54 protein-coding genes (2 of these 54 only partly in view) are annotated in these 57,039 nt (G+C 76.3%); 30 read left to right on the top strand and 24 right to left on the bottom strand.

Annotated features, from left to right (window positions below):
• Together BLQ97_RS14460 and BLQ97_RS24440 are read left to right on the top strand one after the other, a co-directional pair.
• Positions 1-146, top strand: partial view of a hypothetical protein gene (locus BLQ97_RS14460; RefSeq protein WP_139173659.1) — the final stretch only. 238 nt of this gene lie to the left of the window's left edge; 146 of the gene's 384 nt are visible here — the last part of the coding sequence; its start codon lies off the left edge, out of view; it ends in the stop codon at positions 144-146.
• The gene (locus BLQ97_RS24440; protein ID WP_425402619.1) at positions 49-432 is read left to right on the top strand and encodes an RGCVC family protein; all 384 of its coding nucleotides are present in this window, start codon (positions 49-51) and stop codon (positions 430-432) included. Before BLQ97_RS14460 ends, BLQ97_RS24440 begins: the two co-directional genes overlap by 98 nt.
• 4 nt (positions 433-436) lie before the next feature.
• Here the strand turns inward: BLQ97_RS24440 and BLQ97_RS14450 are convergent, their stop codons facing one another.
• The 5 genes from BLQ97_RS14450 to BLQ97_RS14430 form a co-directional block, all read right to left on the bottom strand.
• Positions 437-721, bottom strand: a complete 285-nt coding sequence (locus tag BLQ97_RS14450; RefSeq protein ID WP_245692192.1) for a CBS domain-containing protein — start codon at positions 719-721, stop codon at positions 437-439.
• Positions 604-870, bottom strand: coding sequence for a CBS domain-containing protein (locus BLQ97_RS24435; RefSeq protein WP_425402621.1), 267 nt, complete (start codon positions 868-870; stop codon positions 604-606). The genes BLQ97_RS14450 and BLQ97_RS24435 overlap by 118 nt, the downstream gene beginning before the upstream one ends.
• Positions 871-1,145: 275 nt before the next feature.
• Entirely contained in the window at positions 1,146-2,018 is an 873-nt protein-coding gene (locus BLQ97_RS14440; RefSeq protein ID WP_091366701.1) for a universal stress protein, read from the bottom strand.
• A gap of 159 nt (positions 2,019-2,177) precedes the next feature.
• Positions 2,178-4,373, bottom strand: coding sequence for a catalase/peroxidase HPI (katG, locus tag BLQ97_RS14435; RefSeq protein ID WP_245692190.1), 2,196 nt, complete (start codon positions 4,371-4,373; stop codon positions 2,178-2,180).
• Positions 4,374-4,430: 57 nt separating this feature from the next.
• The gene (locus BLQ97_RS14430; protein WP_091366699.1) at positions 4,431-4,862 is read right to left on the bottom strand and encodes a Fur family transcriptional regulator; all 432 of its coding nucleotides are present in this window, start codon (positions 4,860-4,862) and stop codon (positions 4,431-4,433) included.
• Between the two features lie 183 nt (positions 4,863-5,045).
• On the opposite strand from BLQ97_RS14430, the gene BLQ97_RS14425 reads away from it, so the two are divergent.
• Positions 5,046-5,462, top strand: coding sequence for a GtrA family protein (locus BLQ97_RS14425; protein ID WP_245692188.1), 417 nt, complete (start codon positions 5,046-5,048; stop codon positions 5,460-5,462).
• A 40-nt stretch (positions 5,463-5,502) separates the two neighbouring features.
• A complete protein-coding gene (locus BLQ97_RS14420; protein ID WP_175471747.1) occupies positions 5,503-6,696 on the top strand; it encodes an NAD(P)/FAD-dependent oxidoreductase in 1,194 nt (397 codons plus the stop codon).
• A 6-nt stretch (positions 6,697-6,702) separates the two neighbouring features.
• Here the strand turns inward: BLQ97_RS14420 and BLQ97_RS14415 are convergent, their stop codons facing one another.
• Entirely contained in the window at positions 6,703-7,350 is a 648-nt protein-coding gene (locus tag BLQ97_RS14415; protein WP_091366696.1) for a trimeric intracellular cation channel family protein, read from the bottom strand.
• Positions 7,351-7,517: 167 nt separating this feature from the next.
• Between BLQ97_RS14415 and BLQ97_RS14410 the strand changes: the two genes are divergently transcribed.
• Positions 7,518-8,492: a universal stress protein gene (locus BLQ97_RS14410; protein WP_175471746.1), complete on the top strand. Its 975-nt coding sequence runs from the start codon at positions 7,518-7,520 to the stop codon at positions 8,490-8,492.
• Here the strand turns inward: BLQ97_RS14410 and BLQ97_RS24255 are convergent.
• The 4 genes from BLQ97_RS24255 to BLQ97_RS14390 form a co-directional block, all read right to left on the bottom strand.
• Complete coding sequence (locus BLQ97_RS24255) at positions 8,461-8,922, bottom strand: MarR family winged helix-turn-helix transcriptional regulator (RefSeq protein ID WP_091366694.1); 462 nt, start codon at positions 8,920-8,922, stop codon at positions 8,461-8,463. The two genes, BLQ97_RS14410 and BLQ97_RS24255, sit on opposite strands and share 32 nt — an antisense overlap.
• Positions 8,919-9,200 carry a hypothetical protein gene (locus BLQ97_RS14400; RefSeq protein WP_091366693.1) on the bottom strand — a complete coding sequence of 94 codons (282 nt, stop codon included), beginning with the start codon at positions 9,198-9,200 and terminating at the stop codon, positions 8,919-8,921. The genes BLQ97_RS24255 and BLQ97_RS14400 overlap by 4 nt, the downstream gene beginning before the upstream one ends.
• Positions 9,201-9,299: 99 nt before the next feature.
• On the bottom strand, positions 9,300-9,755 hold the full coding sequence (locus tag BLQ97_RS14395) for a YdeI/OmpD-associated family protein (RefSeq protein ID WP_091366692.1): 456 nt from the start codon (positions 9,753-9,755) through the stop codon (positions 9,300-9,302).
• The gene (locus tag BLQ97_RS14390; protein WP_175471745.1) at positions 9,752-11,488 is read right to left on the bottom strand and encodes a GAF domain-containing SpoIIE family protein phosphatase; all 1,737 of its coding nucleotides are present in this window, start codon (positions 11,486-11,488) and stop codon (positions 9,752-9,754) included. The genes BLQ97_RS14395 and BLQ97_RS14390 overlap by 4 nt, the downstream gene beginning before the upstream one ends.
• Before the next feature lie 171 nt (positions 11,489-11,659).
• Here BLQ97_RS14390 and BLQ97_RS14385 point away from each other — a divergent pair, with 171 nt between their 5' ends.
• On the top strand, positions 11,660-12,112 hold the full coding sequence (locus BLQ97_RS14385; protein WP_245692187.1) for an ATP-binding protein: 453 nt from the start codon (positions 11,660-11,662) through the stop codon (positions 12,110-12,112).
• A gap of 7 nt (positions 12,113-12,119) precedes the next feature.
• On the opposite strand, the gene BLQ97_RS14380 is transcribed toward BLQ97_RS14385, so the two are convergent.
• Positions 12,120-13,523 carry an amino acid permease gene (locus BLQ97_RS14380; protein ID WP_091366690.1) on the bottom strand — a complete coding sequence of 468 codons (1,404 nt, stop codon included), beginning with the start codon at positions 13,521-13,523 and terminating at the stop codon, positions 12,120-12,122.
• A gap of 173 nt (positions 13,524-13,696) precedes the next feature.
• Between BLQ97_RS14380 and BLQ97_RS14375 the strand changes: the two genes are divergently transcribed.
• The 7 genes from BLQ97_RS14375 to BLQ97_RS14345 all read left to right on the top strand — a co-directional run bounded on the left by BLQ97_RS14375 (position 13,697) and on the right by BLQ97_RS14345 (position 20,659).
• Positions 13,697-14,461: an SDR family oxidoreductase gene (locus tag BLQ97_RS14375; RefSeq protein WP_245692185.1), complete on the top strand. Its 765-nt coding sequence runs from the start codon at positions 13,697-13,699 to the stop codon at positions 14,459-14,461.
• A gap of 10 nt (positions 14,462-14,471) precedes the next feature.
• Positions 14,472-15,275 carry a hydroxypyruvate isomerase family protein gene (locus BLQ97_RS14370; protein ID WP_091366688.1) on the top strand — a complete coding sequence of 268 codons (804 nt, stop codon included), beginning with the start codon at positions 14,472-14,474 and terminating at the stop codon, positions 15,273-15,275.
• 202 nt (positions 15,276-15,477) lie between these two features.
• The gene (locus BLQ97_RS14365; RefSeq protein ID WP_217637202.1) at positions 15,478-16,131 is read left to right on the top strand and encodes a GntR family transcriptional regulator; all 654 of its coding nucleotides are present in this window, start codon (positions 15,478-15,480) and stop codon (positions 16,129-16,131) included.
• Positions 16,132-16,506: 375 nt separating this feature from the next.
• Positions 16,507-17,931: an MFS transporter gene (locus BLQ97_RS14360; RefSeq protein ID WP_091366687.1), complete on the top strand. Its 1,425-nt coding sequence runs from the start codon at positions 16,507-16,509 to the stop codon at positions 17,929-17,931.
• A 24-nt stretch (positions 17,932-17,955) separates the two neighbouring features.
• Entirely contained in the window at positions 17,956-18,831 is an 876-nt protein-coding gene (locus BLQ97_RS14355; protein WP_091366686.1) for a transketolase, read from the top strand.
• Positions 18,828-19,871, top strand: coding sequence for a transketolase family protein (locus BLQ97_RS14350; RefSeq protein ID WP_091366685.1), 1,044 nt, complete (start codon positions 18,828-18,830; stop codon positions 19,869-19,871). The genes BLQ97_RS14355 and BLQ97_RS14350 overlap by 4 nt, the downstream gene beginning before the upstream one ends.
• A gap of 26 nt (positions 19,872-19,897) precedes the next feature.
• On the top strand, positions 19,898-20,659 hold the full coding sequence (locus BLQ97_RS14345) for an SDR family NAD(P)-dependent oxidoreductase (RefSeq protein WP_091366684.1): 762 nt from the start codon (positions 19,898-19,900) through the stop codon (positions 20,657-20,659).
• Positions 20,660-20,710: 51 nt separating this feature from the next.
• Here the strand turns inward: BLQ97_RS14345 and BLQ97_RS14340 are convergent, their stop codons facing one another.
• Both BLQ97_RS14340 and BLQ97_RS14335 read right to left on the bottom strand, forming a co-directional pair.
• Entirely contained in the window at positions 20,711-22,159 is a 1,449-nt protein-coding gene (locus BLQ97_RS14340; protein ID WP_091366683.1) for a sodium:solute symporter family protein, read from the bottom strand.
• 28 nt (positions 22,160-22,187) lie between these two features.
• A complete protein-coding gene (locus BLQ97_RS14335; protein WP_091366682.1) occupies positions 22,188-22,766 on the bottom strand; it encodes an MBL fold metallo-hydrolase in 579 nt (192 codons plus the stop codon).
• 112 nt (positions 22,767-22,878) lie between these two features.
• Between BLQ97_RS14335 and BLQ97_RS14330 the strand changes: the two genes are divergently transcribed.
• The 4 genes from BLQ97_RS14330 to BLQ97_RS14315 are packed head-to-tail and all read left to right on the top strand — an operon-like array spanning position 22,879 to position 30,240.
• Positions 22,879-24,399, top strand: a complete 1,521-nt coding sequence (locus BLQ97_RS14330; protein ID WP_245692183.1) for an MFS transporter — start codon at positions 22,879-22,881, stop codon at positions 24,397-24,399.
• The gene (gene nhaA / locus BLQ97_RS14325) at positions 24,396-27,104 is read left to right on the top strand and encodes a Na+/H+ antiporter NhaA (RefSeq protein WP_091366681.1); all 2,709 of its coding nucleotides are present in this window, start codon (positions 24,396-24,398) and stop codon (positions 27,102-27,104) included. Before BLQ97_RS14330 ends, nhaA begins: the two co-directional genes overlap by 4 nt.
• On the top strand, positions 27,101-28,795 hold the full coding sequence (locus BLQ97_RS14320; protein ID WP_091366680.1) for an FAD-dependent oxidoreductase: 1,695 nt from the start codon (positions 27,101-27,103) through the stop codon (positions 28,793-28,795). The genes nhaA and BLQ97_RS14320 overlap by 4 nt, the downstream gene beginning before the upstream one ends.
• On the top strand, positions 28,792-30,240 hold the full coding sequence (locus BLQ97_RS14315) for an ATP-binding protein (protein ID WP_245692181.1): 1,449 nt from the start codon (positions 28,792-28,794) through the stop codon (positions 30,238-30,240). Before BLQ97_RS14320 ends, BLQ97_RS14315 begins: the two co-directional genes overlap by 4 nt.
• A gap of 8 nt (positions 30,241-30,248) precedes the next feature.
• On the opposite strand, the gene BLQ97_RS14310 is transcribed toward BLQ97_RS14315, so the two are convergent.
• Positions 30,249-31,163 carry a LysR family transcriptional regulator gene (locus BLQ97_RS14310; protein ID WP_091366679.1) on the bottom strand — a complete coding sequence of 305 codons (915 nt, stop codon included), beginning with the start codon at positions 31,161-31,163 and terminating at the stop codon, positions 30,249-30,251.
• 68 nt (positions 31,164-31,231) lie between these two features.
• On the opposite strand from BLQ97_RS14310, the gene BLQ97_RS14305 reads away from it, so the two are divergent.
• Positions 31,232-31,447 carry a hypothetical protein gene (locus tag BLQ97_RS14305; RefSeq protein WP_091366678.1) on the top strand — a complete coding sequence of 72 codons (216 nt, stop codon included), beginning with the start codon at positions 31,232-31,234 and terminating at the stop codon, positions 31,445-31,447.
• A gap of 4 nt (positions 31,448-31,451) precedes the next feature.
• Here BLQ97_RS14305 and BLQ97_RS14300 read toward each other — a convergent pair whose 3' ends face one another.
• Both BLQ97_RS14300 and BLQ97_RS14295 read right to left on the bottom strand, forming a co-directional pair.
• Positions 31,452-32,300 carry an SDR family oxidoreductase gene (locus BLQ97_RS14300; RefSeq protein ID WP_175471744.1) on the bottom strand — a complete coding sequence of 283 codons (849 nt, stop codon included), beginning with the start codon at positions 32,298-32,300 and terminating at the stop codon, positions 31,452-31,454.
• Entirely contained in the window at positions 32,297-32,926 is a 630-nt protein-coding gene (locus BLQ97_RS14295) for an NAD(P)-dependent oxidoreductase (protein WP_091366676.1), read from the bottom strand. The genes BLQ97_RS14300 and BLQ97_RS14295 overlap by 4 nt, the downstream gene beginning before the upstream one ends.
• 60 nt (positions 32,927-32,986) lie before the next feature.
• On the opposite strand from BLQ97_RS14295, the gene BLQ97_RS14290 reads away from it, so the two are divergent.
• Positions 32,987-33,433, top strand: coding sequence for a MarR family winged helix-turn-helix transcriptional regulator (locus tag BLQ97_RS14290; RefSeq protein WP_091366675.1), 447 nt, complete (start codon positions 32,987-32,989; stop codon positions 33,431-33,433).
• Between the two features lie 8 nt (positions 33,434-33,441).
• On the opposite strand, the gene BLQ97_RS14285 is transcribed toward BLQ97_RS14290, so the two are convergent.
• Together BLQ97_RS14285 and BLQ97_RS14280 are read right to left on the bottom strand one after the other, a co-directional pair.
• Positions 33,442-34,329 (bottom strand): alpha/beta fold hydrolase, encoded by an 888-nt coding sequence (locus tag BLQ97_RS14285; protein ID WP_217637201.1) that lies wholly within the window; start codon positions 34,327-34,329, stop codon positions 33,442-33,444.
• A complete protein-coding gene (locus BLQ97_RS14280; RefSeq protein ID WP_091366674.1) occupies positions 34,326-35,723 on the bottom strand; it encodes an FAD-binding oxidoreductase in 1,398 nt (465 codons plus the stop codon). Before BLQ97_RS14280 ends, BLQ97_RS14285 begins: the two co-directional genes overlap by 4 nt.
• 106 nt (positions 35,724-35,829) lie before the next feature.
• Between BLQ97_RS14280 and BLQ97_RS14275 the strand changes: the two genes are divergently transcribed.
• Complete coding sequence (locus BLQ97_RS14275) at positions 35,830-37,734, top strand: helix-turn-helix domain-containing protein (RefSeq protein WP_091366673.1); 1,905 nt, start codon at positions 35,830-35,832, stop codon at positions 37,732-37,734.
• On the opposite strand, the gene BLQ97_RS14270 is transcribed toward BLQ97_RS14275, so the two are convergent.
• Positions 37,700-39,052, bottom strand: coding sequence for an MFS transporter (locus tag BLQ97_RS14270; RefSeq protein WP_091366672.1), 1,353 nt, complete (start codon positions 39,050-39,052; stop codon positions 37,700-37,702). The genes BLQ97_RS14275 and BLQ97_RS14270 overlap by 35 nt on opposite strands.
• Before the next feature lie 260 nt (positions 39,053-39,312).
• On the opposite strand from BLQ97_RS14270, the gene BLQ97_RS14265 reads away from it, so the two are divergent.
• Both BLQ97_RS14265 and BLQ97_RS14260 read left to right on the top strand, forming a co-directional pair.
• A complete protein-coding gene (locus BLQ97_RS14265; protein ID WP_091366671.1) occupies positions 39,313-40,746 on the top strand; it encodes an aldehyde dehydrogenase family protein in 1,434 nt (477 codons plus the stop codon).
• 70 nt (positions 40,747-40,816) lie between these two features.
• Positions 40,817-41,263, top strand: a complete 447-nt coding sequence (locus BLQ97_RS14260) for an ester cyclase (RefSeq protein ID WP_091366972.1) — start codon at positions 40,817-40,819, stop codon at positions 41,261-41,263.
• Positions 41,264-41,321: 58 nt separating this feature from the next.
• On the opposite strand, the gene BLQ97_RS14255 is transcribed toward BLQ97_RS14260, so the two are convergent.
• The 3 genes from BLQ97_RS14255 to BLQ97_RS14245 are packed head-to-tail and all read right to left on the bottom strand — an operon-like array spanning position 41,322 to position 44,684.
• A complete protein-coding gene (locus tag BLQ97_RS14255; RefSeq protein WP_091366670.1) occupies positions 41,322-41,639 on the bottom strand; it encodes a hypothetical protein in 318 nt (105 codons plus the stop codon).
• Positions 41,626-43,191, bottom strand: coding sequence for an FAD-binding oxidoreductase (locus BLQ97_RS14250; RefSeq protein WP_091366669.1), 1,566 nt, complete (start codon positions 43,189-43,191; stop codon positions 41,626-41,628). Before BLQ97_RS14250 ends, BLQ97_RS14255 begins: the two co-directional genes overlap by 14 nt.
• Positions 43,192-43,193: 2 nt before the next feature.
• Positions 43,194-44,684 carry a (Fe-S)-binding protein gene (locus tag BLQ97_RS14245; RefSeq protein ID WP_139173655.1) on the bottom strand — a complete coding sequence of 497 codons (1,491 nt, stop codon included), beginning with the start codon at positions 44,682-44,684 and terminating at the stop codon, positions 43,194-43,196.
• Positions 44,685-44,812: 128 nt separating this feature from the next.
• Here BLQ97_RS14245 and BLQ97_RS14240 point away from each other — a divergent pair, with 128 nt between their 5' ends.
• From BLQ97_RS14240 to BLQ97_RS14225, 4 genes are all read left to right on the top strand, one after another.
• Positions 44,813-45,589: a FadR/GntR family transcriptional regulator gene (locus tag BLQ97_RS14240; protein ID WP_091366668.1), complete on the top strand. Its 777-nt coding sequence runs from the start codon at positions 44,813-44,815 to the stop codon at positions 45,587-45,589.
• Entirely contained in the window at positions 45,586-46,302 is a 717-nt protein-coding gene (locus BLQ97_RS14235) for a PDC sensor domain-containing protein (RefSeq protein ID WP_091366667.1), read from the top strand. The genes BLQ97_RS14240 and BLQ97_RS14235 overlap by 4 nt, the downstream gene beginning before the upstream one ends.
• Before the next feature lie 150 nt (positions 46,303-46,452).
• Complete coding sequence (locus BLQ97_RS14230; protein WP_217637200.1) at positions 46,453-47,991, top strand: APC family permease; 1,539 nt, start codon at positions 46,453-46,455, stop codon at positions 47,989-47,991.
• Positions 47,988-49,031, top strand: coding sequence for an LLM class flavin-dependent oxidoreductase (locus BLQ97_RS14225; protein WP_091366666.1), 1,044 nt, complete (start codon positions 47,988-47,990; stop codon positions 49,029-49,031). The genes BLQ97_RS14230 and BLQ97_RS14225 overlap by 4 nt, the downstream gene beginning before the upstream one ends.
• Before the next feature lie 113 nt (positions 49,032-49,144).
• On the opposite strand, the gene BLQ97_RS14220 is transcribed toward BLQ97_RS14225, so the two are convergent.
• Complete coding sequence (locus BLQ97_RS14220) at positions 49,145-50,653, bottom strand: helix-turn-helix domain-containing protein (RefSeq protein WP_091366665.1); 1,509 nt, start codon at positions 50,651-50,653, stop codon at positions 49,145-49,147.
• 139 nt (positions 50,654-50,792) lie between these two features.
• Here BLQ97_RS14220 and gabT point away from each other — a divergent pair, with 139 nt between their 5' ends.
• The 3 genes from gabT to BLQ97_RS14205 all read left to right on the top strand — a co-directional run bounded on the left by gabT (position 50,793) and on the right by BLQ97_RS14205 (position 55,868).
• Complete coding sequence (gabT, locus tag BLQ97_RS14215; protein WP_091366664.1) at positions 50,793-52,148, top strand: 4-aminobutyrate--2-oxoglutarate transaminase; 1,356 nt, start codon at positions 50,793-50,795, stop codon at positions 52,146-52,148.
• Complete coding sequence (locus tag BLQ97_RS14210) at positions 52,145-55,273, top strand: NAD-glutamate dehydrogenase domain-containing protein (RefSeq protein WP_091366663.1); 3,129 nt, start codon at positions 52,145-52,147, stop codon at positions 55,271-55,273. The genes gabT and BLQ97_RS14210 overlap by 4 nt, the downstream gene beginning before the upstream one ends.
• A 97-nt stretch (positions 55,274-55,370) precedes the next feature.
• Positions 55,371-55,868, top strand: coding sequence for an Lrp/AsnC family transcriptional regulator (locus BLQ97_RS14205; protein ID WP_091366662.1), 498 nt, complete (start codon positions 55,371-55,373; stop codon positions 55,866-55,868).
• An 82-nt stretch (positions 55,869-55,950) separates the two neighbouring features.
• Here the strand turns inward: BLQ97_RS14205 and speB are convergent, their stop codons facing one another.
• Complete coding sequence (speB, locus tag BLQ97_RS14200) at positions 55,951-56,907, bottom strand: agmatinase (protein ID WP_091366661.1); 957 nt, start codon at positions 56,905-56,907, stop codon at positions 55,951-55,953.
• A gap of 130 nt (positions 56,908-57,037) precedes the next feature.
• Between speB and BLQ97_RS14195 the strand changes: the two genes are divergently transcribed.
• Positions 57,038-57,039: a 2-nt sliver of a helix-turn-helix domain-containing protein gene (locus tag BLQ97_RS14195; protein WP_091366970.1), read on the top strand. Its footprint extends 613 nt past the window's final position; only 2 of the gene's 615 nt are visible here; its start codon straddles the right edge of the window (only 2 of its three bases are visible, at positions 57,038-57,039); its stop codon lies beyond the right edge, outside the window.

The raw sequence follows: 57,039 nt of genomic DNA, 5'->3' as shown, positions 1-57,039 counted from the left end.
CGGTCCCGCAGTGGCTGCTGTGGCGCTACTGGCCGGTGCTGGACGGCGGTGTCGGGCCCTCCGCGCCGGCGGGGACCCGGACCCTCCACGCGCCGGACCGCCCGTCGTCGGAGGAGTCCCGCGGGCACACCCCGCGGACGGCCTGACGGCCCACCACGCGATCCCACCCGGTGGCGAGCCCGAGGTGCTCACCCCGCGGCGACCGCCGCCGGCCCGTCCCGAGAGGAGTCCCCCGTGCCCGTCCCGACGTCGACCTCCGCCCGCACCGGCCGGCATGAGTGGCCCCGTGAGGCCGTCCCCGGGTCCGTGGACGAGCCGCGCTGCGACGGGTGCCCCCACCCCGCCAGCGACCACGACGCGATCGCGCTGCGGTTCTGCCGAGCCACCCTGGCTGCGGCTCTCGACCGGGGCTGCGTCTGCCGGCCCGCCTGACGGGTCACCCTCGATCGCGCGGGACGTCGCCGGCGTCCTGCGACGTGGGCGGCTCCCGGCGTCGGTCACGGTCACGGGCACCGGCGACGAGCTCGACGCAGTGCCAGGCGGTGACGAGGCCGAGCAGCCGGCCGTCGCCGCCGACGACCGGCACGGCGGTCTCGCGCGAGGTCAGCATGGTGCGGGCCACCTCCGCGACGTCGTCCTCGCCCCGAACCCGCGGCCCGGGCCGGGAGCGCAGCAGCTCGTGCACCGGGAGGCGGTGCGCGGCGACCGGGCCGGTGGCCACCCCCGGGCGAGGTCGCGCTCGTCGAGCACCCCGATCGGACGCACGCCGTCGTCGATCACGACCAGGTGCCGGTCCCGTCGGCCGTGCAGCCGCCCCCACGCGGCGGACAGCGAGGTGTGCGCGTCGACGACCGCGGGGTGGGGGTGCATCACCTGGGCGGCCGTCGGCAGCCGGGGGGTGCCCGGCTGCCGCGCGCCGGTGCCACCTGCCCGCCGGTCGCACGAGGCTCTGGCCGGCGCGGCCGGGTCGGGTGTCATCTCTCGTCCTCCCTCGGGGTCGCCGCGACATCCGGTCACGTCGACCCTGCCCCCCCGCGGCGGCCCGGGGACACGGCCCGCACCGGCCAGGTGGCGGCGGCCGTCGTTGCCCCCGCCCGGCACCCCGACGCGTCGCGGGACCGGTCCTCCGGCAGGCGTGGCGCGCGTCAGGAGGCGTCGGCCGGCGCGAGCGGCACGACGGCCACCGGGCCGGTGGCCCGGTGCAGGACCGCCCGCGTCGTCGACCGCCTGGTCGCCAGCGGCCCGCGTCGCCGGTGCCCGATGACCAGGAGCTCGGCGGTGAGCGCCGCGGCGAGCAGCACCGACGCGGTCCGCTCGCGGACGACGGCCTCGCGGACGACCACGTCGGGCCACCGCTGCCGCCACCTGCCGAGGGCCACCCGGAGGACGCGTTCCTCCCGGTCCCGGACGGCGCCCCAGTCGACGAAGGGACCCTCGGCGTCCTGCTGGGCCGTGTGCGGGCGCTCCCGCCAGGCGTGGACGGCCAGCAGGTCGGTCCGCCGGCTCGCTGCCTCGGCGAAGGCGAAGGGGAGGACGTCGTCGGCGTCGGTGGACCCCTCGACCCCGACGACCACGGAGCGGCGGCCGCGGACGACGATCGACATCAGGTCGTGGGGGACCACCACGACCGGGCACCGGGCGGACGCGGCCACCGCGTGGGCCGTGCCGTCCTGGTGCCCCACGACCACCAGCTGCGCCGCGGCCGAGGCGGCGCGCAGGGCCTCGACGGGGTCCCCCTCCCGGACCGAGCTGCTCACCTCCGTGCCGGCGCCGGCGAGGGAGCGGGACACCGTCACCAGGTCGGTGTCCGCCCGCGCGCGCAGCCGGTCGGGGACGTCGAGCCAGGTGTGCAGCAGGTGGAGCCGCGCCCCGCGCCGGCGGGCCGCTCCGGCCGCCAGCTGGGCCGCCCGGACGGAGGCGTGGGAGCCGTCGTACGCCGCGACCACCGGGAGCACGGGGCCGTCGGCGGTCACCGCACCGCCCTCACCCTGCGTGGTCGGCGCCCCTGCGTCCGGCATCGACCGATTTTGCGTGACGGGGCGGCCCGGTCGGAAGACCGGCCGCTCCCCGGCACGGGCGCCGCGCCCGGGGACCCGTCGCCGGCCGGTCGCCCGGGACCGGACGTGCGGACGCCCCGGCCCGCGGGTGCGGGCCGGGGCGTCCGGACGGGGCGGTGCCTACCGCAGGTCGAAGCGGTCGTTCTCCATGACCTTCACGAAGGCCTGCACGAAGTCCTGGACGAACTTCTCCTTGGCGTCGTCGGCCGAGTAGACCTCCACGATGCCGCGCAGGATGGAGTTCGAGTTGAACACCAGGTCGGCGGCGGTGGCGGTGCGGACGACGGCGCCCGAGGCGTCCCGGCCCTCGTAGACGCCCTCGTCCGCGGAGGTCGACCACGAGATGCCCAGGTCGAGCAGGTTGCGGAAGAAGTCCTGCGACAGGACGCCGGGCCGGTCGGTGAGCACGCCGTGCTGCGTGCCGCCGGTGTTGGCGCCGAGCACGCGCAGGCCGCCGACGAGGACCGTCATCTCCTTGGCGGTCAGGTCCAGCATGTAGGCGCGGTCGACCAGGAGCGTCTCCGGCGCGAGCTTGCTGCCGGGCTGGATCCAGTTGCGGAAGCCGTCGGCCCGCGGCTCCAGCCAGCGGAAGTTGTCGACGTCGGTCTGCTCCTGCGAGGCGTCGGTGCGCCCCGGGTGGAACGGCACGGTGACCTGGACGCCGGCGTCCGCGGCCGCCTTCTCGACCGCGGCGGTGCCGCCGAGGACGATGAGGTCGGCCAGCGAGACCCTCTTGCCGGTCTGCTGCTCGAACTCGCCCTTGACGCGCTCGAGCACGGGCAGGACGTCGCGGACGCCCTCGTTCGCCGCCCAGCCGAGCTGCGGCTCGAGGCGGATGCGGGCGCCGTTGGCGCCACCGCGGTAGTCGGTGCTGCGGAACGACGCCGCGGACGACCAGGCGGTGTGCACCAGCTGCGACACGGTGAGACCGGCGGACAGCAGCCGCTGCTTGAGGTCGGCGATCTCCGCCTCGCCCACGAGCTCGTGGTCGACGGCCGGCACCGGGTCCTGCCAGACGAGCTCCTCGGCGGGCACGTCCGGGCCGAGGTAGCGGGACCTCGGGCCGAGGTCGCGGTGCAGCAGCTTGAACCAGGCGCGGGCGTACTGGTCGGCGAAGTACTCCGGGTCGTCCCGGAAGCGCTCGGCGTACACGCGCAGCTCCGGGTCCATCCGCAGCGCCATGTCGGCGGTCGACATCATCGGCGGGTTCTTCTTGCCGGCGATGTGCGCGTCGGGGACCAGCTCCTGCGCCTCGGGGTTCTTCGGCTGCCACTGCTTGGCGCCCGCCGGGCTCGTGACGAGCTCCCAGTCCCAGCCGAAGAGGGTCTCCCAGTAGGAGTTGTCCCACTGCGTCGGCGTGGGGGTCCAGGCACCCTCGAGGCCGCTGGTGATCGTGTCGGCGCCCTTGCCGGTGCCCTGGGGGTTCTGCCACCCGAGGCCGTTGCCGTGCACCGGGCAGCCCTCCGGCTCCGGGCCGAGCAGGGACGGGTCGCCGTTGCCGTGCGTCTTGCCGAACGTGTGGCCACCGGCGATGAGCGCGACGGTCTCCTCGTCGGTCATGCCCATGCGGCGGAACGTCTGCTTGATGTCGTGGCCCGAGCCCACGGGGTCGGGGTTGCCCTTCGGGCCCTCGGGGTTGACGTAGATCAGGCCCATGGTGACGTTGGCCAGCGGGCCCTCGTCGAGGTCGAGCGGGTCGTCGCCCGCGTAGCGCTCGTCGCCGAGCCAGGTGTCCTCGGGGCCCCAGAAGACCTCCTCGGGCTGCCAGGTGTCCTCGCGGCCGAAGGCGAAGCCGAAGGTGGGCAGGCCCATGTCGTCGTGCGCGACGTTGCCGGCGAGCACGAGCAGGTCGGCCCAGGAGAGCTTGCGGCCGTACTTCTGCTTGATCGGCAGCAGCAGACGGCGGGCCTTGTCCAGGCTGGCGTTGTCCGGCCAGCTGTTGAGCGGGGCGAAGCGCTGCGCGCCGTTGTTGCCGCTGCCGCGGCCGTCGGCGATCCGGTAGGTGCCGGCCGCGTGCCAGGACATGCGGATGAACAGCGGCCCGTAGTGACCCCAGTCGGCCGGCCACCAGTCCTGGGAGGTGCGCATGAGCGTGCGCAGGTCGGCCTTGAGCGCCTCGACGTCGAGCCCGGCGAAGGCGGCCTTGTAGTCGAAGTCCTCACCGAGCGGGTCGGAGTCCTTCGAGGTCTTGTTCAGCACCGCCAGGTCGACCTGGTTGGGCCACCAGTCCCGGTTCGTGCGGGGACGACCGCTGGTCTGCGGCTCCGGCGACGGGATCGCCGGGTTCTCGCTCTCGCTGGTGCTGGCGGTTTCCACCTTGTTGCTCTCGTCCTTCACGGTGTGCCTCTCTGTGCTGCGGTCTGGTCCGGGTGTTCAGGGAGCGGGGGAGGGGGCGCAGGTCGGGCAGCGTCCCCAGTAGACGACCTCGGCCTCGTCGATCACGAAGCCGCCGTCGTCCGAGGGGGTCAGGCAGGGTGCGACGCCGGTGGCGCAGTCGACGTCGACGATGGCGCCGCAGGACCGGCAGACCAGGTGGTGGTGGTTGTCGCCGACGCGCGCCTCGTAGCGTGCCACCGAGCCCTGCGGCTGGATGCGCCGCACCAGCCCGCTGTCGGTGAGCACGCGCAGCACGTCGTAGACGGCCTGGTGCGACACCGCGCCCACGCGGGCACGCGCGGCGCCGATCAGCGTCTCGGTGTCGACGTGGGGGTGGGCGTGGACGGCGTCGAGGACCGCCAGGCGCGGGCGGGTGACCCGCAGCCCGGCCGCGCGGAGGGCGCGCTCCAGGGCGGCTGCGTCGGGCACCCCGCCATCCTCGCCCCTTTCCTGGAACGAGTCAAGAAACGGGCCCTGGGCCGGCCGCGGCGCCGGGAGCGGGACGGGCGCGCGGGGCAGGGGGGTCCCGGACCCGGCCGGCGTCCGGGAACCGGGGGCGCCCCCGGGTCCTCCCCGATGTGTCGCGGGTGCCCGGCCCGGCAGCCTGGGCGCGTGGCCCAGTTCGCGCGGTTCGTCCTCGTCGGCGGTGCGGCGACCGTGGTGCACGCCGGCCTGCTCCTGGTCCTGGCGCCGCTGGGGCACCAGCCGGCCAACGTCGCCGGCGTGGTGGTGTCCACCGCGCTGGCCAACGAGCTGCACCGCCGGCTGACCTTCCGCGCCGGGGACCGGGCCGGCTGGGCGGCGGCGCAGTGGGCCGGCGGGGGCCTGGCCGTCGCCGGCCTGGCGGCGTCGAGCCTCGCGCTGGCCGCCCTGGACGCCGGGACGGACGCGGCCGGACCGCTCGCCCCGGTGCTCGCGGTGTGCGCGGTCGACGGCGCGGTGGGCCTGGTCCGCTTCGCCGGGCTCCGGTGGGTCCTCGTCGTGCGCCCGCGGGCCGGTGCGCGGGTGGCTCCTGTACACACCTCCTGACGGGGCGCCCGCTCCGCACTGCCAGGAGAGGGAGGCGCACGTGACCGGGAGCCCGGTCCCGCTGTGGCAGGACGAGCCGTACCACCCGCGGTCCCCGCTCGAGGGCGAGGTGCGGGCCGACGTGTGCGTGGTCGGCGCCGGCGTCGGCGGCCTGGCGACGGCCCGGCGGCTGCGCGACGCGGGACTGTCGGTGGTCGTGCTCGACCGGCACGAGGTGGCCTCCGGCGCGAGCGGCCGCAACGGTGGCTTCCTCATCGCCGGCGCGGCGCCCATGTACCACGAGACCCGCGAGCTGTGGGGCCGCGAGCGGGCGGTCGCCGTGCACGCCGCGACCCTGGCCGCGCAGCGCGAGATGCTCGAGGTGGCCGAGGCCGTCGGCGCGCGGCAGCACTTCCGCGTCGGCGGGCTGCTCCGCCTCGCCGTCGACGCGGCCGAGGCCGACGACGTCCGGGTGAACGCCGCGGCGCTCGCCGAGGACGGCTTCCCGGGGGAGCTGGTGGCCGGCGACGACCTGCCGGCCCCGCTGGCGCGTCCCGGCCGGGCGGGGCTGTTCTTCCCCCACGACGGGTCGGTGCACCCCGTGCGCTGGCTCCGTGCGCTCGCGGCCGCCCTGGAGGCGCGCGGGGTCCGGTTCTTCGACTCCTCGCCGGTGGTGGCGCCCCCGGCCGGCGACGGCGACGGCGTCTGCGTGCGGACCGCCTCCGGCGCGGTGCGCTGCGACCGGGTCGTGGTGGCCGTCGACGGCGACCTGGCCGCGCTGGTGCCCTCGGCGGGCGCGGTGCGCCCGCGGCGGCTGAACATGCTCGCCACGGCACCGCTGGACCGGGCGGTGCTGCCGTTCCCCGTCTACGCGCGCCACGGCCACGAGTACGTGCACCAGACCGCCGACGGCCGGATCGCGCTCGGCGGTTTCTCCGACCTCGACGGGGACGCGAGCTGGACCGACCGGGCCGAGGTCTCCGCACCCGTGCAGGCGCGCCTGGACCGGTGGCTGGCCGAGGAGCTCGGCGTGCACGCGCCGGTGACGCACCGCTGGGCCGGCGTCGTGGGCTTCGCCGACGACCCGCTCCCGCGGTGCGGGCCGGTGCCGGGCAGCGACGGGCGGGTGCTCGCGCTGGGCGGATACAACGGCACCGGCCACGTGCAGGCGTGGGTCGCCTCCCGGGTGGTGGCCGACCTCGTCGTCGGCGGCGCGAGCCCGTCCGCCGGGCTGTACGCCGCGGTCGACGCCTGAGCCCGGTCAGTCCCGCCCCTCCTCGTCGGGTCCCGGGGCGCGCGAGGGCAGGGGGGCGTGCAGGTCGTAGCGGACGCCGACCATCCGGATCAGGAAGCACAGCGCCGCGGCGCCGGCCGCCGTCCCCGGGCCCTCGGCGTCGAGCGCGGTGGCCACCACGGTGGCCGTGGCGCCGACCAGCGCGGGGACGGCGTAGAGCCCGCTGCTCAGCACCGAGGGGACCTGCCGGACCAGCACGTCGCGCAGCGTGCCGCCGCCGACCCCGGTGACCGCGCCGAGGACGACCGCCTGCGCCGGCCCCAGGCCCAGCTCGAGCGCCCGGCCGGCCCCGGTGACGGCGAACAGGCTCAGGCCGGCGGCGTCGAGCACGGTGATCGGCGCGCTCAGCCGGTCGAGCCCGCGCCCGGAGACGAAGGCGATCAGCCCTCCGGCGGCCGCGACGGCCAGGTAGCGCCAGTCGTTGAAGGTCACCGGCGGCACGTCGAGCAGGACGTCCCGGATGATCCCGCCCCCGAGCGCCGTGATCACGCCGAGCGTGACGACACCGACGACGTCGAGCCGGGCCACGCGCAGCGCCGTCAGCGCGCCGTTGAGGGCGAAGGCGAACGTGCCGAGCAGGTCCAGCGCCAGCAGCACCGGGGAGGCCGCCGTCACGGGGGGTCACCTGCGGGGCCGCGGGTCATGGCCACCCTCTCCCGTCCGGGGTGCACCAGCCTGCCCCACCCACCGGCGCAGCAGACGCTCCCCCCGGCGTTTGTATCGCGTTACGATGCAGCTGCGGCGGCGCCGGCCGCCGCGGGGCCACCGCGAGGAGGTCGGTCGTGCGCGACGAGGGACGGTCCACCGGGGCGCACCCCGGCGCGGGAGGGCGGCCGGTCGTGGTGGGGCTCGGCCCCGACGCGGCCGACGGGGACGCGCTGGTGTGGGCGGCCGCCGAGGCGGCGGTGCGGCAGGTCCCGCTGCACGTCGTGCACGTGGTCCCGCACCGGTTCGTCGTCGACCCGTGCGGCGCTCTGCTGCCGGTCGACGGCCTGCCCGGGGTCACCGCCGAGGCGGCCGGGACGCTCGAGACCGCCCTCGCCCGGGTCCGGTCCGTGACCTCGGGGACCCCGGTGTCGGGGTGCGTGCTGGCCGGCGCCCCGGCGCCGCTGCTGCTGCAGGAGAGTCGCGCGGCGGGGCTGCTCGTGCTGGGCGGGCGGGCGCCGCACCCCGGCCGGTTGCCCTCCCGGCTCGCCGCCCGCGCCGGCTGTCCCGTGGTCGTGGTGCGCGACCGGCCCCGGGTGCCCGCCCGCCCGTGCCGCCCGTCCGTGGTGGTCGGCGTCGAGGGTGCCGGGTCCAGCGCCGCGGCCCTCGGCTTCGCGTTCGCGGCGGCGGCGCAGCGCGGCGTCCCGCTCACCGCGGTGCACGCCTGGGGCGCCGACGTCCCCGCCGACCTGGAGGGTGTCTGCGGCGCGCCGGCGGTGGCCGAGCAGGAGGCCCGGGAGGTCCTCGCGCGGGTGCTCGGCCCGCTGTGCCGGCTCTTCCCCGACGTCGAGGTGCGGTCCCGGGCGGTCCGCGCCGACCCCGCGGTGGCGGTGACCGCGGCGTCGTCGGGAGCCGCGCTGGTCGTCGTCGGCTGCCGCCGGCTCGGCCCGCTGCGCCGGCGGCTGGCCCGGTCGGTCAGCTCCGAGGTCGTGCGGTGCGCGCCCGCCCCGGTGGCCGTCGTCGGCGCCGACCGCGCCGGATCCCGCGTGCCGCCGGGGCCCGACGCGCACCGGCAGGTCCTCAGGCGGACCCGTGCCAGGCCGGGAGGGTGAGGGCGGCGTCCATCCGCCGCAGCTCGTCGCGGTGCAGCGCCGCGAGCCGGCCCAGCAGCGCGTCCCCCCGGGCAGTGAGGACCACGCGCACGGCCCGGCGGTCGCCGGGGTCCGGTGCCCGGGCGACCAGGTCCTGGCCCTGCGCGCGGCTGACCAGCTCCACCACGCTGTGGTGCCGCAGCTGCAGCCGCTCGGCCAGCTCGCGCACGGTGGCCCACTCGCGACCGGGGAAGCCCTTGAGCGCGAGCAGCAGCTGGTACTGCTGCGGCGTGACGCCGTGCTGCCGCACGGTCTCCTCGCTGAAGCGCAGGTAGCGCCGGATGGCGGCGCGGAACCGGGCCAGCGCCTCGAAGTCCGCCTTGCTCAGGGGCTCGTCCTCGGTGGTCCCGGAGGGGGCCGGCCCGTCGTCGCGCGCGGGCCCCGCGCTCACCGGTCCCCGGCGGGGCGGACGGCGTCGAGGTGGCCGTCGTAGCTGGCGGCGACGTCCTCGAGCTCGACGACGTCGGGGAAGTCGGCGGCGTCCTGGTGCTGCAGGAGGAAGTCGACCGTGCGGCGGACGAGGTCCTCCTCGCCGGCCGGGTCGACCCCGAGGTCGGCCAGCACGCCGGGGGAGAGGCGGAACCAGGACTCGGTGCCCTCGCCGTCGCCCGGCAGGCGGACGACGAACTCGTGGTCGCCCTGCGGCTCGACCTCGACGGCCTCGCTCATGCGTGCGGTCCCTCCCCGTGCGCTCCCGGCGGTGTCTCGTACCACGATACGCCCGGGCGGCCGCGGTGCCGCCCGACCGGAGCGGCGGGTCGGGGCGGGTCAGGTCAGGGCGGCGAGCACCTTCTCGACCCGGCGGGCGCGGGTCTCCTCGGTCCTCGCACCCGCGACCGACTCCGCGTGCGCCCGCTGCCGGCTGGGGGAGAGCGCGCCCCACGCGGCGGTGGCGGCGGGGTCGGCGGCCAGCGCGGCGGCCAGGGCGGGCGGCACCTCGACCGTGCGCGGCGCGTCGTCGACGCGGAGCCGGACCTCGACCTCGTCGCCGGCGCCCCGGCCCGTGGCCGCCCGCGTCGCGGCGTTGAACGACACCAGGTACCGGCCGCCCATCGAGGCGATCGTCGTCCGGTAGGTGTGGTCGCCGTCGACGGTGACCTCGACCGGGACCCGCCGGCCGCGGCCGAAGCCGAGCACCACGTCCTCGGGGACGACGATGCCGACGTTGTTGCCGCCGGCGGCCCACAGCGTCGTGCGGAAGGTGGCCTCGGTCGGGGTGCTCATGCGTCGACTCCTCGTCGGTCGGGGCCCTCGCGGAGGTGGGACGGGCACCGGGCGGCGGGCGCACCGGTGCCCTCGCGCGCCGGCGCGGTGCGGAGGGCGAGGACGGCGATGTCGTCGTCGGCCCGGGCGCCGAGCCGCTCGATGAGCAGGTCGCACAGGACGGCGAGCCCGTGCCCCTCCGGGGCCAGCTCGGCGGCCACCGCCGCCAGGCGCTGGAGGCCTTCGTCGAGGTCCTCGCCGCGCCGCTCGACCAGGCCGTCGGTGTAGAGCAGCACCGTCGCGCCCGGGGGGAGGGCGGCGGTGTGGTCCCGGCGCACGGGCCCGGCGTCGCCCAGGTCGAGCCCGAGGACGGGGTCGGCCCGCGTCTCCAGGGAGCACACCGCGCCGGCCGGGGTGAGCAGCAGCGGCGGGAGGTGCCCGGCCGAGGACCAGGTGAGCCGGCGGCCGTCGTCGGACACCTCGGCGACGAGGACGGTGGCGAAGACGGAGGCGTCGAGGGCGCCGGTGGCCGCGTCGACCGCGGTCAGGACGCCGGCCGGGGAGCGCGACCCGTCGTGGCCGGCGACCCGGACCATCGTGCGCAGCTGGCCCATGAGCGTCGCCGCGTGGATGTCGTGCCCGGCGACGTCGCCGATCACCAGCCGGGCGGTGCCCGACCGGTCGCGGTAGGCGTCGTACCAGTCACCGCCCACGACCTGCGCGTTGCCGGCGGGCACGTAGCGGGTGGCGACCTCCACCCCGGGGAAGCGGGGCAGCGCGGTGGGCAGCAGGGCCCGCTGCAGGTGGGTGGACAGGCTGCGCTCGTGGTCGTAGGACAGCGCGCGGTCCAGGGCCAGCGCCGCCCGCTCGGCCACCGCCTCGGCGACGCCGACGTCGTCCGGGCCGAAGGGTGCCCGCCGCGAGGTCCGCAGCAGGGTGAGGACGCCGAGCAGCTCGCCGCGGGCCCGCAGCGCCACGCTGATCTCGCTGGCCGCGTCGAACCGCTCCCGCAGTGCGCGCTGGCCCTCCGACAGCCGGTCGAGGCGCGCCAGCTCGGGCAGCAGCTCGGTCGTGCCGGTGGCCGCGACCCGCCCGGCCCCGTGCGGGTCGCCGCGGCGGTGGGCCGGGACGTCCGCCGGGTCCGCCGGCCGCGGCCGCCCGCGGTCGTCGCGGTGCTCGAGGGCCTGCACGCGCAGCACCCCGCCCTCCTCCACCGAGGAGACGACGGCGAGGTCGGCGAGCACCGGCAGCGCGACGCGGGCGATGGTCGACCAGCTGTCGGCCAGGCCGGCGCCGATGGGCAGCACGTCGCCGATGCGGGACAGGAACTGCGAGCGCGCGCGGGCCGCCTCGGCGTCGGCCGCCAGCACCCGCAGGGCGACCTCTCCCGAGGCGACGTCGGCCAGCCGGCCGAGCACCTCGACGTCCCGGGCGGTCCACGCCCGTGCGGCGGTGTCGCCGGCGCACAGCACGCCGGCCACCCGGCCGTCGGGGGCGCGCACCGGGAACCCCGCCCAGGCGCGGACCCCCGTGGCCGCGACAGCCGGGTCGGCGCCCGCCCACGCGGCGGCCCCGACGTCGTCGAGCACCACCGGGCGGCCCGTGCCCACCACCGCGCGGCAGAGAGGCTCGGGTACCGCGTCCTGCGGGTGCGCGGTGCCGGTGAGGGCCAGCGCGGCGAGCGGGGCGCCGGTCAGCAGCCGGACCAGCCCGGCGAGCCGGTCCCGGCTCTCCCCGGTCGATCCGTCGTGCACGAGCAGATCATGCCAGGTCGGCCGCGGGCTCCCGGTTGAGCCGCGGCCCTGCGGGTAGGTCGGAGCCATCGGGCCTCCAACAGGACGGGGCCGGTCGGACCCTGCGCCGCGGTGCGGTCCGGGCCGCCGGGGCGTCCTGCCCGGCCCAGGCGGACACCCGGGGGGGACGACGTGCGCGACGAGATCTGGTCACACCGGCCACCGCCGGCCGCCGGCCCGGCCACCTCCGTCCTCTGGCGGTGTGCGCCGGCCACGGCCTCGGAGCTGACCGACTCCCGGGCCCGGCTGCGCGGCCGGCTGGCCGACGGGGACGGTCCCCCGGAGGCGGACGGGGAGCCCCTCGACACGCTGCTGCTGGCGTTCGAGGAGCTGGGCTCCAACGCGCTGCGGCACGGCCTCCCGCCGGTCGAGATCACGGTGACCCTGGCGGCGGGCACGTGGGTGCTCGACGTCAGCGACGCGGCCCCGGGCCGGGGGCCGGCCCCGGCGGTCGACCGCGACCCGGCCGCCGGTGGCCTCGGGCTGCACCTCATCGCGCGGCTGGCGGTGGCGCACGGCTGGGACAGCCACGACGGCCGCAAGCACGTGTGGGCCTGCATCGTCGCCGCCCCCGACCCGGGCTGACCCGCGCTCAGCGCCGCGCGGCCCGCTCCTCGACGTCCTGCCCGGCCGGCGACACCGGCCCCGCGGCGCGGCGCCGGACGACGAAGGCGACGAGGACCAGCGCCCAGGCGAGCAGGCTCAGCAGCAGCTGCGAGCGGGTGTCGTCGCGCACCGCCATCTGCACCAGCACCGCGACGATCGCCACCGCCGTCAGCACGGTGAGCACCGGGTAGAACCACATCTTCACCTTGAGGCGCTCGGGCGGGACCAGCCGGCGCAGCCGCAGCTGCGAGAGGCAGATGAGCAGGTAGACGAACAGGATCACCGCGCCGGAGGAGTTGAGCAGGAACAGGAAGACGGTGTCCGGCGAGACGTAGGCGGCGACCACGCACAGGAAGCCGATGACGGTCGAGGTGAGGATCGCCCAGGTGGGCACGCCGCGCCGGCTCAGGGCCAGCATCCGCTGCGGCGCCTCCCGCCGGCCGGCCAGCACGAACAGCATGCGGGAGGCGGTGTAGAGGCCGGAGTTCAGGCAGGAGAGCACCGCGGTGAGCACGACGACGTTCATGATGTCGGCCGCCGCGGGGATGCCGATCGTCTCCATGGCCGCGACGTAGGGCGACTCCCCGAGCTCGGTGGAGTCCCACGGCAGGATCGTGGCGAGCAGGAAGATCGAGCCGACGTAGAACACCGAGATCCGCAGGACGACGGAGTTGGTGGCCTTCGCGATGCCGCGCTCGGGCTCGTCGGACTCCGCGGCGGCGATGGTGGCGATCTCGGCGCCGACCATCGAGAAGATCACGATGACGATGCCGCCGAACAGGGCGCCGACGCCGTTGGGGAACAGGCCGCCGTGGTCGGTGAGGTTGGAGAAGTCGAGGTCGCGGCCCGGCCACAGGCCCAGCACGAACAGCGAGCCCAGGGCGAGGAACACCACGATGGCGGCGACCTTGACCCCGGCGAACCAGTACTCGAACTCGCCGTAGGAGGTGACCGAGAACAGGTTGGTCGCGGTCATCAGCACCATGAGCGCCAGCGCCATGAGCCACAGCGGGACGCCGGGCAGCCAGCGCTGCAGGATGCCGGCGCCGGCCACGGCCTCGAAGCCGACGACGATGACCCAGAAGTACCAGTACAGCCAGCCCACGCTGAAGCCCGCCCAGCCGCCGAGCGCCCGCCGCGCGTAGTCGGCGAACGACCCGGTCGACGGCGAGGCCACCGCCATCTCCCCGAGCATCCGCATGACCAGGACGATGAGCACCCCGGTGATCGCGTAGGTCAGGAACGCGCCGGGGCCGACCTCGGCGATGATCGCGCCGGACCCCACGAACAGGCCCGCCCCGATGACACCCCCGATCGCGATCATCGTCAGGTGCCGCTGCCGGAGGCCCTTGTGCAGGTCTCCCGGGTCGGTGACGGGGCCGTGGGTCATGTCCGCTCCTCTCGTCCGGGACGCAGGTCCGCGGGAGGGTTCGGCGGTGTGGCCGGCCGTTGCGCGGCCAGGGAGCATCCTGGGACCTCGGCCGGGGCCCCGCCACCGCACGGCACGACAGCGGCGCCCGGGCCCGGTGGTCGGCGCACCCGCCACCCACCACGATGGGCCCCGTGGACGACCCCGCCCTCCCGGCCGCCGACCCGCGCACCGCGGTGGTGACCGGCGCCGGCACCGGTCTCGGCCGCGCCATCGCCCGGGCCCTGCTGGCCGACGGGTGGGCCGTGGCCCTGCTCGGCCGGCGCCGGGAGGCGCTCGAGGAGACCGCCCGGGACGCCGGGCGCGCGCTGGTGCTGCCCACCGACGTCGCCGACGAGGAGCAGGTCGACGCCGCGTTCGCCGCCGTGCGCGACACCTGGGGCCGCCTCGACCTGCTGGTCAACAACGCCGGCACGTTCGGCCCGTCCGGCGAGGTGGACGAGGTCGACGTCGCCGAGTGGCGGGCGACGGTCGAGGTCAACGTCACCGGCGTGTTCCTGTGCGCCCGCGCCGCGGTGCGGCTGATGAAGGCGCAGGACCCGCCGGGCGGGCGGATCGTGAACAACGGCTCGATCTCGGCGCACGTGCCGCGGCCGGCCAGCGTCGCCTACACCGCCACCAAGCACGCCGTCACCGGCCTGACGAAGGCCATCGCCCTCGACGGCCGCGCGCACCGCATCGCCTGCGGGCAGGTCGACGTCGGCAACGCGGCCACCGAGATGACCTCGGGCATCGCCACCGGCGCCCGCCAGGCCGACGGCTCGGTGCGGCCCGAGCCCACCTTCGACCCCGCCCACGTGGCCGACGCCGTGGTGCATATGGCGCGGCTGCCGCTGGAGGTCAGCGTCCCGTTCACCACCATGCTGGCCACCGGGATGCCCTACCTCGGGCGCGGCTGAGGCGGTCGCCGTGCGCCTCGCCGTCAACACCTCGATCCTCTTCGGCGACCTGCCGGTGGAGCGGCGCCCGGCCGCCGCGCGGGAGGCCGGCTTCACCGCCGTCGAGTCGTGGTGGCCGTTCGACGCCGTCGTGCCCGGCGACCGCGAGGTCGAGGCCTTCGTCCGCTCGGTCGAGGACGCCGGGGTGCGGCTGGTCGCGCTCAACTTCCCGGCCGGGGCCATGGCCGACGGCGAGCGGGGGCTGGTGTCGGTGCCCGGCCGTGAGGCGCAGTGGCGCGACGCGGTCGCGGCGACCGTCGGCGTGGGCGAGCGGCTGGGGGTGCGGCTGTTCAACGCGCTCTACGGCAACCGGGTGCCGGGTGCCGACCCCGGGGCGCAGGACGCCCTCGCCGTCGAGCACCTGGCCCTGGCGGGGCGGGCGGTGGCGCGGATCGGCGGCACGGTGCTCGTCGAGCCGCTCAGCGCCGCGCCGGACTACCCGCTGCGGACGGCGCAGGACGCGCTGGCCGTCGTCGACGGGGTGGCCGCCGCGACCGGCGTGCGCGACCTCGGCCTGCTGCTGGACCTGTACCACCTGGCGGTCAACGGCGCGGATCTCGACCGGGAGGTCGCCGAGTCCGGTCCCCGGGCGGCGCACGTGCAGGTCGCCGACGCCCCCGGGCGGGGCGCCCCGGGCACGGGCCGGCTGGCGATCGAGCGGCACCTGCGGGAGCTGGAGGAGGGCGGCTACGCCGGCTGGGTGGCCCTCGAGCACCTGCCCGGCGAGGGCGACCCGTTCGCCTGGCTGCCGCGCGAGCGCCGCGCCGCCGACTGACGGGGGCCGCGGTCCGTCCGGTGCCCGGGTGTGCACGTGTCGCGGACGGCGGGGTCCGCGGTCGACCGTGCGTGCACACGGCGCGGCACCCGGCCCACCCGCGTGGACCGACCCTCCGGGGTGACCCGCTGTCGACTGTCGTCAGTCCGCAGCGGGCGGCCGCCGCTAGGATGGGGGCCGACGAGGAGGCTGGTCCGCGAGCGTGGAAGCACTGTCGGCACTCGACCGCAGCACCCTGCGGGAGCGGTCCCTGGAGGCCCTGCGGGCGGCGATCCTGTCCGGGCGGTACCGGCCCGGTGACCACCTCGGCGAGGTGGAGCTGGCGGGGTCGCTCGGGGTCAGTCGCGGCACGGTGCGCGAGGCGCTGCGCCACCTCCAGCAGGAGGGCCTGGTCCGCCCCGGCGCCCGCGGGATGCTGCGTGTCAACAGCCTGAGCCCGGCGGAGGTCCACGAGCTCTTCCGGGTCCGTGCCGCGCTCGAGGCGCTCGCCGTCCGGGAGGTCATCGCCTCCTCAGGGCGGGACTCGGCGGCCGCCGCGCTGCGCGAGGCGGTGGAGCAGCTCTCCGACGACGGCGAGCCCTCGGTGCGGATGGAGGCCGACCTGGCCTTCCACCTGCTGCTGTGCCGGCTGTCCGGGAACTCGATGCTGGTCGAGGCGTGGCAGCGGCTCGAGGGGCGCATGCGGGTGGCCATCCTCAACGGGGCGGCCTGGCAGGCGCCGATGATGGCGCGCGACCGGCACGTGCCGATCGTCGAGGCGGTCGAGCGCGGCGACGTCGAGGCGGCCGTGCGGATCGTGGACGAGCACATGACCGCCGCCGCCGAGCACTTCGCCGAGGCCAGCGCCTCCGCCTGACCGACCCGAGCTGCGCTCAGCGGCCGTAGCGCGACCGCCCGCCGGTCGGCCGGCGGTCGTCCGGGCGACTCGGTGGACGGGTGCGGAGTCCAGCCGGGAAGACCGTCCGCCGCACCGTGCGTGCCTCGACACCACGCGGAGGACGGCCGGTTGCGTCGTCTCCGTGCTACCGGTCGTCGTCGATCAGGTGGGTGGGCCGTCGTGCCCGTGTCTCCGACCAGTCGGTGCTGACCGCCGCTCCGACCTGCACGGACGCCGGGATCGCGAGGCGACCCTTGACACCGTGGTCCACGCCACTCACTCTGGTTGCCAGTTGACTGTCAACAGTCAACCACCGACGGGGACCCACACCCTTCGCCCCCACTGGAGGCCACCGTGACCGAGCGGCACCCACCCGCACCCGACGCCCACCTCGAGGAGGTCGCCACCTGGCACCCGATCGAGGGGACGCCGGAGAAGAAGAAGGTCGCCATCGGCTGCTCCGTCGGCGCGACGATCGAGACCTACGACTTCATCGGCTTCGGCATCGCGGCGGCGCTGTACTTCAACACCGCCTTCTTCCCCGCGGACGACCCGCTGTCGGGGACCCTGCTGTCCTTCGCCACCCTCGGCATCGGGTTCGCCGTCCGGCCGCTCGGCGGGGTCATCGGCGGCTACCTCGGGGACAGGATCGGCCGCAAGCCCGTCCTCGTCGGCTCCCTGCTCCTCATGGGCATCGCGACGGTGCTCATCGGCGCGCTGCCCACCTACGAGCAGGTCGGCATCTGGGCCGGGATCCTGCTGGTCCTCGTGCGGGTGGTGCAGGGGCTCGCCTTCGGCGCGGAGTGGGGCGGCGCCATCCTCATGTGCTTCGAGCACGCGCCCTGGCGGAAGAAGGGCCTCTACACCGGCATCACCCAGGCCGGCTTCCCGGTCGGGCTGCTGCTGGCCAACCTCGCCTTCCTGGTCAGCGTCCCGCTGGGTGGTACGTGGGCGTGGCGGGTGCCGTTCCTGCTGTCGGCCGTGCTGATCGTCGTCGGCATCGTCATCCGGCTCAAGGTCGAGGAGTCCCCGGAGTTCGAGGAGCTCAAGGAGGAGGGCGAGCTCTCCCGCAACCCGCTGCTCGAGGTGCTCCGCGACGACTGGCGCACCATCCTGCGCGCCTTCTGCCTGCGGATCACCGAGACCGCCGGCTACGCGGTGTCGGTCACCTTCATGCTGTCCTACATCGCCGCCGAGGAGCTGGCCGACCGCTCGGTCACCCTGACCGCGACCATGATCGCCGCCGGCATCGGGATCGTCGCCACCACCTCCTGGGGCGCGCTCACCGACCGGGTCGGGCGGCGCCCGGTGTACGTGCTCGGCACCGCGCTGCACCTGCTGTGGGGCATCCCGCTGTTCCTCGTGGTGAACACCGGCGCCGCGGTGGCGATCGTCGTCGCCTTCGTCGTCAGCTACGCGGTCCTGCAGAACTGCCTGGCCGGCGTGCAGGGCGCCTGGTTCTCCGAGCTGTTCGCGACCAAGACCCGCACCACGGGCGCCTCGCTGGCCTACCAGCTGTCGGCGGTCGTCTCCGGCTTCACCCCGCTCATCACCACCGCGCTCTACGCCGGCTTCGGCTGGGTCGGCCCGGCGCTGCTGTTCAGCGGCTACGGCCTCCTCGGCCTGGTCGCCGCCCTGCTGACCCGCGAGACCTGGGGCCGCGCCCAGCGCGACGACGTCGCCGCCCTCGAGCGCAGCCTCGCCGCCCGGCCCGCCGTCCCCAGCCCCCGCACCCGGACGGCCGAGCGGCACGCGACGGCCGCCTCGGCGACCGACTGACCCCCCGACGACGAGGAGGACACCATGACCTCGCTGACCACACCGGCGGCCGCGCCCCGCACCGGGGACCGCGCCGAGCGGATCGAGCGGATCCGCCGCGCCGCCCACCGCATCCGCCACAACGCCCTCGACATGGGGGAGGTGCAGGGGCAGGGCTACATCGGCCAGGCGCTGGGCGTCGCCGACGTGCTGGCCGCCGTCTACACCGACCAGCTCCGCTACCGCCCCGAGGACCCGCACTGGGCCGGCCGCGACCGGTTCCTGCTGTCCATCGGCCACTACGCCATCGCCCTCTACGCGGCGCTGGCCGAGGCCGGGACCATCCCGGCCGCCGAGCTGGAGACCTACGGCTCGGACGACTCGCGGCTGCCGATGTCGGCCATGGCCTCCTACACCCCGGGCGTGGAGATCTCCGGCGGGTCGCTGGGCCACGGGCTGGCCGTCGCCACCGGGATGGCGCTCGGCCTGCGCCACCAGGGCAACGGGGCGCGGGTGTTCGACCTGCTCTCCGACGGCGAGCTCGACGAGGGCTCGACCTGGGAGGCGGCCCTCGCCTGCGCCCACCACGGCCTGGACAACGTCACCGCGATCGTCGACGTCAACGCGCTGCAGGCCGACGGCCCCACGGCCGGCGTGCTGCGCACCGAGCCGGTGACCGACAAGTGGCGGGCCTTCGGCTGGCACGCCCTCCGCGTCGACGGCAACGACGTCGCCGCGCTCGTCGACGCCCTCGACGAGCTCCGCGCCCACCGCGGCTCGCCCTCGGTCCTCGTCTGCGACACCCGCATCGGCCGCGGCGTGCCGCTGCTGGAGAGCCGGGAGAAGGCCCACTTCATGCGGGTCGAGCAGCACGAGTGGCAGATCGCCCGCGACCAGCTCGAGGAAGGACTGGCCCGATGACCAGCACGACACCGAAGAAGCGGCTCACCACCTCGGCGATGATCGCCTCGTTCGCCGACCCCGGTCAGCGCACCACGAGCGCCCCCTTCGGGCACGCGCTCAACCGGCTCGCCGAGCAGCGGCCGGAGATCGTCGGCCTGTCGGCCGACCTGGCCAAGTACACCGACATGCACGTGTTCCGCGACGCCCACCCGGACCGCTTCTTCCAGATGGGCATGGCCGAGCAGTCGCTGCTCGGCGCGGCCGCCGGCATGGCCGAGGTCGGCCTCGTGCCCTTCGCCTCGACCTACTCGGTGTTCGCCACCCGCCGCGCCTACGACTTCCTCTGCCTCGACATCGCCGAGCCGGGGCTCAACGTCAACGTCGTCGGCGCGCTGCCGGGCCTGACCACCGGGTACGGGCCCAGCCACCAGGCCACCGAGGACCTCGCGATCCTGCGCGGCTGCCCGGGCCTGACGATCGTCGACCCCTGCGACTCGGTCGACATCGAGCAGGCGCTCCCCGCCCTGGCCGACCACCCCGGGCCGACCTACCTGCGGCTGCTGCGCGGCGCGGTCCCCACCGTGCTCGACGAGTACGACTACCGCTTCGAGCTCGGCCGGGCCGCCGAGCTGCGCACCGGCCGCGACGTCGTGCTGATCTCCACGGGCCTGATGACCATGCGGGCCCTGCAGGCGGCCGCGCGGCTCGAGGCCGACCACGTCGACGTCGCCGTCCTGCACGTGCCGACGATCAAGCCGCTGGACACCGCGGCGATCCTGCGCGCCGCCCGCACCGACCGGCTCGTCGTCACGCTGGAGAACCACACGGTCGTCGGCGGCCTGGCCGAGGCGGTCGCCTCGACGCTCGCCTTCGCCGGGGCCACCACCCGCGTGGTGCCGATCGCGCTGCCCGACGAGTTCCTCGCCGCCGGCGCCCTGCCCACCCTGCACGACCGCTACGGCCTGTCCACCGACGCCGTCGTCGCCCGCGTGCGCGCCGAGCTCGGCGGCGGGTCCTCCCCGCGCTGGGCCGCCGAGCCCGCCCCCGCCACCGCCTGATCCACCCCACCCCCCGGAGGAACACCGTGTCCGTCACCGACAAGACCGCCGTCGTCACCGGCGCCGCGTCCACCCGCGGCATCGGCCGCGCCACCGCCCACGCCCTCGCCGCCGCCGGCTGGAACGTCGCCGTCCTCGACCTCGACGAGGCCGGCGCCAAGGACGCCGCCCACGAGATCGCCGAGCGGCACGGCGTGCAGGCCGTCGGCACCGCCTGCGACGTCACCGACGAGGCGTCGGTCGAGTCCGCCCTCGCCGTCCTCGACGCCGCGCTGCCCCCGGTCGGCGCGCTGGTCAACAACGCCGGCATCACCTCACCGACGCCCTTCCTCGAGGTGAGCGGCGAGGAGTGGGACCGCATCTTCGCCGTCAACGTGCGCGGGTCGTTCAACGTGACCCGCCGCCTCGCGCCGGGCATGGCCGAGCGCGGCTTCGGCCGGATCGTCTTCCTGTCCTCGGTCTCGGCCGAGCGCGGCGGCGGCGTCTTCGGCGGGGTGGCCTACTCCGCGGCCAAGGCCGCCGAGCTCGGCTTCACCCGCGCGCTGGCCCGCGAGCTCGGACCGCACGGCGTCACCGTCAACGCCGTCGCCCCCGGGCTCATCGACACCGACATCACCGGCGGCGCGCTGGAGGGGGAGCGCAAGACGGCGCTGCTCGCCGGCATCCCGGTCGGCCGCAACGGCCGGGTCGAGGACGTCGCCGACCTGATCACCTACCTGTGCCGCGAGGAGACCGGGTACGTCACCGGCGCCACCTACGACGTCAACGGCGGCTCGCACATCTCCTGAGGGAGGACGGCCCGGGGCCCGCGGTGCGCACGCACCGCGGGCCCCGCGGCGTCAGGGGGTCGCGGACGGCGTCCGGGACGGCCGGTCACCGGTGAGCCGGCGGTCCCAGGCGGCCAGCACCTCCTGGCTCGTCGGGCGCGAGGCGAGGCTGCCGGCCAGGTAGCCGACCAGTGCCGCGGCCAGCCCGTAGTAGACCGGCTCGTTGGCGTAGATGTCGCCGACGACGACCATGGTCACCAGGGTGACCACCGTGCCGGCGGCCATCGACGCCAGCGCGCCGACGTTGGTCCCGCGCCGCCACACCAGGCCGCCGAGGATGGCGACCAGCAGGCCGCCGACGAGGATGTCGTAGGCGATGGTGAGCGCGGCGACGACGTCCTGCAGCGCGCAGGCGATGCCGATCATCACCACGCCGAACCCGGCGACGTAGAGCCGGTTGCTGCGCACGTGGTCGTGCTCGCTGCCGGCCTCCGGGTCGCGGCCCCGCAGCCGGGCGACGATGTCCTGGCTGAACACCGTGGCGGTGGCGATGAGCGCGCCGCTGGAGGTCGACATCACCGCGGCCAGGGCGGCGGCGAGCACCAGCCCGGCCAGCAGCGCGGGCATGGTGGCCTCCACGACGGCGGCGAACGCGTCGTCGCGGGCGTCGAGCGCCGGCAGGACCACCCGCGCGGCCATGCCGACCAGCGCGCCGGCCACCCCGTAGAGCAGGCAGTAGACGCCGGCGGCCGTGCCGGCCCAGCGCGCCACCTCCGGGCTGCGGGCGGTGAACACCCGCTGCCAGATGTCCTGCCCGATGAGCAGGCCGAAGGTGTAGACGACGAAGTAGGTGACGATCGTGCTGCCGCCGATGGTGGTGAGCGACAGCGCGTCGGCGGGCAGGCTGTCGGCCAGCCCGCCGAACCCGCCGGCCTCCACGACGACGACCGGCAGCAGGACCAGGAAGATCCCGACGGTCTTGACGACGAACTGCACGAAGTCGGTCAGGGTGATCGACCACATCCCGCCGAGCGTCGAGTACAGGACGACGACGGCGCCGCCCACCACGATCGAGGGCACCCGCCCCAGGTCGAGCAGCGCGCCGAAGATGGTCGCGTAGGCGATGGTCGAGGTCACCGACAGCATGAGCGTGTAGCCGAACATCACCACGCCGGAGAGCACGCTGGACCCCGGGCCGTAGCGCAGCTCGAGCATCTGGCTGACGGTGTAGACGCCCAGGCGCTGGATGCGGCCGGCGAACAGCAGCGACAGCGCCAGGATGCCGGTGCCGATGGCGACCACCAGCCACATGCCCGACAGCCCGTACTCGTAGCCGAGCCCGACACCGCCGATCGTGGAGGCCCCGCCGAGCACGATGGCGGCCATCGTCCCGGAGTAGAGCAGCGGGCCCAGCCGCCGTCCGGCCACCAGGAAGTCCGACTGGGTGGTCGCCCGGCGCTTCCCCCAGAAGCCGAAGGCGATCATGGCGGCCAGGTACAGGCCGACGACGGCGACATCCACGACGGTCCTCCTCGGGAGCTCGGTCGGGTCAGCGCGGGGTGGCCCCGCTGGGCCGGAAGGGCGCGCCGTGGCCGGGGACGACGAGGGTGGCCAGCCCCAGCACCCGCTCGCGCTGGCGGCGCAGCTCGTCGCGGTCGGGGGAGTAGGGGTCGTCGGCCGGGCCCTCGCCGGTCCACCACAGGTGGGTCAGCGCGACCACGTCGTCGGCCGTGCCGACCAGGGTGGTGACGTCCTGCGGGGTGTGTCCCGGGGTGGCCAGCAGCCGCACCGACGGGGTGAGCTCGACGCCGTCGGCGGGCCGGCGGGTGAACACGTCGCCCTCGATCACCGACTGGAAGTCGTGCACCGGGACCACCGGGAACAGCGCCACGTTGAGCGTGTGGTCGAGGTGGTGGTGGCTGACGACGACGTCGGTGACGTCGCCCGGCTCGACCCCGAGCGCGCGCAGCGGGCGCAGGATCAGCTCGCGGTCGGCCACCATGCCCGGGTCGACGACGACCACCCGGCCGGCGTCGCGGACCAGGCTCACCGTCCCGGCGACGTTCGGCAGGCGGGCGTAGCCCTCGACGAGGACGTCGACGCGGGCGGTGCGGGAGAGGTCGGCCACGCGGCGGACCGTAGCGAGCGCTCATGCGCAGCGCTCATCGGAGGCGACATTGGACAGCACCGCCGCCGGGGGACGAGGCTGCCCGGGACCGGTCGTGTCGGGAGGGGGTCCGGTGACGACGACGGACTCCGCCGGCCTGCGGATGCACACGCCGCAGGCGCGCTGGGTCCTGCTCACCACCGTGCTGGGCTCGAGCCTGGCCATGCTCGACGCCACGGTGGTCAACGTCGCCCTGGAGCGGATCGGCACCGACCTCGGTGCCGGGTTCACCGGGCTGCAGTGGACGGTCAACGCCTACACGCTGACCCTGGCCTCGCTGATCCTGCTCGGCGGGTCGCTGAGCGACCGCCTGGGCCGGCGCCGCGTCTTCGTCGTCGGGGTGGTCTGGTTCGCCGTGGCGTCGCTGCTGTGCGGCCTCGCCCCCGACGTCGGCACGCTCGTCGGCGCCCGCGCGCTGCAGGGCGTCGGCGCGGCGCTGCTCACCCCGGGCAGCCTGGCGATCATCTCGGCGTCGTTCTCCGGGGAGGACCGGGCGGCGGCGGTGGGCGCGTGGTCGGGCCTGGGCGGGGTCGCCGGCGCGGTGGGGCCCTTCGTCGGCGGCTGGCTGGTGGAGTGGAACTGGCGGGCGGTGTTCCTGCTCAACCTGCCGCTGGCCGTCGTCATCGTGGTCGTCGCCGCCCGGCACGTGCCCGAGACGCGCGACCCCGACGCCGCGCCCCGGCTGGACTGGGCGGGCACGGTCCTGGCCGCCGCGGGCCTGGCCGCGCTGACCTACGCGCTGACGACGGCGGGCCGGCCCGGGCAGGGGGCCGTCGTGGCCGCCGGCCTGGTGGTGGGGGTGCTGGCGCTCGCGGCGTTCGTGGCCGTCCAGCGCCGGTCCGCGCACCCGCTCGTGCCGCCGGCCCTGTTCGCGAACCCCCGGTTCACCGCCGCCAACGCGGTGACCTTCCTCGTCTACGCCGCCCTCGGGGTGCTGTTCGTGCTGCTCGTCCTGCAGCTGCAGGTCGTGTCCGGTTTCAGCCCGCTCGCCGCCGGGACGGCGCTGCTGCCGGTGACCGCGCTGATGCTGCTGTTCTCCGCCCGGGTGGGCGCCCTGGCGCAGCGCACCGGGCCGCGGCCGCTGCTGACCGGCGGCCCGCTGGTCGCCGCCGCCGGGCTGCTGCTGCTGCGGCGCGTCGGGCCGGGGGCGTCCTACTGGCTCGACGTGCTGCCCGGTGCGGTGCTCTTCGGCGCCGGGCTGACGCTGCTGGTGGCGCCGCTGACCGCCACCGTGCTCGACGCCGCGGAGGCCCGCCACGCCGGCGCCGCCTCCGGGGTGAACAACGCCGTCGCCCGGGCGGCCGGGCTGCTCGCGGTCGCCGCCGTGCCCGCCGCCGCGGGGATCGGCGGCGACGACTACACCGACCCCGCGGCCTTCGCCGGCGGCTTCCGGGTCGCCCTGCTCATCTGCGTCGCCCTCCTGGTCGCCGGGGCCGCGGTGGCCGCGACGACGCTGCGCCGGCCGCTCGGCGAGGCGCCCGCACCCGCCGCTCCGGGCGAGCCGCGGCTGCGGCTGGAGGAGTGCCGGCACTGCGGCGTCAGCGGTCCGCAGCTGCACCCGTCGCGGTCCGGCGGGGGAGGGGCTGCCCGGTGAGCGCCGGCACGCAGACCGGCACGACCGGGGCGGCCGGGACGCGCTCGGGCGGCCGGGGCGGGGTGCTCGGGCGGCTGTCACCGCTGCGCCGGGCGCTGCGCACCGAGGCCGGCGGCGCCGGGCTGCTGCTGGCGGCCACCGTCCTCGCCCTGGTGTGGGCCAACTCGCCCGTGGGCGACGGCTACGCGGCCTTCTGGCACACCGAGTTCGCCGTCCGGCTCGGCGGCACCGAGCTGGCCCTGGACCTGCGGCACTGGGTCAACGACGGCCTGATGGTGTTCTTCTTCTTCGTCGTCGGGCTGGAGATCAAGCGGGAGCTGGTCATCGGCGAGCTCACCGACCGGCGCCGTGCCGCGGTGCCGGCGCTGGCCGCCGTCACCGGGCTGGTGGTCCCCGCGCTGGTCTACGTGGCCTTCACCCTCGGCGAGGACGCGGTGTCGGCCTGGGGCGTGGTCATCTCCACCGACACCGCGTTCCTGCTCGGCGTGCTCGCCCTCGTGGGGCCGGCCTGCCCGGCGCAGCTGCGGCTGTTCCTGCTCACCCTCGCCATCGCCGACGACGTCGGCGCGCTCACCGTGATCGCGCTGTTCTACACCGAGGACCTGCGGCTCACCCCGCTCGGGCTGGCCGTCCTGGGCCTGGCGCTGATGGTCGGCCTGCGGTACCTCGCCGTGTGGCGCGGACCGGCCTACCTGGTGCTCGGCCTCGGGGTGTGGGTGGCGATGCACGAGTCGGGCGTCCACCCCACCCTCGCCGGCGTCGTCATCGCGCTGTTCACCCCCGCCTACGCGGCCCGCCGGGACGAGGTCGCCGACGCCGCCCGGCTGGTGCGGGCCTACCAGCAGTCGCCCAACCCGGGGTTCGCCCGGGCGGCGCGGCTGTCGATCGACCGGTCGGTGTCGGCCGGCGAGCGCCTCCAGCAGCTGTGGCAGCCGTGGACCAGCTTCGTGATCGTGCCGGTGTTCGCCCTCGCCAACGCCGGCGTCCCGCTCACCGGCGAGGTCCTGCGCGCCGCGGCGTCCTCGCCGGTGACGCTCGGCGTGGTCGCCGGCCTGGTCCTCGGCAAGCTCGTCGGCATCCTGGCCGGCACCGGCCTGGCGGTCCGGCTCGGGCTCGGCCGGCTCGCGCCCGGGCTCACCGCGGCGCAGCTGGCCGGCGGCGCGGCGCTGTCGGGCATCGGCTTCACCATCTCCCTGTTCATCGTCGACCTCGCCTTCGACGAGGCCGACCAGCAGGTCGCCGACCAGGCGCGGGTCGGCGTCCTGGCCGCCTCGGTGCTGGCCGCGCTCCTCGGCTGGGCGCTGTTCCGCCTCGCCGACCGCCGCCGCCCCGCCGGCACCGGCCGCCCGGTGCTGCTCGACCCGCCGGTCGACCCGGCCCGCGACCACGTGCGCGGGCCGGTCGACGCGCCGCTCACCCTGGTCGAGTACGGCGACTTCGAGTGCCCGTTCTGCGGCCGGGCGACCGGCGCGGTCGAGGAGGTCCGCGAGCGGTTCGGCGACCGGCTGCGCTACGTGTTCCGGCACGTGCCGCTGACCGACGTGCACCCGCACGCCCGGCTGGCCGCCGAGGCGGCCGAGGCCGCCGCCGCCCAGGGCCGCTTCTGGGAGCTGCACGACCGGCTGTTCGCCGAGCAGGACCGGCTCGCCCCCGGCGACCTGCTCGAGCACGCCGCCGCCGTCGGTCTCGACGTCGTGCGCTTCACCCGCGACCTCGGCTCGGGCCGGTACGCGCGGCGGGTGCAGGAGGACGTGGACTCGGCCGAGGCCAGCGGGGTCGAGGGCACGCCCACCTTCTTCGTCGGCGGGCGCCGGCACACCGGGCCCTACGACGCCGACTCGCTGGCCGCCGCGCTGCTGGCCGGCGCCGGCGGGGACGGTGCGCTGCCGCCGCAGCCGCGCGCGGAGCCCACGTCCCCCGTGCTGCCGGCGCTGGGCCCGTGGCGCCCCGACCCGGGGACCGCACCCGGGGCCGTGCCCGTGGTCCCGCCGGTCCCGCTGCCGGCCGACCTGGAGGAGACACCCGACCGCGACGGCGCCTTCCCGCGCCTGCCCGACGGGCAGCTGGCCCTCCTCGAGCGGCACGGCACCCGCCGCACGTGGGCGCCGGGGGAGACGCTGTTCCGGGAGGGCGACCCCGGCTACGACCTGCAGGTCGTGCTCTCCGGCCTGGTCGCCGTGGTCGAGCACCACGGCCGGCCCGACCAGCGGGTGGTCTCGGTGCACGGCGCGCGGCGCTTCCTCGGCGAGCTGGACCTCTTCAGCGACCGACCGGTGTTCCTCACCGCCGTCGTGCTGCAGCCGGCCGAGGTGGTCACGGTCCCCGACGCGCAGGCGCGGCTGGCGTTCGCCGAGGACCGCGCGCTCAAGGAGACCGTGCTGCGCGCCTTCCTCGTCCGCCGCTCGATGCTGCTGGCGCTGGCCGCCGACGTGCGGATCGTGACCAGCGGCGCGTCACCGGAGACCGAGCGGCTGCGGCGCTCCGCCGAGGAGCGGGGCCTGCGCGCCGTCGTCGTCGACGTGGCGGCGGAGGAGGACGACGTCACCGCGCTGCTCGCCGACCTCGACGTCACCGAGGAGGACCTGCCCGTCGTCGTGTGGCGCTCCGAGCGCGTCCTGCGCCGCCCGACCCCCGCCGAGCTCACCGCGCTCGCCGACGCGCCGGACGGCGCGCCGCGCGCGCCGGCCGTCCAGGAGGGCCCGTGACCGACACCCCCGACGTCCGCGGGCGGCCCGGCCGCCCGGCCCGCCCGGTGCTGCTCACCGTGGACGACGACCCCAACGTCTCGCGGGCCGTGGCCCGCGACCTGCGCCGCCGCTACGGGGAGGACCACCGGGTGGTCCGGGCGTCCTCGGGCGAGGAGGGGCTGGCCGCGCTGCGCGAGCTGACGCTGCGCGGCGAGCCGGTCGCGGTGCTGCTGGCCGACTACCGGATGCCGCAGATGAACGGCATCGAGTTCCTCGAGCAGGCCATGGACCTGGTGCCCCGCGCCCGGCGCGCGCTGCTCACCGCCTACGCCGACACCGACGCCGCGATCCAGGCCATCAACCTCGTCGACGTCGACCACTACCTGCTCAAGCCCTGGGACCCGCCCGAGGAGAAGCTCTACCCGGTCGTCGACGCCATGGTCGAGACCTGGCGGGCCAGCCCGGACACCGCCGTCCCGGACGTGCGCCTGGTGGGCCACCGGTGGTCGGCGCCCTCGTTCGCCGCCCGCGACTTCCTCGCCCGCAACGCCGTGCCCTACCGCTGGTTCAGCGTCGACGAGCCCGAGGGGCAGCGGTTGCTCGCCGCGGCCGGCGCCGGGCCGGACGACGTGCCCGTGGTCCTCCCGCCCGACGGGCGGCCGGTGCTCGCCCCCACCGAGGCGCAGCTGGCCGCCGCCGTCGGGCTCACCGTCGAGCCCAGCACCGACTTCTACGACCTCGTCGTGGTCGGCGGCGGCCCGGCGGGCCTCGGCGCGGCGGTGTACGGCGCCTCCGAGGGACTGCGCACCGTGCTCGTCGAGCGGCAGGCCACCGGCGGGCAGGCCGGGCAGAGCAGCCGGATCGAGAACTACCTCGGCTTCCCCGACGGCGTCTCCGGCGGCCAGCTCGCCGACCGGGCCCGCCGCCAGGCCGGCCGGTTCGGCGCCGAGGTGCTCACCACCCGCGACGTGGCCGCGCTGGAGGTCCGCGGCCCGGCGCGGGTGGTGCACTTCGCCGACGGTGGCAGCCTCGCCGCGCACGCGGTGGTGCTGGCCACCGGCGTCTCCTACCGGCAGCTCGACGCCGAGGGCGCCGGCCCGCTCACCGGCCGCGGCGTCTACTACGGCTCGGCGCTCACCGAGGCGGCCGCCTGCGCCGGGCAGCACGTGTACATCGTGGGCGGCGCCAACTCCGCGGGGCAGTCGGCCGTCTTCTTCGCCCGGCACGCCAGCTGTGTGACCCTGCTGGTGCGCGGGCCGTCGCTGGAGGCGTCGATGTCGCACTACCTGGTCGAGCAGCTCGCCCGGCTGCCCAACGTCGTCGTCCGCACCGGGACCACGGTGGTGGCCGCGCGCGGCACCGAGCACCTCGAGGAGCTGGAGCTGCGCGACCGCACCGGCCGGGTGGACACGGTCGCGGCGAACCACCTGTTCGTCTTCATCGGCGCCGCGCCGCGCACCGAGTGGCTCGACGGCGTGCTCGCCCGCGACGAGCGCGGCTTCGTGACCACCGGACCGGACCTGCTCGTCGACGGGCAGCGGCCCGCCGGCTGGCCGGTGCAGCGCGACCCCTACTTCCTGGAGTCCAGCGTCCCCGGGGTGTTCGTCGCCGGCGACGTGCGCGCCCAGTCGGTCAAGCGGGTGGCCTCGGCCGTCGGCGAGGGCGCCATGGCCGTCACCCTCGTGCACCGGTACCTGGAGGAGCGGTGAGCGCCCCGCTGCCGGCCGCGCCGTCTCCAACCCGGCTGGCGCCCGCGCGGCTGCGGGAGCTGTTCCTCTTCGCCGACCTCGACGACGCGCAGCTGGACTGGGTGGCGGGGGCCGGGCGGGTGGAGTCCTTCCCCGCGGGCAGCGACGTGTCGGTGGAGGGGGAGCCGGCCGAGTGCTTCCACGTGCTGCTGTCGGGGACGCTGCGCATGGTGCGGCGGGTCGGCCCCGACGAGGTGGAGACCGTGCGCTCGGACACCCCCGGCGTCTACAGCGGGGCGGTGCAGTTCTACCTGGGCGACCAGGTCGAGCAGGTGTACCCGGCCACGGTCCGGGCGGTCACCGACTGCACGTTCCTGGCGCTGCCCGCCGCCGAGTTCGCCGCGGTGTTCCGCCGCTGGTACCCGATGGCCGTCCACCTGCTCCAGGGGCTGTTCCTGGGCAGCCGCAACTCCGAGGAGCTGGTCGGCCAGCGGGAGCGGCTGCTGGCCCTGGGCAAGCTGACCGCCGGGCTGACCCACGAGCTGAACAACCCGGCGGCCGCGGCGTCCCGGGCCACCGCCGCGTTGGGCGAGCGGGTGGCCGGGATGCGGCACAAGCTGGCCCTGCTGTCCGGGGGGCGGGTCGACGGCGAGCAGCTGCGCCGGCTGACCGACCTGCAGGAGGAGTTCGTCGGCCGGATCGGCACCACCGGGGAGCTCGACGCGCTGGAGCGCGCCGACCGGGAGGACGAGCTCGGCGACTGGCTCGACGACCGCGGCATCGAGCGGCCGTGGGAGCTGGCGGCGGTGTTCGTGCCGGCCGGGCTGGACACCGGCTGCCTGGAGGAGGTCGCCGCGGCCGTCACGGAGGACTTCCTCGAGCCGGCGCTGCGCTGGCTGGCCTACACCGTGGAGACCGAGACGCTGCTGCGCGAGGTCGCCGAGAGCACCCGGCGCATCTCCCACCTGGTCGGCGCCGCCAAGCAGTACTCCCAGCTCGACCGCACCCCGCACCAGCCCGCCGACCTGCACGAGGGGCTCGACGCCACCCTCGTCGTCCTGGGGGCGAAGATCGGCCCGGGGGTCCGGGTGGTCAAGGACTACGACCGGGACCTGCCGCGGGTGCCGGCCTACGCCGCCGAGCTCAACCAGGTGTGGACCAACCTCATCGACAACGCGCTCGCGGCGATGGAGGGGCACGGCACGCTGACCCTGCGCACCGCGGTCGACGGCGACTCGGCGCTGGTCGAGGTGGCCGACACCGGCCCGGGCATCCCGGAGGAGCTGCGGCGACGGGTGTTCGAGCCGTTCTTCACCACCAAGCCGGTGGGGCAGGGGACCGGCCTCGGCCTCGACGTCGCCTGGCGCGTGGTGACCGTCCGGCACGGCGGGGTGATCACGGTCCGCTCGCAGCCGGGCGACACCCGCTTCCAGGTGCGGCTGCCGCTGGACGGCAGGGACGGGTGAGCGCCCGGTCAGGCCGCGCCCGGTCCGGCCGCGGACGCCGCGGCGGCCGCCGCGCAGCTGCGCACGAAGTCCTGCACCCGCCCGCGGCCGTCGCCCTCCCGCCAGACGACGGCCAGGTGGGCCGGCGCCAGGCCCCGCACCGGTCGGACGACGAACTCCGGGCGGCGGTAGATCTCGGCGTTGCCGCCGCTGATCAGGGCCACCCCCAGGCCGCGGCCGAGCGCCTCGACCACCTCCTCGGGGCCGTGCACCACCGCGGCGACCCGCGCGGGCCGGCCCCCGCGCGCGTCCTCGCCGAGCCAGAACGACCGCAGCGGCCCGGCCGACTCGGGGAGGGCGAGGAACGGCTCGTCGAGCAGGTCCTCGACGCTCACCTCGGTGCGCGCGGTGAGGCGGTGGTCGACCGGGAGGGCCACCATCCGCGGCTCGGTGAACAGCACCCGGTGCCGCACACCCGCGTCGGGCGGCAGCGGCAGCCAGCAGAACGCGAGGTCGGCGTCGCCGTCGGCCAGGCCCGCCGTGGCGTCGCCGAAGCCGGCCTGGCGCAGCTCCACCCGCACGTCGGGGTGGCGCTCCTGGAAGGCGCGGGTGGCCACCGGCAGCAGTCCCCGCCCCACGCTGATCGTCAGGCCCACGACCAGGACGCGCGCCCGCGCGGTCACGGCCGCGGCGACGGCGGCCTGCGCCTCGTCCCAGGCGGCGACGACGCGCCGCGCGTGGTCCTGCAGCAGCCGGCCGGCCGGGGTCAGCGCGACCCCGCTCGGGCCGCGCACGAACAGCGGCGTCCGCAGGTGCTGCTCCAGTGCCCGGATCTGCCGGCTCAGCGCCGGCTGGGAGACGAACAGGCGCTGCGCGGCACGCGTGACGTGCCGCTCGTCGGCGACGGCGAGGAAGGAGCGGAGGTCGCGCACGTGCACGTCCATGCGCCATGGCTACCACCGCGGGCGCGCGGTGGGCAGGGCCGGGTCCGCGGCGCCGGCCGGGGGCGACGGTGAACGGCTGGGTGCTCGCGAGCCTGGCGTGGGCGCTGCTCGCGCTGCTCGCCGGCGTCGTCATCGGCCGGGTGGTCCGGTTCGCCGACGCCCGCGAGGAGCCGGACGGGGACGACGGGGAGGACCCCGGGCGCCCCGCCCGCGCCGCGGGCCGGCGTCCCCGCCGGGGTCCGCCCGCCGTCCACGGCCCGGTCGACCGGGGCCGCCCCGGCTGACGGCTCACCGCCAGGCGTCGGCGTGCTCCTCGGCGAACGCGCGCAGGGTCGTGGGGGACCGGCCGAGCAGCCGTCCCAGGTCACCGGTGGTCCGGTCGGCCAGCCCCAGCCGGGTGACCGTGTAGAGGGCGGTCATGACGGCGGCCAGCCCGCCCGGGGTGCCGCTGCGCCGCGCGTGCCGGAGGAAGGCCAGGGCGCCGGGGTGCCGGTAGACCACCGGCCGGCCCAGCACGGCCGACAGCGTCGCCGCCACCTCCGACCACGTGGGGGCCTCGGACCCGGTCAGCTCGTAGGCGCGGCGCTCGTGGCCGGGCCGGGTGAGTGCGTGCACCGCGACCTCGGCGAGGTCGCCGACGTCGACGACGGCGGTGCGCCCCTCGCCGGCCGGCACGGTGATCTCGGAGCGGTCGCGGATCTCGGCCCGGTGCACGGTGAGCAGGTTGGACAGGAAGTAGGCGGGCCGCAGGTGCGTCCAGGCCAGGCCGGTCGCCTCCACCCGCCGCTCGAGTGCCCGGTGGGGGAGCAGCGGGTTGCGGCCGGCCGCCTGCACCGACAGCACGACGACGTGCTCCGCCCCGGCGGCGACGACGGCGTCGAGGAACGGCTGCAGCCGGGAGACCCGGGCCACGTCGGGCGGGCGCAGCAGGAACAGCCGCCGGACGCCGGCGAGGGCCGCGGGCCAGGTGACGGCGTCCTCCAGGTCCAGGCGGGTCACCGGCACGCCGGTGGGCAGCAGCGCGGCCGCCCGGTGCGGGTCCCGGGCACCGGCGCGCAGGTCGGCACCCGCCGCGACCAGCCGGCGCACCACCTCGCTGCCGACCGTGCCGGTGGCGCCGGCGACGAGGACGGTCACCGGCCCGCCGCCACGACGAACGGGGCCGCGTGCAGCCACTCCCGACTCTCGGCGAGGTCGACCATCGCCAGGGCGACGTCGGCCCTCGCCAGCGGCGCCGCGCGCAGTCCCGGTGCCGCGTCGGTGAGCCGGTAGCGCCCCGTGCCGGGACGGTCGGTGAGCCGGGGCGGGCGCACCTGCGTCCAGTCCATCGGGGAGGCGGCGAGGACGGCGTGCTCGCCCTCCCTGTCCTCCACCAGGTCGCGCGCCAGCCGGTGGGTGAGCCCGGAGACGACGCGGGCGCCCGGGCCCTTGCGGTCGCCGGGCAGGTCCGCGCCCGCGCCGGAGACGCCGACGAACCGGCGCACCCCGGCGGCGGTCGTCGCGGAGACCAGCAGCGGCAGCGCCGTCCGCCCGACGTCACCGCCCGAGCGGCGGGTCACGCCCACGCACCACAGCACGGCGTCCGCGCCCGCCACGGCCCGCGCCAGCAGCCCGGCGTCGCGGACGTCGCCGGTGAGCTCCTCCACCGTCCCGTCGCCGGCCGGGGTGCGGGCCACCGCGAGCACCGCGTGCCCGCGCTCGTGGGCCAGCCGCACCGCCGCGCGGCCCACCCCGCCGGCCGCCCCGCACACCACCACGCGCATCGACCACTCCTCTCGACCCGTCAGGTTCCCTGACACGAGGATGTCAGGTAACCTGACGCCGTGTCGACCGGGGAGCCACCTCTGGCCGCCCTCCTGCTGGTCGCCAGCCGCCGGCTCGACGCGGCGCTGCGCGCGGAGCTCGCCGCCCGCGGGTGGCCGCGGCTGTCGGGGGCGCAGTCCCTGGTCTTCGCCTTCCTCGACCCCGACGGCACGCCACCGGCCGAGCTGGCCCGCCGGCTGGGCAGTTCCCGCCAGGCCACCCAGGACCTCGTCGCCGGGCTGGTCCGCACGGGGCTGCTCGAGGTGGCCGAGGACCCGGCGCGGCGCGGGGGCCGGTTGGTGCGCCTCACCGCCTCCGGACGCGCCCTCGCCGCCGACGCCGGCGCCGTCCTGGCCGGCCTGGAGGCCGCGCTGGGAGAGCGGGCGGCGGCCCTGCGCCGGCTGCTGGCCGCGCCGCTCGACCTGCCGGCCGCTCCGCCGGGCGTGCCCCGCGACGCCGCCGGCTGAGCGCGGCCTCAGGCCAGCGACCGGCGCAGCACCGCCACCGAGGCCGCGGCGCCGGAGTCGCTCATCACCACGCCCGCGTGGTCGTGCCCGGGCAGCGGCTCGGCCGCCAGCAGGCCCCCGGAGGCGGCCACCGCCCCGGCGACCTCCCCGGCGGTGTAGGCCGGGAGCGAGCCGGCGCCGGTGCTCCACTCCGCGTGCAGCAGCCGCGCCGGCACCGACAGCCGGGCCAGCGCGTCGGCGGCGGTCCCGGTGAGGAACGTGTCGGCGGCGTCGTCCACCAGCGCCCGGCCGTCCAGCCGCACCCGCCCGCCGTCGCGGCCGCGCTCGAGGTCGTGCGCCAGGCAGGTGGCCAGGTGCGGGTCGGCCGGGTCGAGCAGCGGCGCGGTCTGCCCGACGACGAACGCGGTGTAGGCGGCCAGGTCCGGCCAGTCGGTGTCGAGCCGGGCGGTCCGGTCGGCGAAGGCCGCCGCCAGCTGCTCCCGGCTGGTCGGCCGCCGGGCCATCGGCAGCCCGCCGTCGAGCAGCGTCAGGCTGCGCACCCGCCCGGGTGCGGCGGCCGCCAGCTGCACCGCGACGAAGCCCCCCAGCGACATGCCGACGACGTCCACCGGCTCGTGCAGCCCGAGCGCGTCGAGGACGGCGACCTGGTCGGCGACGTGCCCGGCCAGCGTCGAGGTGTCCGGCCGCGGCGTGGACAGCCCGCGGCCGCTGAGGTCGGCGGCGACCAGGTCGAGGTCGGGCGCCGCGGCGAGCACCCAGGTCCACAGCCGGGAGGTGCTGCTCAGGCCGTGGACGGCGAGCACCGGCCGGGTCGTGCCGGGCCGGCGCCAGGCGTGCACGACGCGGCCGCCGGGCCGGTCGACCGTGACGTGCTCCGCGAACCCCCCGGCGCTCACGACGGGAAGACCTTGCCGGGGTTGAGGATGCCGTGCGGGTCGAGGGCGGCCTTGACCGCGCGCTGCATGGCCACCACCTCGGGGGACAGCTCGAGGGCCAGGCCGTCGCGCTTGAGCAGGCCGACGCCGTGCTCGCCGGTGACCGTCCCGCCCAGCGCCACGGCGTCGCGCATGATCTCGCCGAAGGCGACCTGCGCCCGGGCCCGCGCGTCGGCGTCGCCGGGCGGGGTGATCAGCAGCGGGTGCAGGTTGCCGTCACCGGCGTGCGCGATGTTGGCGATGAGCACGTCGTTGCGGACGGCGGCGGCCTCGATGCGGGCCAGCATCTCCGGGACGGCGGCCTTGGGCACGCAGACGTCCTCGGTCAGCAGCGGGCCGAGCCGCTCCAGCGCCGGGTAGGCCAGCCGCCGGGCGGCGAACAGCGCCTCGGCCTCGGCCGGGTCGGTGGACGCCGCGGCCCAGGTGGCACCCCCGAGCTCGAAGCTGCGCAGCAGCGCGTCGGCCTCGGCGTCCCCGGCCGGCCCCGGGGCGTCGGTGCGGCCGAGCAGCACCACGGCGGCGTCGACCGACAGCCCCATGTTCTTCCACTCGTCGACCGCGGCCAGGCAGTGCCGGTCGACCAGCTCCAGCGCCGACGGGGTCACCCCGGCCGCGCCGACGGCCTCCACCGCGCGGCCGGCGTCGACCACGGAGTCGAAGTAGCCGACGACGGTGCGCTCGGGGGCCCGCGCCGGCCGCAGCCGCACGGTGACCTCGGTGACCACGCCCAGCGTGCCCTCCGAGCCCACCACCAGCCCGACCATGTCGTAGCCCACGACGCCCTTGGCGGTGCGCCGCCCGAGCCGCACGACCTCGCCGAGGCCGTTGACCACCTCGAGCTCGAGGACGTAGTCGCGGGTGACGCCGTACTTCACGCAGCACACGCCGCCGGCGTTGGTGGCCACGTTGCCGCCGATCGTCGACCACGGCGAGCTCGCCGGGTCCGGCGGGTACCACAGGCCCTGCTCGGCGCAGGCGGCGCGCAGGTCGTCGTTGACCACGCCGGGCTGCACCACGGCGTAGCGCTCCACGGGGTCGATCGCCACGACCTCGCGCAGGTGCTCGGTGGAGAGCACCACGCACCCGTCGACGGCGTTCGCGCCGCCGGACAGGCCGGTGCCCGCGCCGCGTGGCACCACCGGCGTCCGGTGCGCCAGGCAGGCGCGCACGACGGCCTGCACCTCGGCGGTGGACCGCGGGCGGACGACGGCCGCGGGCGTCCCGTGCGGCGCCCACTCGGCCTCGTCGTGCACGAAGGAGCCGACGACGTCGCCGTCGGTCAGGACGCGGTCGGCGGGCAGGGCGTCGAGCAGCGCCGTCACGACGGCCGACGTCCTCTCGGGAGCCTGTGTCACACCGCACAGTGAAGCGCCGCAGCCCGGCCGGTGCCCATGGAGGAGGTGTCCACACCGGAGCCGGGGAGCAGGTGCCGTCCTCCACCGGCTGACCCACGATGGCGGGGTGGCCGACGCCGAGACCCCCGAGACCGGCTGGCTGCGGCTGCTGGTGGACGACGCCCCCCGCGCCGCGCTCGACGCGCACCGCCTGGCGCTCGCCGGGACGGTGCCCGCGGCCGGACGCGGCCCCCTGGAGCGGGACGCCGCGCTGGCGGCCGTGCTGCACCAGCGGCTGGCCGAGCAGCGCCGGCACGCCCGCGAGCTGCGGGTGCTCAACGACCTCGCCCGGCGGCTGGCCTCGCTGCGGGACACCGCCGACCTGCTGCACGAGGTGGCAGCCCAGTCGCGCCAGCTGCTCGGCGTCGACCTCGCCTACATCATGCTGCGCGAGGGCGGCAGCCCGACGCTGCGCATCGAGGTCGTCGACGGCTCGATGGGCTCGGCGCTGCGGGGCGTCGAGCTGCACGAGGGGCAGGGCCTGGGCGGGGAGGTGCTGCGCACCGGGCGGCCGCGGTGGAGCGAGTCCTACCTCGAGGACACCGACCTCGGGCACGTCGGCCCGGTCGACGGCGCCGCGGTGAGCGAGCAGCTCGGCGGCATCCTCGGCGTGCCGCTGCAGGTGGGGGAGGACACCCTCGGCGTCCTGCTCGCCGCCGACCGGCGCCCGCGGCGGTTCGGGCCCTCCGACGTCGAGCTGCTCGCCGGCCTGGCCGCGCACGCCGCCGCCGCGCTGCGCAACGCCCAGCTCTTCGACGAGCAGCGCCGCGCCCGGGAGGAGCTGCAGGAGGCCAACGCGACGCTGCGCCGGGCCGTCGCCTCGCGGGCCCGCGAGGCCGAGCTGCGCGAGGACCTCGGCCGGCTGGTCGTGCGGGGCGCCGGGCTGCGCGAGGTCGGCGAGCGCATCGCCCGTGCCGTGGGCCGCCCGGTGCACGTCCTCGGCGCGGACGGCCGCCCGCTGGACCCGGTGCTGCCCGAGGCGCCCCCCGAGCTGGCCGCGGCGGCCGCGGAGCTCGCCGGCGACCCCGACGGCGACCGGCCCGGCAGCCGGCCGGCGGGCGCCGGCTGGGTCACCCTGGCGCCCGTCGTGCTGCGCGACGGGCCCGCCGGCTGCCTGGGCACCGCCGGCCCCCGCCCGCCCGACGACGAGGACGCGCAGCTGCTGCGCACGGGCGCGGTCTCGGTGGCGCTCGTGGTCACCCAGCAGCGGCTGCTCGCCGAGGCCGAGCTGCGGGCGCGCGGCGAGCTGGTGCACGCCCTGTTCACCGCCGACGTCGACGAGGCGGCCCTGCGGCGGTCGGCCACGGCGGCGCGCCTCGACGTCGGCGCGGTCACCGCGGTGCTGGTGCTGGTCCCCGGGGACGACGACGTGCGGACGCCGCGGTCGCTGGCCGCCCGCGTCACCGCCGCGGTCGGGGGGTGGACCGCCGAGCACGAGGGCGAGGTCGTCGTCCTGGTGGCCGCGGCCCCGGCGCCGGAGGTGCGCGACCGGCTGCGCGAGCTGCCCGCGGGCACGCTGCCGGCCGCGGTCGGGGTGGCGCCGTGCGCGGGCGGGGTGGCCGCCGTCCGCTCGGCGCACCGGGCCGCCCGCCAGACCGCCCGGCTGCTGGTGGCGCTCGGCCGGTCCACCGCGGTGGCCTCGGCGGAGGAGGTCGGGGTCTACCGCGGGCTGTTCAGCCACGCCGGCCGCGGCGACGTCCGGGCCTTCGTCGGCGCCACGCTCGGGCCGCTGCTGCGCCACGACGAGCAGCGCGGCCGCGACCTGACGCGGACGGTGCAGGTCTACCTGGCGCAGGCCCAGCACCACGCCCGCACCTGCGCGGTGCTGCACGTGCACGCCAACACGCTCTACCAGCGGCTGGACCGGGTGACCGAGCTGCTCGGCGCGGGCTGGCGCGACCCCGACCGGGTGCTCGACCTGCAGCTGGCCCTCCGGCTCAACGAGCTGCTGGGCGCGCTGCCTCCCGACTGACCCGGGCGGCCCCGTCGTCCTCCCCGGCCCGGGAGCGGGACAGCAGCAGGATGGCGGCCGCCGACAGCAGCATGGCCACGCCCACCAGCCACAGCGCCGGCCGGATGCTGCCGGTGGCGTCGGAGACCCAGCCGGTGATGTAGGGCGCGGCGAAGCCCGCGGTGTTGCCCAGCGAGTTGATCAGCGCGATGCCCGCGGCGGCGCCGGCACCGGTGAGCAGCAGCGGCGGGAAGTGCCAGAAGACCGGCAGCGCGCAGCAGATGCCGACCGCGGTCAGCGTGATCACGGCCATGACGGTGAACGGCGAGTCGAGGTAGAGCGCCACCGGGATGGTCACCCCGCCCAGGGCCGCCGGCAGCGCCAGGTGCCAGCGGCGCTCACCGGTCCGGTCGGAGTGCCGGCTCCACAGCACCATCGTCACGGCGCCGGCCAGGAACGGGACGGCCACGATCGCCCCGGTCTCGAAGATCGAGTAGCTGGCGTCGAAGCGCTCCGCGAACCCGGCCACCACGGTGGGCAGGAAGAACGACACCGCGTAGAGCCCGTAGACGACGCCGAAGTACACGAAGCCGAGCGCCACCACCCGCGGGCTGCCCATCGCCCGCCACGGGGAGGCCTCGCGGTGCCCGGTCCCGCCCTCGGCGGCGATGGTCCGGTCCAGCCAGCCGCGCTCCCCGGGGGTCAGCCAGCGGGCGTCGGCGGGGCGGTCGGTCAGGTAGAACCAGCACGCCACCCCGAGCAGCACCGCGGGCAGGCCCTCGACGAGGAACATCACCCGCCAGCCCTCCAGGCCGAACAGCCCGTCGGCGTACTGGATCACCGCGCCCGACAGCGGCGCGCCGAGCGCCGAGGACAGCGGGACGGCGACCAGGAAGGCGCCGATCAGCTGCACCCGCTGCGCGCGCGGCAGCCACCAGGTCAGGTAGAGCAGGACGCCGGGGAAGAAGCCGGCCTCGGCGATGCCGAGCAGCACCCGCAGCGTGTAGAGCCAGCCGGCCGACGGCACGAAGGCCATCGCGCTGGCCACGATGCCCCAGCTCACCATGATCCGGGCGATCCACCGGCGGGCGCCGAAGCGGTGCAGCGCCAGGTTGCTCGGCACCTCGAAGAACAGGTAGCCGATGAAGAACAGCCCCGAGGCCAGGCCGAACATCGTCTCGGTGAGCCCGAGGTCCTCGCTCATCGTGAGCTTGGCGAAGCCGATGTTGGTGCGGTCGAGGTAGTTGACGAAGTACAGCAGCCCGAGGAAGGGGACGAGCCGCCACGCGACCTTGCGCAGCGCGCTCCTCCCGACCGGGTCGGCAACGGGGTGGGCCACGGCTCCTCCTGACGACGACGTCGGTGTGCGGTGGGCCGACGTGTGGCCCACGCCACGGTAGGGAGGTCCGGCGCGACCCCGGCAGGGAGGACTCCTCCCGCGCTGGGCCGCCGGGGTGGAGCAGGTCTCCGTGGCGCCGGGTCGGGAACGGGGGTGCCAGGGCGGCGTCCTCCCTGGCCGGTGGTGGACGGAACGGCGCCTCGTCTACGACCGCGCGGTCCGCGACGCTCGGACCGGTTCCCACTCCCGAGGAGGCGCACGTGTCCACCCCCTACTGGGTCGCCGGCCGGCCGGCCACCGGCACCGAGGTGCTCGAGGTCCGCTCGCCGCACGACGGCGCCCTCGCCGGCACGACCACGACCGCCACCGCCGAGGACGTCGAGGCCGCCGTCGCCGCCGCCGACGCGGTGCGCGCCGAGTTCGCCGCGACCCCGGCCCACGTGCGCGCCGCGGCCCTGGACTCCGTCTCCCGCCGGCTGGCCGAGCGCAGCGAGGAGGTCGCCGCGCTGATCACCGCCGAGTCGGGCAAGCCGCTGAAGTGGGCCCGCCTGGAGGTGGCCCGCGCGGTGTCGACCTTCCGCTGGGGCGCCGAGGAGGCGCGCCGCTGGTCGGGCAGCCTGCAGCGGCTGGACACCGACCCGGCCGCCAGCGGCCGGCTGGCCCTCGTGCGGCGGGTGCCGCGCGGCCCGGTGCTGGGCATCGCGCCGTTCAACTTCCCGCTCAACCTGGTCGCCCACAAGGTCGCCCCCGCGATCGCCGTGGGGACGCCGATCGTGCTCAAGCCCGCCCCCGCCACGCCGCTGACGGCGCTGTTGCTCGGCGAGCTCCTGGCCGAGACCGACCTGCCGGCCGGCGCGTGGTCGGTGCTGCCGGTGCCCAACGAGGTGGCCGCGCAGCTGGTGCAGGACCCGCGGCTGCCGGTCGTCTCCTTCACCGGCTCGGTGCCGGTGGGCTGGTCGATCCGGGAGTCCGCGCCGCGCAAGCACGTCACCCTCGAGCTGGGTGGCAACGCCGCGGCCGTCGTCGCCCCCGACCAGGACGAGGCGGGGCTGGACTGGGCGGCCTCGCGCATCGCCACCTTCGCGATGTACCAGGCCGGGCAGTCCTGCATCTCGGTGCAGCGGGTGTTCGCCCACCGCGCCGTCGCCCAGCAGCTCACCGACCGGGTCGTCGAGGCCGTCGGCAAGCTGGTCACCGGCGAGCCCACCGACGACGCCACCGACGTCGGCCCGCTGATCGACGAGGCCGCCGCCCGCCGGGTGGAGAGCTGGGTGGACGAGGCCGTGGCCGCCGGCGCCCGGCTGCTCACCGGCGGCACCCGCGACGGCGCCTCCTACGCGCCGACCGTGCTCACCGACGTCCCCGCCGACGCGAAGGTGTCCTGCGAGGAGGTGTTCGGGCCGGTCGTCGTCCTGGACACCGTCGACTCGGTGGACGAGGCGTTCGCGCGGGTCAACGACAGCCGCTTCGGGCTGCAGGCCGGGGTGTTCACCCGCGACCTGCAGGTGGCCTTCCGCGCCGCGCAGGTGCTCGAGGTCGGCGGCGTCGTCGTCGGCGACGTGCCGAGCTTCCGCGCCGACCAGATGCCCTACGGCGGGGTCAAGGACTCCGGCACCGGCCGCGAGGGCGTGCACGCGGCGATGGAGGACCTCACCGAGGAGCGCGTCCTCGTGCTCACCGGCATCGCCGTCTGACGCAGGACCGGGTCCGGCCCGGGGGCCGACGCCCCTGGTGGCCCTCCTGCGGGAGGGCCACCCTGGGGCGGTGGCCGCTCCCACCACCTTCGACGTCGAGCGCCTGCTGCGGCTGTGGTCCGACCCGTTGCCCGACGGGCCCGCCGCCGAGGACGCCTTCCGCACCGTCTACACCGACCCGGTCACCGTCAACGGCCGGGTGCTCACCGCCGCCGACCTGGTGGCCCGCGCCCGCGCCGTGCGGGGGACCTTCGAGCAGGTTCGCCGGGAGGTGGTCGCCGTCGTCGAGGACGGCGACCGGGTGGCCGTGGCCTTCCGGATGGGCGGCCGGCACGTCGGTCCCTACGAGAGCTCGGCCGGGCCGGTGCCGCCGACCGGCCGGGATCTCGAGCTGCGGGTGATCGACGTGCTGACCCTCACCGGGGGCCGGATCAGCGAGATCGTGATGGTCGCCGACGAGCTCGGCGCCCTCAGCGCGCTCGGCCTCGTGCAGCTGGTCCCCGCCACCACGCGCTGAGCGCCCCCTCCCGCGCGGGGAGGGGGCGCTCAGGTGGTGGGCGCCCGGGTCGGGCCGCTCAGTGCGGGTCCCGCTCGGCCGCCTCGGCCTCCACCTCGGCGAGCAGCTCGGACCCGGTGACCACCCGCTCGGCGAAGTGCCGGTGCATCCAGGCCAGGTGGTCGTGCCGGCTGCGCATGATCCGCAGCGTGTCCCAGTTGGGGAACACCTGCTGGAGCACGTGCACCTGCATCAGCCGCGGGTCGACCTCGTAGACGTGCTCGAAGGTCGTCTGCGCCACCTCGCTGGCGCGCAGCGGCGCCGGCGGGGTGTGCTGCTCGGCGAACCGGTACGGCGCGGTGGCCGCGGGGCCGGTGGGCTGGTCATCGGTTCTCATCGGTCGTGTCCCTCCCGTAGGCCCGGTCGAGCAGGTACTTGCCCGGGTTCATGACGTTGTGGGGGTCCAGCGCCCGCTTGACCTCGAGCATCACGTCGAAGCCCTTGCCGAGCTCCTGCGGCAGCAGGTCCACCTCGCCCTCCCGGCACGACCCGTGGCAGGCGCTCATCGAGCCGCCGTGCGCGATCGCCACCGCGGCGATGTCGCGCTTGGCCTGCACCCAGGCCGCCCAGGCGGCGTCGTCGAGGCGCTGCTCCCAGATGCCGACGTCGATCTCGGTGAGGTAGTCGACGCCGGTGCTGGCCGACGTGTAGGCGAACATGCCCCAGTCGTCGAAGACGTCGGTCTTGCGGCGCAGGTCGGCCAGGATCTCGTGCCAGGCGCGGCTGACCGCCGGCACGTTGGAGAAGTTGACCGCGGCGTCCTCGCAGTGCCAGGACATCGGGATGACCTGGCCGTCCTTGGTGCGGCCGTGCAGCGGGGTGGCGTAGCGGTCGTGCCGCGCGGCCCAGTCGCCCTCGGAGATCTCGTCGCCGAGGTAGCGGGCGCCGTGCTCCTTCGCGATGCGGAACAGCCGCTTCCCGCCGGCCCGGACCTCGTCCTCGTAGCCGTAGGCGACCGCGCAGACCAGGGCGCGGACGTCGGCCGGCTGCGGGATGTAGGCCTCGTCGTCGCGACGCAGGTAGGCGACCTTGTGCTCGTCGAAGAGCACCGCGCCGGCGAACGTGGCGATCCCCGCCCGGGCGAGCGCGCCGGTGCAGGCGTGGGCGGCCTCGTAGTCGTCGAACGCCCAGAACGGCGAGAGCTCGGCCTCCGGCTTGGGGAACAGCTTGAGCGTCGCCCTCGTCGCGATGCCGAGGGTGCCCTGGTGGCCCATGAACAGGTGCTTGAGCTGGTAGCCGCTGGAGCTCTTGCTGATCTTCTGGCCGATGCCGTCGCCGACGTGCAGCACGTCGCCGGTGGGCAGCACGTGGTCGAAGCTGAGCACCAGGTCGCGGGTGTGCCCGTACCGGGAGCCGATCAGCGACCAGCCGCTGGTGCCGATCCGCCCGCCGACCAGGGAGCAGGGGTAGGAGGCCGGGTCGTCCGGGTAGAACAGCCCGTGCTGGGCCAGCCGCTCGTTGAGCTTCAGCATGCTGATCCCGGTCCCGACCGTGACGGTCCGGTTGACGAGGTCCAGCTCGTGGATCTGGTTCATCCGCTTGACGTCGACGACGATGCCGCGGCGCATGGGCACGGCGCCGTCGGTCAGGCCGGTGCCGCCGTCGCGGGGGACGACGGGGACCCGTAGCTCGTTGGCGATCCGCACGACCGCCGCCACCTGCTCGGTCGACGTCGGCAGCACGACGACGTCGGGCACCCGCTCCGACCAGCGGTGCACGGGGAAGGGTGCCGGCACCCGGGCCCGGTTGTAGCGGTCGGTCTTGGCCAGCAGGAGCTGGTCGTCGGCGAGCACCCGGCGCAGCGCCGTCACCAGCGTGGCGAGCTCGGCGTCCCCCAGGGGCTCGCGGGTGAACGGCGCGGTGCCGAGCGTGGGTTCGGTGGTCGTCATGGTCAGTGCCCTCCGCACCCGCAGCCGCCGGAACCGTTCCCGCACCCGCCGCCGCAGCCGCCGCCACCGCAGCCGCCGCGCGAGCTGCCGTGGGCGCGCCGGGCCCGGCCCGGGACGCCGGTGCGCTCCTGGGCCAGCCGGCGGTCGCCGACGTCGCCGCGCGAGCCGCCGACGGTGATGCCGAGCGACTGGGCGAACAGCTCGTGCAGGTCGACGACGTCGATGTCCTCCGCGTCGCCGGCCTCCGACAGCGGCCGCTCCGACCACGGGCAGGCGCTGACGAGCGTGTCGACGTCGAGCTCGGCGGCCCGCTCCAGGCGCATCGCGCTGATCCTGGCGGTCAGCTCGGGCTTCTCGATGGGCAACCCGCCCCCGCCGCCGGAGCAGTAGGACCACTGGGTGACCCGGTCGACGTCCTCGAAGCGCAGGCCGGGGATGGCGCGCAGCAGCTCGCGCGGCTCCTGCCAGATGCCCTTGCGCTTGTTGAGCCGGCACGGGTCGTGGTACGTGATCGCCCGGTCCACCGGGACGCTCGGCGTCAGCCGGCCCTCGCGCAGCAGCTCGGCCAGGACCTCGATGACGAGGACGACCTCGATGTCGAACTCCTCGCCGAAGTACTTCGGGTAGTCCTCGGTGAAGCTGATGTAGTCGTGCGGGTCGAGCACCAGGACGCGCTTGGTGCCCGTGGCCCGCCAGTTGTCGAGGTTGTGCCGGGCGAAGCGCTCGGCCTGGTCGGCGTAGCCCATCTCGGCGGCCGGGCCGCCGCAGCACCACTGCTCGCCCATGAGGCCGAACTCGTAGCCGGCCATCTGCAGCACCTGCGCCACCGCGCGCGGCACCGAGGTGCGGTAGAAGGCGGCCTCGCAGTCGACGAAGAGGACCGTCTCGCCGCCGATCGGGATGTCGAGGCCCTCGGCCCAGTCGCGCACCTTCTCCTGGCTGACGGGGGTCTCGCCGAGGACGGGCTCGTGGGTGCGCAGGTCGGTGCGCTCGTTCCAGCTCTGCCAGTTGGGCTGGTGCACGCCGCTCTCGACGGCGAGCGACCGGACGGCCTTGACGACGTCGACGGTGCGCGTGCGGAAGCGGTAGAAGTCGCCGGTGAACAGCGTGTTGGGACAGCGCAGCTCGCAGGCGCCGCACTGGGTGCAGTTGACGTAGTCGGCGGCGACGTCCTCGATGCCGAGCTCACCGCGCTCCATCGCCACGACGTTGGCGTGGAAGGCCGTCGGGGTCCACGACTCGTTGCGCTCGACCTGGGTGACCGGGCAGACCTCGCGGCAGAACTTGTGGCCCGACGAGAAGCAGTTGTACGAGGTGTTGCGCCACTGCTCGACGAAGGCGGCGGTCTTCGGGTCGGCGACCGGCGGGGGGACCGGGCCGGCGAGCGTCTCCGGGTAGTCGGCGAGCTCCGGCGGGTTGGACGGGGCGCCGGGGGTGAACGGCTCGGAGAGGGCGTCGGCTCCCGGCGCCCGCCCGGGCTGGACCTGGGTCACGTGCGTGCTCCTCGTCACAGGTTGCGGGGGTCCGGGTCACGCTAGCCGGTAAAACCTATGGGATCAACGTTCATGTCGGCGACGCGCAGGTGCGAGACTCGGGGCCACCCCGGTCACAGGAGGCGACCGTGCAACTGCTCAGCGGTGACGCCCGCCGCGCCGTCTTCGCCCCCCTCGACGACGGCGCGCTGCGCAGCGAGGCGGTCGTCCGGCGGGTCGGCAGCGCCATCGCCCTGGGCCTGCTCTCCGACGGCGAGCAGCTGCCGTCGGAGAGCGACCTGGCCTCGATGCTCCGGGTCTCCACGGTGACCCTGCGGGAGGCGCTGGCCGAGCTGCGCAAGCTCGGCCTGGTCGAGACCCGCCGGGGTCGCGGCGGCGGCTCCTTCGCGCGGTCGCGGGAGGACGTGCTCGCCGAGCTCGCCGACGCGCGCCTGGCCGAGCTCGGGAGCACCGACCTGCGCGAGCTCGGTGACGTGCACAGCGCGGTCGCGGCGGCGGCGGCCCGGCTCGCGGCCTCCCGCGCCTCCCGCACGGAGATCGCCCGGCTGCGGGACATCGTCGACCGGCTGGCCTCGGCCGGGTCGGTGACCGGCCAGCGGCGCACCGACGGGCGCTGGTACATCGAGCTGGCCGCCTGCGCGCAGTCGGTCCGGCTGACCATGCAGGAGATGGACCTGCACCTGGAGCTGGGCCAGTTGCCGTGGCCGCCGGCGCACGCCCCGGGGCTGCTCGACGTCATGGTCGCCGGGCACCGGGCGGTGGTCGACGCGATCGATGACCGCGACCCGGCCCGCGCGCGGGCGCTCACGGAAGCGCACGTCGAGACCCGCACGCTGTGGGCCATCGAGCTGCGGCTCCAGCGGCTGGGCCTCGCCGCGGCCGACGTCCGCAGGGAGGTCTCGTGACCGGCGGGGCAGACGAGCTCGCCGGGGTCGCGGCCGCGGTGTCCGGGCTGGTCGAGCAGGTGTTCGTCACCGTCGCCGGGGTGCGCGGGGCGGTGCTGCGCTCGGTGGAGCGGGACGGGTTCCGGGCGGGGCGGTGGGTGCTGCCCGACGGCGTGCAGGAGCTGCTGCGCGAGCCCGGGCAGCTCGCCGTCGGCCTGGGGTTGGTGGTCGCACCCCGGCCCGAGCAGGGCCTGCGGCAGCGGCTCGAGTGGTGGCAGGTCGACCCGGGGAACGGGGAGCTCCACACGCTGGAGCCGGACCTGCGGCCGACGAGCCTGGGCTACTACGACTACACGACCACCGAGTGGTTCGACGTCCCGCGGCGCACCGGGCGGCGGCACGCCTTCGGCCCGCACGTCGACGTCCACGGCACCGGCCGCTACGTGCTGACGTTCACCGAGCCGGTGGCCGCCGGCAGCGGGTTCGTCGGGGTGGCCGGGGCCGACGTCCCGGTGCGGCGGTTCGAGACCCACCTGCTCCGGGCCCTCGGCGCGCTGCCGGGGCCGTTCCTGCTGCTCAACGAGGAGGACCGGGTGGTGCTCTCCACCGCGCCGCGCTTCCTCGTGGGCAGCCTGCTGCCCCCGGGCACCCGGCTCCCCGAGGCGGGGACCGGCATCCCCGGGGCGCCCTGGCGGCTGGTGCCCGTCCGCGACGAGCACCGTCTCGTCGGCTGACCCGTCCGGGTCCGGCGGCACGCCGCAACCCGATCGTGGCGCGGGGCGTCTTGTCCTGTGAACTCTGGCTCTATAGGTTTCCCGGCGACCTTGTGGCCTGGGGCACACCGACGCCCGTCGGGAGCTCCACCACCGAGCCGAGGAGACCCGGTGACACCACCCGGACCGCACGCCGGTACCGCCGACGACGCCCAGCTCGCCGCGCTGGGCTACACCGGCCAGTTCCACCGCAGCATGGGGCTGTGGGCCAACATGGCCCTCGGCTTCACGTACCTGTCCCCGCTCGTGGGCGTGTACTCGCTGTTCGCCTACAGCCTCTCCATCGGCGGCCCGCCCTCGATCTGGTGGATCGTGATCGTCGGCGTCGGGCAGTTCCTCGTCTCGCTGGTCTTCGGCGAGGTCGTGTCGCAGTACCCGCTGGCCGGCGGCATCTACCCGTGGACGCGGCGGCTGTGGAACCGGCGCTACGCGTGGATCGTCTCGTGGGTCTACATCTGGGCGATCATCGTGACCGTCACCGCGGTCGCGGAGTTCGGCGGCGGCTTCGTCGCGGCGCTCTTCGGGATCACGGCCACGCCGGGCGTGGCGCTGGCGACCGCGGTGGGGCTGCTGGTCCTCGCCTTCGTCATCAACTACAGCGGCACCCGCGCCCTGGCCCGCATCGCCAAGATCGGCCTGGCCGCCGAGCTGGTCGGCGTCATCGCGCTCGGCCTGTTCCTGCTGCTGTTCCGCCGCGAGCAGTCCTTCTCGGTCTTCTTCGACACCCTCGGCGCCGGCGGCGGGGACGGCTACCTCGGCACGTTCCTGGCCGCGTCGCTGTCCGGGCTGTTCCTCTTCTACGGCTTCGAGGCCTGCGGCGACGTCGCGGAGGAGGTCGCCGACCCGACCCGCCGGATCCCGCGGGCGATGATGCTGACCATCCTCGTCGGCGGCGTCTCGGGCCTGATGTCCTACGCCGGCTACGTCCTGGCCGCGCCCGACGCCCAGCTGCAGGCGATCATGGCGGGGGAGGACGTCGACCCCATCCCGGCGATCCTGGTGAGCGCGCTGGGCACCGCGGGTTCCAAGGTGTTCCTCGTCGTCGCCGTCACCGCGTTCGTCTCCTGCGTGCTCTCGCTGCAGGCCGCCGGCAGCCGGCTGCTCTACGCCTTCGCCCGCGACCGGATGCTCCCGGCCAGCGGCTGGCTCTCGCACGTGTCCGAGCGGCACGCCGTCCCGACCAACGCGCTGCTCGTCGTCTGCGTCGTCCCGGCGCTCATCTGCCTGTTCGTCTTCTGGCAGCCGGACTCCCTCGCCCGCGTCACCGCCTTCGCGGTGCTCGGCATCTACATCGCCTTCCAGGCGGTCGTGCTCGCCGCGCTGCGGCAGCGGCTGCGGGGCTGGCGCCCGGCGGGCCTGTGGAACCTCGGCTCCGCCGGCCTGGTGGTCAACGTCCTGGCCCTCGCCTACGGCGTCTTCGCCATCGTGCTGCTGCTCAAGCCGGCGCCGGGCACCGAGACCTTCCTCGACCGCTGGATCGTCGCCATCGGCCTGGCGATCGTGGCCGGCACCGGGCTGCTGTACCTGGTCCTCGCCCGGCCGGACCGGCACTCTGCGCACGTCCCCGAGGGCGATGCCCGCGAGGTGGCCGCACAGCTCCAGCAGATCCGGCGGGACGCCGGTGTCCCGGTGAGTGAGGAGATCCGATGAAGTTCAGCTACGCGATGCTGCCCGACTACTCCCTGGAGGAGTGCCTGCGGGCGATCAGGCTGGCCGACGAGCTCGGCTTCCACGCGGTCTACGCCGCCGACGAGACCTGGCACAAGGACCTGTGGCTGCTCTTCGCCGCCGCGGCCGCCCAGACCTCGCGGATCCGGATGGGACCGAGCGTGTCGCCGGTGACCCTGCGGGAGCCCACCCTCATCGCGCAGGCCGCGGCCACCCTCGACGAGCTCACCGGGGGGCGCGCGGAGGTCGTGCTGTCCAGCGGCAACTTCGGGCTGCTGGCCCAGTACAAGACCGACTGGACGACGACCAAGCCGCTGTCGCGGGTCGTCGAGGCGGTGCACGTCGTCCGGACCATGCTCGACGAGGGCGCGATCACCTACGACGGCGAGTTCTTCCGCTACGAGGGCCTGTTCACCTTCGCCCGACCGGTGCAGGAGCGGCTGCCGGTCAAGATGGGCGCGATGCGCGGCCCGAAGTCGTTCGAGGCCGCCGCGGAGCACTCCGACGGCTGCCACCACGCGCTCAGCTACAGCCGGGAGGCCTACGAGTACGCCGCCGAGCACCTGCGGATCGGCGCGGAGCGGGCCGGCAAGGACTGGACGACGCTGGACTTCGGGGCCTGGGTGGTCGTCGCGGTGGGCCGGGACTCCGCGGCCGCGAAGGACGCCGCGCGCAGCATGGTCGGCATCTACGCCTCGTCCATGCCGGCCGAGCAGCTCGAGCGGCACGGCGTCGACGCGGCGGAGCTGAAGCCGATCGTCGACGCCATCGCCGGCGGTGACCTCGCGCGGGGCATCGAGCTGACCAGCCCCGAGCTCACCGAGAAGCTGTCGTTCGCCGGCACGCCGGAGGAGGTGACGGCGAAGATCAAGGAGATCGAGCCGACCGGCGTCAACCACCTGATCGCCGCCATCACCGACGCCTCGATCGTCAAGACCTTCACCGGCCGCGAGCTGCCCGGCGTGGCCTCGGTGGAGGAGCAGCTGCAGCTGATCCACGACGAGGTGATGCCCGCCTTCTAGAAGGACCTCGGTGCCCCCCACGCCTCGCTCCGCTCGGTGCGGGCCCCTGCACCGAGCCGTGGAGGTCGGTCGCCGGGCCCGGTCCCCCGTCGGGGCCGGGCCCGGCTGCGCGCTCAGGTGGTGGGCGGGTGCAGGGCCAGCCAGAGCTCGGCCCGGACACCGGGGGAGTCCAGGTCGCGGCCCAGCAGCTCCTCGGCCCGGCGGATCCGCTTGCGCAGCGTGTGCCGGTGCACACCCAGCCGCGCCGCGGCCGGCTCCCACTGGCCGTGCGCGGCCAGCCAGACGCGCAGCGACTCGACCAGGTCGCCCGGACCGGCGCGGTCGGCGGCGGCCAGCGGCGCGAGCGCGGCCTCGGCGAAGGCGGTGGTGGCCGCCGGGTCGAGCAGCGCGGACAGCCCCCGGCCGGCCAGGTCGGCGAACGCGGTCACCGGCCGCCCGGCGGCGCGGCCGTGCCCGGCGGCCTGGCGGGCCTGCCGCACGCCGTCGGCCAGCCGCTGCCACGGCACCGGGCCGGCGGTGCCCAGGACGGTGCCGGGCACCCGGTCGGGGAGGTCGGCCAGCCGGCCGGCCAGCGCCCCGCCGGCGGGCACCAGCACGACCAGGGTGTCCTCGACCTCCGCCGACAGCACCGGCTCGCGGGTGGCGGCGGCCGCGTCGGCGGCGACGTCGACGGCGGCGGCGCGCTGCTCGGCGCTGCCCAGCACGGCCACCGCCGCGACCGGCTCGCCGGGCAGCCGCTCGCCCAGGGCCGCCACCACGGGCTCGGCCGCGGCGGTCTGCCCGGCCAGCAGCAGCTGCAGGATCGCCGCGCGCAGCGCCGCGGTGCCCGAGTCCAGCGCGCGGGACTGCTCCAGCCGCAGCGTGAGCAGCAGCGCGGCGGCGTTGACCACGTGCCGGTCACCGGCCGGGAACGGGCCGGGGCGGCCGACGGCGAGGAAGCCGCGCACCCGTGACCCGGTGCCCAGCGACTGCAGCAGCACCGTCTCCCCGGGCTGGGTCAGCGCGGCACCGGCCGGCGGGCGGGTGGTGCGCAGCCGGTCGACCGGGCCGGCCAGGGCCCCCGCCCGCGAGCGGGCCCCGGCCGGGGCGGCCTCCAGCGGCGTGCCGGCGGCGTCCAGCAGCAGCGCCCAGCCGCCGAGGTGGCGGGCCAGCCGGTCGACGACGGTGCCCGGGGCGCCCGGCCCGACCGCGGCGCGGGTGAGCTCCCGCTGCACCGTCGACGTGCGGGACACCGCGGCGTACTCCTCGGCGGCCAGCGCGGTGGAGACCGTCCGCGACAGCGCGATGAACGGCGTCTGCCGGGGCACCTCGAGCACCGCCAGCCCCGACTCGTCGGCGGCGGACACGAGCTCGTCGGGCACCCGCGCGTGGCTCAGCCCGGTGCCCAGGCCCAGGCCCACCACGCCGGCACCGGCCAGCCGCCGCACGTAGGCGGGGGCGTCGCCCGGCGTCAGCGCCAGGCCGGTGGTCAGCAGCAGCTCGCCGCCCTCGAGGAACGGCGTCGGGTCGGCCAGCTCGCTGACGTGCACCCAGGAGACGGCGCGGTCCACCGGCGCGCGGCGGGTGTGCAGCGCCAGCTCCAGCGACGCCGTCCCCAGCAGGGTCGCGACGGTGACCGGCACGGCGGGACCTCTCGACGAAGTGGACACCCGGACGCCTCCGGGGTGCCGGTCCGGACGGTACCGGGAGAGACGTGCCTCACCCACCCTGGAGGCCGAGGACGTCCCCCGTCGGGGGAGACCGACCCGCGAGGAGAGAGCCATGACCACCCTGCTTCCCGGCCCGGACACCGTCGCGCAGGAGCGGCGCCTCGTCACCGAGCTGCCCGGCCCCCGCTCGCGCGAGCTGGCCGCCCGCCGGTCGGCCGCGGTGACCTCCGCCGTGGGCAGCGTCCTGCCGGTCTACGTCGAGCGCGCCAGCGGTGGCGTGGTCGTCGACGTCGACGGCAACTCCTTCATCGACCTCGGCTCGGGTATCGCCGTCACCAACGTGGGCCACGCCGCCCCCGAGGTGGTCGCCGCCGTGCAGGCCCAGGTCGCGGCGTTCAGCCACACCTGCTTCATGGTCGGCCCGTACGAGGGCTACGTCGCCGTCGCCGAGGAGCTCGACCGGCTCACCCCCGGCGACCACGAGAAGCGCTCGGCGCTGTTCAACTCCGGGGCCGAGGCCGTGGAGAACGCGGTCAAGGTGGCCCGGGTGGCCACCGGCCGCTCCGCCGTCGTCGTGTTCGACCACGCCTACCACGGCCGCACCAACCTCACGATGGCGCTGACGGCGAAGAACATGCCGTACAAGAACGGCTTCGGCCCGTTCGCCGGCGAGGTCTACCGGGTGCCGATGTCCTACCCGTACCGCGACGCGCCCGGGATGACCGGCGAGCAGGCCGCCGCGCGGGCCTTCGACCTCATCGAGACGCAGATCGGCGCGCACAACGTGGCCGCCGTGCTCATCGAGCCGATCCAGGGTGAGGGCGGCTTCGTCGTCCCGGCCCCGGGCTTCCTGCCGGCGCTGAGCGAGTGGTGCCGCCGCTCGGGCGCGGTGTTCATCGCCGACGAGGTGCAGACCGGCTTCTGCCGCACCGGCGCCTGGTTCGCCGCCGAGCACGAGGGCGTCGTCCCCGACCTGGTCACCACCGCCAAGGGCATCGCCGGCGGCATGCCGCTGGCCGGCGTCACCGGCCGCGCCGAGCTCATGGACGCCGTGCACACCGGCGGCCTGGGCGGCACCTACGGCGGCAACCCGGTGGCCTGCGCCGCCGCGCTGGCCAGCATCCGCACCATGCGCGAGCTCGACCTCAACGCCGCCGCGCGCGACATCGAGGCCACCATGCTGCCGCGCCTGCACGCGCTGAAGGAGCGCACCGGCGTGGTCGGCGACGTGCGCGGCCGCGGCGCGATGCTGGCCGTCGAGCTGGTCAAGCCGGGCACCACCGAGCCCGACGCCGCGCTGACCAACGCGGTCTCCAAGGCCTGCCACGCCGAGGGCGTCATCACGCTGACCGCCGGCACGCACAGCAACGTGCTGCGCTTCCTGCCCCCGCTGGTCATCGGGCGCGACCTGCTCACCGAGGGCCTCGACGTCCTCGACGCCGCCTTCGACGCGCACGTCGGGAAGTGAGCGCCCCGGCCGCCGGCGCACGGCGCCGGCTGACCCTGCGACCGGAGGGCCCGGCCGGTGGCGGCCGGGTCGGCGGCCTGGTGACCTGGCCGGCCGACCGCCCGCTGCTGGCCGACGTCGTGCCGGTCCTCGACCGGCTCGGCGTGCGGGTGGCCGACGCCGTCGCGGTCCCCGGGGACGGCGACGCGCCGGCCACCCGGCTGGAGCTGCTGCTGCCGGCCGGGACGGCGCCCGACGCGGCGCTGCCCCGGCTGGAGCAGGCGCTGGCCGCCGCGTGGGCGGGGGAGACCGAGCTCGACGGGCTGTCCCGGCTGACCGTCGGCGCCGGCCTGCCGGTGCGCGACGTCGCCGTGCTGCGCGCCGCCTGCCGCTACCTGGCGCAGGTCGGGCTGGGCCTGTCCCGCGGCTACGTCGAGGAGACGGTGCTCGCCGCGCCGGAGTTCGCCCGGGCGCTGCTGGCGCACTTCGCCGCCCGGCACGACCCGGACGCCGCCGACCCCGCGGCCGCGGCCTCGGCGGCCGAGCACCTCGCCGAGCTGCTCACCCGCACGACCAGCCTCGACCAGGACCGCATCCTGCGCGGCCTGCGCGACGTGCTGGCCGCCGTGGTGCGCACCAACCGCTACCAGACCGACGCCGCCGGGGCGCCCCGGCCGGCGCTGGCGCTGAAGATCGCCTCGGCGCAGCTGGACCTGCTGCCCGCGCCGCGGCCGGAGGTGGAGACCTTCGTCTGCTCGCCGTCCGTCGAGGGCCTGCACCTGCGCGGCGCGAAGGTGGCCCGCGGCGGGCTGCGCTGGTCGGAGCGGCCGGAGGACTTCCGCACCGAGGTGCTCGGCCTGGTCAAGGCGCAGATGGTGAAGAACGCCGTCATCGTGCCGGCCGGGGCGAAGGGCGCCTTCGTCGTCCGGGAGGACCTGCGCGGCCTCGACCGCCCGGCGGTACAGCAGCGGGTGGCCGCCGCCTACCGCACGTTCGTCGGCGCGCTGCTCGACGTCACCGACGACCGCGACGGCGACACGGTCGTGCACCCGGCGCGCACCGTGGTGCACGACGGCGAGGACCCCTACCTGGTGGTGGCGGCCGACAAGGGGACGGCGACGTTCTCCGACCTGGCCAACGAGGTCGCCGAGAGCCGCGGCTTCTGGCTGGGCGACGCGTTCGCCTCGGGCGGCTCGAGCGGCTACGACCACAAGGCCATGGGCATCACCGCCCGCGGCGCCTGGGTGTCGGTGCGCCGGCACCTGCGCGAGCTCGGCGTCGACCCCGACGGCGAGCTGACCGCGGTCGGCGTCGGCGACATGTCCGGCGACGTCTTCGGCAACGGGATGCTGCTGTCCGACCGGCTGCGGCTGGTGGCCGCCTTCGACCACCGGCACGTGTTCCTCGACCCCGACCCGGACCCCGCGCGGTCGGCGGCCGAGCGGCGGCGGCTGTTCGCGCTGCCCGGCTCCTCGTGGGACGACTACGACCGGACGGCGCTGTCGGCCGGCGGGGGCGTGTACCGCCGCGACGCCAAGAGCGTGCCGCTGTCGCCGCAGGTGCGCGCCCGGCTCGGGGTGGACGCCGAGGAGCTCCCGCCCGCGGAGCTGGTGCGGGCGGTGCTGCGGGCGCCGGTGGACCTGCTGTGGAACGGCGGCATCGGCACCTACGTCCGCGCCGCCGACGAGACCGACGCGCAGGTGGGCGACCGGGCCAACGACGCGGTCCGGGTGACCGCCGAGGAGCTGCGCTGCCGCGTGGTGGGGGAGGGCGGCAACCTGGGCCTGACCCAGCGCGCCCGCACCGCCGCCGCTCGGGCCGGGGTCGCGCTCAACACCGACTTCATCGACAACTCCGCCGGGGTGGACACCTCCGACCGCGAGGTCAACCTCAAGATCGCGCTGTCCGGGGTGCCCCGCGCCGAGCGGGACGCGGTGCTGCGGGCGGTCGAGGACGAGGTGGCCGCCGCGGTGCTGGTCGACAACGCGCTGCAGGCCCGGGCGCTGTCGGTGTGCGCCGAGCAGGCGCCGTTCCTGCTCGACCGGCACGCCCAGCTCATCGGCGACCTCGAGCGGCACGGCCTCGACCGCGACCTGGAGGGGCTGCCGTCGGAGGCGGCCGTCGAGCGGCTGCGCCAGGCCGGTGCCGGGCTGACCCGGCCCGAGGCCGCGGTGCTGCTGGCGCACTCGAAGAACCTGGTGCGCCAGGAGCTGTTGGCCAGCGACCTGCCCGACGACCCGTCGGTGGCCGGCGTGCTGGCGGCCTACTTCCCGCGGGCGGTGCGCGAGCGCTGGCCCGACCGGGTGGCCGCCCACCCGCTGGCCCGCGAGATCACCGCCACCCAGCTGGCCAACGACCTGGTCAACCGGGTCGGCCCGGGCTTTCTGCTGCGGCTGGAGGAGCGCCACGGCGTCCCCACCGCGGTGGCCGCCCGCGCCTACACGGTGGCCACCCGGGTGCTCGACCTCGACCCGCTGTGGGCCCTGGTCGACGGCGTCGCGGGCAGCGAGGTGCCGCTGGCCGTGGAGCGGCTGGCGCTGCCGGAGCTGCAGGCGGCCACCGAGCGGGTGGCCGACCGGCTGCTGGCCGCCCACCGGGACCCGGCGGCGCTCACGGCCGCGGCACCGGCGCTGGCCGCCGTCGTCGCCGGACTGGAACGGGCCGGGTGGCTGGCCCGGCCGGGCGCGGCGGGGGAGCGGGCGCGGGCCCTGGCCGCGGAGCTCGCCGCGGCGGGCGCCGGCGCGGAGCTGGCCGAGCGGGTGGCGGTGCTGGGCTGCCAGGCCGACGTGGTCGACCTGGCCCGGGTGGGCGGCGCCGCCGACGCCGGGCGCGTGCTGGCCGCCGACGCCGAGGTGGAGCGGCTGCTCGGCCTGCCGCGGGTGCACGCCTGGACGCTGGAGCAGGCCGGCGACTCGCACTGGGTGGTGGCCGCCCGCGCCGCGCTGCGCGAGGAGGTCGACCGGATGCACTGGGCGCTGGTGGCCGCGGTGCTGCGCGACCCCGCCGTGCTCACCGGCAGGCACGGGGCGGCGCTGGCCCGCTTCACCGCCGTCCGCGACCGGGCCGGGTCCGCGCGCGACGACGTGCTGGGCCGGGCCTGCGTGGTGGTCGCGGAGCTGCGCCGGCTCGTCGAGGCGGTGGGCTGACCCCCTCCGAGGGAGGGCGCCGGGCCCCCGGGTGGTCGCTACCATCCGGGAGCCCGGGGCCGCCGGGTCGAGGCGACCGAGGCGGGAGGGCTCCCGGGTGACCATCCGTCGGCAGTTCGTGCTGGACGACGTCTCGCGGGCGATCATCGAGCAGCTGCAGGAGGACGGCCGCCGTCCCTACGCGCGCATCGCGACGGCCGTCGGGCTGTCGGAGGCCGCCGTCCGGCAGCGCGTGCAGCGGCTCCTCGACGCCGGCGTCATGCAGATCGTCGGCGTCACCGACCCGCTGCAGGTGGGCTTCTCCCGGCAGGCGATGGTCGGCGTGCGCACCAGCGGCGACGCCCGCACCGCCGCCGAGCGGATCGCCGCCTTCACCGAGGTCGACTACGTGGTCATCACCGCGGGGTCGGTGGACCTCTTCGTCGAGGTGGTCTGCGAGGACGACGACCAGCTGCTCGACGTCGTCGCCCGCATCCGCGGTGTGGAGGGCGTGGAGTCCACCGAGACCCACGTCTACCTGGGCCTGGCCAAGCAGACCTACGCGTGGGGCACCCGCGGCCCGCAGGGGCCCGCGCCCGCCGCTCCCGGCCTCTGAGCCGGAGGCCGGCCCTCCTCCCGCGGCAGGTCGTGCTCTGCCCACACCTGTGGGCAGAGCACGACCTGCCGCGGGGTGGTGGTCAGGCCCCGGCGCGGTTGAGCGCGAGCACCGACAGCAGCTCGTAGCCCACGTGGGCCGCGGCGATCCCGGTCAGCTCGGCGTGGTCGTAGGGCGGGGACACCTCGACGATGTCGGCGCCCACGACGTCGAGCCCGACCAGCCCGCGCAGCGTGTTGAGCAGCTCCCGGCTGGTCAGCCCGCCGGCCTCCGGCGTGCCGGTGCCCGGGGCGTGCGCGGGGTCGAGCACGTCGATGTCGACCGACACGTACACCGGCCCGCCGGCCAGCCGCCGCGTCATCCGCTCGACGATGCTGCGCACGCCGTCGACCTCGTAGTCGTCGGAGCGGATCACCTGGAAGCCGAGGACGGCGTCGTCCTCGAGGTCCTGCTTGCTGTACAGCGGGCCGCGGATGCCCATGTGCAGCGAGCGCTCCATGTCGATCAGCCCCTCCTCGCTGGCGCGGCGGAACGGCGTGCCGTGCGTGTAGGGGGCGCCGAAGTAGGTGTCCCAGGTGTCGAGGTGGGCGTCGAAGTGCAGCACGGCGACCGGCCCGTGGTCGCGGGCCAGCGACCGCAGGATCGGCAGCGCGATCGTGTGGTCGCCGCCGATGGTGAGCAGCTGGGCCCCGTCGGCGCGCAGCGCGGTCACCTCGCGGTCGATCGTCTCGATCGCCTCGCCGAGGTCGAAGGGGTTGACGCCGATGTCGCCGGCGTCGGCCACCTGCTGGGTGCCGAACGGCGTGGCGTCCAGCGCCGGGTTGTAGGGCCGCAGCAGCTTGGAGCCGGCGCGCACGTGACCCGGGCCGAAGCGGGCGCCGGGCCGGTAGCTCACGCCGGAGTCGAAGGGCACCCCGAGGACGGCGACGTCGGCGCGGGACACCTCCTCGAGCCGGGGCAGCCGGGCGAAGGTGGCGGGGCCGGCGTAGCGCGGCACGCGGGTGGCGTCGACGGGGCCGATCGGGGTCTGCTCGGGCACGGGTGCTCCTCCGGGACGGTGCGGTGACGGGCTCCCCCGTCCGGGTCGCCGGTCACTGTCAACTCGTGTTTCCCACTTGTCAACTCCCCGGCGCGGCGAACTAGGGTCGCGGGGGACCGGGGAGGTGGCGGT

The sequence above is a fragment of the Geodermatophilus telluris genome, from assembly GCF_900102745.1.
Taxonomy (GTDB): domain Bacteria; phylum Actinomycetota; class Actinomycetes; order Mycobacteriales; family Geodermatophilaceae; genus Geodermatophilus; species Geodermatophilus telluris.
This window is presented reverse-complemented; position numbering and strand designations above follow the sequence as displayed.

Excerpts from the sequence above, each read along its gene's own strand:
- BLQ97_RS24435 (WP_425402621.1), bottom strand. The coding sequence starts at position 870 with ATGCACCCCCACCCCGCGGTCGTCGACGCGCACACCTCGCTGTCCGCC.
- BLQ97_RS14310 (WP_091366679.1), bottom strand. The coding sequence starts at position 31,163 with ATGGACGTGCACGTGCGCGACCTCCGCTCCTTCCTCGCCGTCGCCGAC.
- BLQ97_RS14380 (WP_091366690.1), bottom strand. The coding sequence starts at position 13,523 with ATGACCCACGGCCCCGTCACCGACCCGGGAGACCTGCACAAGGGCCTC.
- BLQ97_RS14295 (WP_091366676.1), bottom strand. The coding sequence starts at position 32,926 with ATGCGCGTGGTGGTGTGCGGGGCGGCCGGCGGGGTGGGCCGCGCGGCG.
- BLQ97_RS14225 (WP_091366666.1), top strand. The coding sequence starts at position 47,988 with ATGAAGTTCAGCTACGCGATGCTGCCCGACTACTCCCTGGAGGAGTGC.
- BLQ97_RS14395 (WP_091366692.1), bottom strand. The coding sequence starts at position 9,755 with ATGAGCACCCCGACCGAGGCCACCTTCCGCACGACGCTGTGGGCCGCC.
- BLQ97_RS14255 (WP_091366670.1), bottom strand. The coding sequence starts at position 41,639 with ATGAGAACCGATGACCAGCCCACCGGCCCCGCGGCCACCGCGCCGTAC.
- BLQ97_RS14350 (WP_091366685.1), top strand. The coding sequence starts at position 18,828 with ATGACCAGCACGACACCGAAGAAGCGGCTCACCACCTCGGCGATGATC.
- BLQ97_RS14440 (WP_091366701.1), bottom strand. The coding sequence starts at position 2,018 with ATGCCGGACGCAGGGGCGCCGACCACGCAGGGTGAGGGCGGTGCGGTG.
- gabT (WP_091366664.1), top strand. The coding sequence starts at position 50,793 with ATGACCACCCTGCTTCCCGGCCCGGACACCGTCGCGCAGGAGCGGCGC.
- BLQ97_RS14400 (WP_091366693.1), bottom strand. The coding sequence starts at position 9,200 with ATGAGCGAGGCCGTCGAGGTCGAGCCGCAGGGCGACCACGAGTTCGTC.
- BLQ97_RS14250 (WP_091366669.1), bottom strand. The coding sequence starts at position 43,191 with ATGACGACCACCGAACCCACGCTCGGCACCGCGCCGTTCACCCGCGAG.
- BLQ97_RS14355 (WP_091366686.1), top strand. The coding sequence starts at position 17,956 with ATGACCTCGCTGACCACACCGGCGGCCGCGCCCCGCACCGGGGACCGC.